The organism is Rhodococcus sp. NBC_00294, from assembly GCF_036163995.1.
Classification (GTDB): Bacteria; Actinomycetota; Actinomycetes; order Mycobacteriales; family Mycobacteriaceae; genus Rhodococcoides.
Map to the genome: position 1 here is coordinate 2,294,845 of NZ_CP108043.1, position 56,799 is coordinate 2,351,643.

The window sequence follows — 56,799 nt, forward strand, 5'->3', positions numbered from 1 at the left end:
CTACTTCCTGATGGCGCTGGGCTTCGTCGCGCTCGGACTGGGCCTGACCGCAGCGGGCGGCGGCTTCGAGGGATGGGTGCTGGTCGCCGGCATCGCCTGCCCGGTTCTCCTGCTCGCCGGCCTCGCCGTGGTCCTGCTCGAGCGCAAGCGCGTCAAGGCGGCCGAGGGCAAGTCCCTCACCGATCCCGGTGGTCACTGACCACGATCACGTGACGGGTTCCGATGCGTCGGAACCCGTCGTCTCCGTGCCGAGAACTCGCACGCAGTACTTCCGTGCGTGGTCCGAGCTGCACGGCGGGTACGACGTGCACTCGTCGGCACTGGTGCACGGCTGGCTGACCATCACGTACGTTCTGGCCCGCCCGCTCGCGCGGGCGCGCGTCGCCCCCACCGCGGTCACCGCTGTGGGGGTTCTCTTCGCTGTCCTGGCTCTCGCCGTCGCGGGTTCCGGTCCGTGGGGCGCCGGCGCGGCGGCACTGCTTCTCGTCCTGTCGGCGCTGGTGGACAGCCTCGACGGCGCCGTCGCACTGCTCCGCGGTCGGTCGACGGCATTCGGCTACGTTGCCGACTCGGTGGCCGATCGACTCTCGGACATGCTCGTCTTCGCGGTTCTCCTCGTGCTGGGAGCACCCGCACCCCTGGTGGTCGCGGTCGCGCTGCTCACCCTGTTGCACGAGACGGCGCGGGCTCGCGCGGTGTCCGCGGGGATGGCGTCGATCGGAGTCGTGACGGTGTGGGAGCGCCCGTCCCGCGTGATCGCCGTCGTGGTGACTCTCCTGGGAGCCTCGGTGGTGGACACCGGTCCGCTGTTAGGCACCATCGGCGCCGCCGTGTCCCTGATCCTCGCCGTCGTCGGCTTCAGTCAGATCAGCGTGTCGATCCATCACGCTCTGAGTGCGCTTCCCGCTCCGCGACCCGGTCGCACTCGAGAGTGAACACCCAGCCGATCAGCACGATGATATGCAGCAGGAACAGCCACAGCACCGTGGCGACGGCCGCCCCGACGGGTTCGAGGCCGCCGAACGGGCCCGACCAGTCGATGGGTATCGCGAGGAACAGCACGTAGCCCTGCAGGAATCCCGAGACGAAGGACGCGGTGGTCAAGGCACCGATCGCGACGGCCGTACGCGAGAGGGTGGTCGGCGCGACCACCCGGTACGTCCATCCGATGGGTACGGCGAGCACCAGCCAGACGGTGACGAATCCGAGCCAGACGCGGAACGCTCCCGCGCCGATGCCGCCGTTCACCGAGGCGAGTGCGTTGCCCACCACGAGAACGGGGATGGTGAGCAGTGGCGTGACGATCAGGACCGGGAGCGCCGACGCGCGACCGCGCCAGCCGACGAACGATTCGCGCACGGGCTCGTAGACGAGCAGGGCCCGTCGCATGCCCTCGCCGTAGAAGGTGGCGGGCAGGATCGCGACCAGGCCGCCCAGCCACCCGAGGTGGGTCCCGGCGTCGAACAGGGTCCGCACCGCACCCGGGGCGCCCGCCGCGCCCGGCAGCAGTCCGGCGATGGCGTCTCCGTACCCGACGACGGTCTCCTCACCCAGCAGCAGCGTGGTGAGGCGCAGACCCAACAGCAACATCGGCACGACGGCGATGCCGCCGTAGAACGTGATGCCCGCCGCCACCAGGGCCGTGTCGCGCGCCGCCAGCCGACGTCGCATTCCCGCCGCGACGGCCGTTCGTTCACGCACGATGCGCCGAGTCGTGCGGACGCCCGTCATGGGGCATGTCTACCCGGTGGCCCGTGCGCTCAACCTGCACCGTTTCGTCTGGGCGGTGCGCGGGTAAGAACGCTGGGACCCGCACGACTTCCGTGGGTGACTTCCGGTCCCTCCACGAGCTGGACCTACGACAGAGAACTGGTGCCATCAGTGACACGACAGCCTTCCACCCCCTACCCCCCGGGTGTCAGTCTTCGACCCGACGGGAGCGCGAACGTCGCGGTCTACACCGAGACGGCCGAGTCGGTGACCGTCGTCACGTACGACGAGAACGGTACCGAACTGTCGTCGACGACACTGCCCGAGTACACCGGCCACGTGTTCCACGGCATCGTCGAGAACATGTCCGTCGGAACGCGATACGGATTCCGGGTCGACGGCCCGTGGGATCCGGCCGCCGGGTTGCGCCACAACGCCGCCAAGCTCCTCCTCGACCCCTACGCGAAAGCCGTTGCGGGGTCCGTGGAATGGGACGAAGCGGTGTTCTCCCACCATCACGACGAGCCCGAGACACGCAACGACGCCGATTCCGCGCCGTTCATGCCGCGGTCCGTGGTCGTCGACGACTCGTTCGACTGGGGAGACGACGCCGCGCCGCGAATCCCGTTGTCCGAGTCCGTCGTCTACGAGGTGCACGTCAAGGGGTTCACCCAGCTCGACGAGAACGTGGACGAGGCCGTCCGCGGGACCTACGCGGGCCTCGCGCATCCGTCCGCCATCGAGCACCTGACACGGCTGGGCATCACCGCCGTCGAACTGCTGCCCACGCATCAGTTCGTCCAGGACTCGCACCTGCTCGAGGAGGGTCGCCGGAACTACTGGGGATACAACTCGATCGGCTTCCTCGCGCCGCACAACGAGTACAGCAGTGCGGGCGACACGGGTGGGCAGGTCACCGAGTTCAAGTCGATGGTCAAGGCGCTGCACGCGGCCGGCCTCGAGGTGATCCTCGACGTGGTCTACAACCACACCGCCGAGGGCAACCACCTCGGACCCACCCTGTCCCTCAAGGGAATCGACAACGCGTCCTACTACCGGCTGGTCCCCGAGGACCACAGCTCGTACTACGACACGACGGGAACGGGCAACAGCCTGAACGTCGGCCATCCCGCCGCACTCGCCCTCATCATGGACTCGTTGCGCTACTGGGTCACCGAGATGCACGTCGACGGCTTCCGCTTCGACCTCGCGAGCACCCTGACCCGTCAGGACGAGGACCTCGACCGACACAGCGCGTTCCTCGACATGGTGCATCAGGATCCGGTGCTCGCCCCGGTGAAGCTGATCGCCGAGCCGTGGGACACCGCCGGCTATCAGGTCGGCGGCTTCCCGGCGCGGTGGTCGGAGTGGAACGGTAAGTTCCGCGACGACGTCCGCGACTTCTGGCGCGGCGAGGAGGGTAGCCTTCCCGCTCTGGCGCAACGTATCTCGGGTAGCCCCGACGTCTACGAGAACGATCGCCGGCCCACCCTCGCGAGTGTCAACTTCATCACCGCGCACGACGGCTTCACTCTCGCCGACCTCACGATGTACGACGAGAAGCACAATGAGGAGAACGGCGAGGACAGCCAGGACGGCGAGTCCGACAACCGGTCGTGGGGATGCGGCGCGGAGGGTCCGACGGACGATGCGGACGTCAACGCGCTGCGCGATCGCCAGCGCCGCAACTTCCTCGGCACGCTGCTTCTCTCGGCCGGCGTTCCGATGCTCCTGGGAGGCGACGAACTCGCGCGCTCGCAGGGCGGCAACAACAACGCCTACTGCCAGGACAACGAGATCTCGTGGTTCGACTGGGCGGTCGCCGACGACGCACTCGTCGAGTTCACCACGGCGCTGATCACACTCCGCCGCGAGCATCCGGCGCTGCGTCCGGTGTGGTTCCGCCACGGCGAGGACGACACCACCACCGACACGAGCGGCGGTCGACCCGACACGATCGACTTCCAGCGCGCGGACGGCGTCGCGATGGGTGACGACGACTGGACCACCGGATCGAACAAGTCGATCGCCGTGCTGTTCAAGTCGTCGGCCGAGGACACCGTGTTCCTGTGGCTGATGAACGCCTCCGACACCCCGGTCGAGTTCACCCTGCCCGACGAGACGTGGTCGCTCACGATCTCGAGCGACCCCGAGCAGCAGGTGGGCGAGGACCCGACGTCACTGCTGGTACGAGACAGGTCGTTCACGCTGCTGCAGGCTCAGTAGCCGGTCGCGGCACGGCAGATCCGACGCGGGCCCCGATCACCGATGTGGTGATCGGGGCCCGCCGTCGTCCACACCCAGCATCGCGGTGATCACCGCGGCGAGCCGGCGCTCGTCGACGTGCCGTGACAGGTCGTCCACCACCGTGAACGCTGCTTCGACGAGAACCGACGACTGTGCCCGCGAGCGTCCCGGCATCGTCGACGCGAGGAGGTGCACCCACTCTCCGCGCTCCTGACGAGCCATCACGGTGAGCTCGCGTGCCGTCGCCGGACCGGTCGAGAGGCCGTGGCGCCGGAGTACCCGCAGTGCCGGCGCCCGCGTCGCGAGGGCCACGCGCCGCCGCGCCAGCCCGGCCAGCGCCTGGTGCGGCGTGTCCGACCGGGCGAGCACACGCGCCGTCTCGTCTGCCGCCCGGCGCGCGGCGCCGAGGCACACCTCGTCCAGCACCACGATCTTGCCGCCGAACCAGCGGTACGTGCTCGACGCCGCGATGCCCACCGAGGAGGCGATGGCCGCCATCGTCACGTCGGCGGGCTCGCTCTCGTCGAACAGCGCCGCGGCCGAGCGCAGGAGTGCGTCCCGTCGCCCGACGGGCGGGACGCCGTGCGGGAGTTCCGGATCGTCGACGGCGTCCGGCAGGTCCGCCGAGAGGACCGCGGCGCACGCGGAGTCGAGAACCTCGAGCACCGCGGCGGCGGGGACGGTGAGGCGGTGCGTTCCGATGCTGGAGAGGGTGGAGAGCACCGCCCGAGTCGTGACGTCGGAGTCGCGAGAGGGCCGAAGGATCGGATCGGCACGACGTGCTGCCGCGGTGACGGCATCGAGAACCGTGGTCACCGAACCGATGTCGGGGTCGTGCAGATGCGGGCGGTCGCGGCGCAGCGTGCCGAGCGAGCGGCGCACGGTGAGGGCGCCGAGAGCAAGCGCGTGGTGATCGGCGGGAGCGCCCTCCCGAGCGATGCGCCGTTCGAGGCGTTCGACCGCGGTCAGATGCAGCGTGCGGAGCAGGTCGTACTTCGAGTCGAACCACCGATACACCGACGGCCCCGAGACGCCCGCGGCCGCCGCGACGTCGTCGATGCCGACGGCCGCGTAGCCGCGGGCGCCGAACAGATCCGCTGCCGCGTCGAGCAGTCGCCGCGGCCGGGGCGACCCACCGGTCACCGCGGTGTGGGCGCGCCGGGAGCCGCGGCGTGCAGTGCCACCTCGCCGGCCTTGACGACGAAGTGGACGCGACGGCCGGGCACGAGGTCGAGTTCGGTGGCCGCCGCGACGGTGACGTCGGCGTGCAGCGCGGGCAGACCCGCGGCCGCGGTGGACGTGATGCGGACCGACGATCCGGTGGACTCCACGTGGCCGATCTGCACGGGCAGCACGTTGCGGGGGCTGCCCCGCGGTGGGTCGACGAAGACGGAGACGGCGGTGGGATGCAGCAGGGCCACCGCCGATGAGCCCGCGTCGAGAGGATCCGGGGCGCGGCCCTGCACGGCGACACCCGACGCGGTCGTGAGCGTGTCCGGAGCGGTGATGGTGCCCTCGATCGAGTTCACTCCGACGAGGGCGGCCGCGAACCGGGTACGCGGAGCCGTCAGAACGTCGCGGACGGTGCCGTGTTCGACCACTCGTCCGGCGTCGACGACGGCCACCTCACCGGCGAGCGTCAGGGCGTCGACCCGGTCGTGGGTCACCAGCAGGGTGGTGCGCGAGGTCTCGGCGAGCACCTCGCGGAGCACGCGGCGCATGGCCGGTGCGGACTCGGCGTCGAGCGCCGCGAACGGCTCGTCGAGCAGGAGCACGTCGGGGTCCGCCGCGAGTGCGCGGGCGAGGGCGACGCGTTGGGCCTGTCCGCCGGACAGTGCGCGCGGCCGCCGATCGGCGAGGTCTGCCGCGTCGACGGCCTCGAGCCATCGGCGCGCGAGTCGCTCGGACTCGGCTCGTCCGGCACCTCGTGAGCGGGGCGCGAAGGCGACGTTCGCCAGCGCGGACAGGTGTGGGAACAGCAGCGCGTCCTGGGCGAGGAGAGCCACCCGTCGGCGATGCGGCGGGACGTCGATGCGCTGCGCGCTGTCGGTGAGGGTGCGCGCTCCGATGCGGACCACGCCGTCGTCGGGCCGGACGAGTCCGGCCACCATCGACAGCAGCGTCGACTTCCCGGCACCGTTGGGCCCGAGGATCGCCACCACACCGCCCGACGGCACCGTGAGCGTGAGGTCGGCGCCGCGTGCTCGGTGACGGACGTCGAGGACGACCGAAGTGTCGGTGGGTGTCACAGCACGCCTGCCGGACGCCGACTGCGAGTGAGGATCACGATGACGATCGCGACGACGATGAGGACCAGCGAGAGGGCCACCGCCGCATCGGGATCCGTCTCGCGCTGGAGGTAGATCTCGAGCGGGAGGGTGCGGGTGACGCCCTGGAGCGACCCGGCGAACGTGAGGGTGGCGCCGAACTCGCCGAGCGCGCGGGCGAAGGAGAGCACCGCACCCGACGCCAGCCCGGGCAGGACCAGGGGAAGGGTGACCCGCAGCAGGACGGTGCCGGGTGAGGCTCCGAGGGTCGCGGCGACGACCTCGTACCGCGTGCCCGCCGTGCGCAGTGCGCCCTCGAGACTGATCACGAGGAAGGGGAGGGCGACGAACGTCTGCGCGAGGACCACCGCGGTGGTGGTGAAGGCGATGTCGATGCCCCATGCCCGCAGGTGTTCACCCAGCAGTCCCTGCCTGCCGAACGCGTAGAGCAGGGCGAGCCCACCCACCACCGGGGGCAGGACGAGGGGGAGCAGGACGAGTGCGCGCACGGCGGCGACGATCCGCCCGGTCGACCGCGCGAGGACCAGGGCCATCGGCACCCCCAGCAGGATGCAGAGGACAGTGCTGGCGGCCGCCGTGCGCAGGCTGAGCAGCAGCGCGGCCCGGGACGACTCCGAGGTGACGAGCGGAACGAAGCGAGCCACGTCGACCGAGAGCAGCATCGCCACGAGAGGGAGCACGACGAGCGCCGTGCCGAGGCTGGCCGGCACGAGGATCCAGGCGGGCGGACGCACCGCGTCGCGGTGGCCGCGCGTCCCGCCCGCGAGGACGGAGATCACGGTGTCTCGACGATGACGGTGGTCGCCTTGACCACCGCGACGGCGACGCTGCCGGGTTCCAGTCCGAGTGTCCGCACCGATTCTGCGCTCATCAGCGACGTCACGGTGAACGCGCCGCACTGCATCTGTACCTCGGCCATCACCGTGTCGACGACCACCGAGGTGACGAGTCCGGCCAGACGGTTGCGCGCGGAGCTGACCGTGCCGCTCGGATCCGGCGGTGCGGCGGCGCGGGCCCGAGCGTGCGCCGCGAGCGAGGCGCCGTTCACGACGGTGCGTCCGGCCGAGTCCTTCGACGTCTCGACGACACCACTCTCGATCCACCGGCGGACGGTGTCGTCGCTGACACCGACCAGGGCGGCGGCGTCTCGGACACGCAGATCACTCATCGGGTCGCACGCCGGAACGAGACGGGGCGCGGCGCAGATGCGGACGACGTGGGACCGAGGGCGCGCATCCACGTGATGCTAGCGGCCGGGAACAGACTCGGGGGTGTCGGCGTTGCACAGCTCGACGGAGTCGGATCCATGCCCCGGGTACCACCCCTTTCGCCGCTACGAGCGGCCTTCTGCCGAGAGGCGCACGGCCGACTCCGTCCTCGACGCCGCCGAGTTCACGCTCGGCGGCATCGTGCTGTCCGGGGTCGCTTGTGACGCACACCAACAGCACCCGCGATCATCGAAACGGGACGCCCGGTCCGCATTCCCGCTGGCAGAGGCTCCGGACCGCTGGTGAGGAGCCGGGTCGATGCTCGATCGGTACTCGACCGTGACCGTGTTCCCCAGCTCCGGAGTGGTGAGAAATCCCAGGTGGATGGCATCATGTGCGTGATAGCTGATGGTTCGGGCGCAGGTGAGTGGAGTCGAGAGAATGACGATGTCGTGGGGTAAGACCCGTCGTGGGCGCTCGACTCTGGTGGCCGCGATGACGGTGCTCGCACTCTCCGCGGCCGGGTGCACGGCGGGGTCGGGTCAGACACCGACGGCGGCTCCCGCGCCGATCGACTCCAACCCGCTGTCGGAGCTCATGAAGCCGAAGGTGTCGTTGCCGGCGCCCGACGCGTCCGTCGGATTCTCCCCGAGTGCTCCGGTCGCGGTGACCGTGGCGGACGGCACCCTGTCCGAGGTGACGCTCACCGACGACGCCGGCACCCCTGTCCCCGGAGCCCTGTCCGAGGATCGGTCGTCCTGGACGAACAGCGAGGTGCTCGACTACAACGGCACCTACACGTTGCGTACGCGGGCCTACGGTCTGGGCGGTGAGGCGTCGTCCGTCTCGTCCTTCACCACCAGTTCGCCGGACAACGTCACCAAGCCGTACCTGCTGCCGTCCGAGAACGAGATCGTGGGCATCGGCCAACCGGTCGCCGTGCAGTTCGACGAGCCGATCCCCGACAAGATCGCCGCGCAGAACGCGATCACCGTCGTGACGGACCCGCCGGTCGAGGGTGCCTTCTACTGGGTCAACCAGAAAGAGGTGCGGTGGCGCCCGCAGAACTACTGGGCTCCCGGCACCCGCGTCACCGTGACGGTGGACGTCTTCGGTCGCGACCTCGGCGAGGGACTCTTCGGCCAGGAGAACGCGTCGTCGTCCTTCTCGATCGGTGACGCCGTCATCGCCACCGCGGACGACGCCACCAAGCAGGTGAAGTTCTCCGTCAACGGAGTCGACGTCAAGACCATGCCGACGTCGATGGGCAAGGACAGCTCGCCCACCGACAACGGGGTCTACATCATCGGTGACAAGTTCGCGTCCATGGTCATGGACTCGTCGACCTACGGCGTCGCCGTGGACTCCGCGCAGGGCTACCGCACTCCGGTCGACTGGGCGACGCGAATGTCGTACAGCGGCATCTTCTTCCACTCGGCGCCGTGGTCCGTCGGATCACAGGGCTATTCGAACGTCAGCCATGGTTGCCTGAACCTGAGCCCGTCGAACGCGAAGTGGGTCTACGACAACACCAAGCGTGGTGACATCACCGTCGTGAAGAACACCGTGGGTGGAACGCTGTCGGGTACCGACGGACTGGGCGACTGGAACATCCCGTGGGACGAGTGGAAAGCCGGCAACGCCCAGTCCGTCTGAGCCGCTAGACCTTCAGGCCCAGAGCGGTGAGGTAACCGACCGGGTCCACGGCCTCGCCGCCGCGTCGCACCTCGAAGTGCAGGTGCGGGCCGTTGGAGTCGCCGGTACTGCCGACCGCGCCGATGGCCTGACCGGGAGCGATGGTGTCACCCACGGCGACATCGATGCGACTCTGGTGTCCGTAGAGGACCTCCGTGTCGCCCTTCTGGATCTTCACCAGGTTGCCGTACCCGTCGCCCGCGTCACCGGCCTGCGTGACTGTGCCGCCGGTGACCGCGTAGATCGTGGTGCCCTGCGCGGCTCCGAGGTCGATGCCCTCGTGGTTCTGCCGTCCGCCGCCGGTCGGGTTGTTGCGCCCGCCGTAACCGGACGTGACCTCGAAGGTGCCGGGCGTCAAGGGGAGTCGTGATCCGCCGACGCCCAGCGGGGCCGCCTGGAAGGGCGACGTTGCGTCCGGCGCGGCGTCGGGAGTCACCGGGGTGAGGGTGATGTCGCCGAGAACGAGCCCCGCGACCTCCTGCACCAGCACGCCCGTCGCGTCGAAGACGGCGGCGAGGATCGCCGCCTGCTGCTTGGCGCTCAGCGGAACACCGGGAATCTGGAACGCGGGCAGAGCGGGGAGCGGCGGAAGCGCGGGTGCCGCTGCGGCCGTGGGTGTCCCGGCGAAGAGCAGAGCTCCGGTGGCCGCGACGCCCACCATGGCGGCGGATCCCCAGCGACCACGGCGGCGCACCGGTGACGGCGATGCGTCCACGGTGTCCTGTGATGCGGTGTTCGAGTGTGATGTTCGGTGCACGAGCTACCTCCGTATGCGCCCACGGGCGTCGCCATTCGGTCGGCGCCGACCCGGGGGAGGAGTCCCGTCGCTGCTGCGCTGTCCACGGCGGTACGGCCGTCGACGTCCCTCTGACCCGTACCGGTCTCACCGACCGGTACCGGACGAGCAGTCGCCCACGGCGCACCGCTCGGCGAAGTCGAATGCCCTTCCCTTGGCATTCACGTCCGTCGAGCGAACAACACGAGTAACACACGGCGCACCTTCCCCAAGAGCGCCACGGGTCACTCTACGGGACAGCAGTATCGCTCGGTAACACGAATGCTCAATTACACCAACGTAATTCGGTTGTGCCGGCCTACCTGCGAAAACACATACGTGTAATTCGTCGGTGGGGCCGTCCCGGTGCGGAGATCGGACCTGTCCGGACTGGTACCTTGCGTTCGGGGGCGGGTTACTGCCGCGTGTGGCGCGACTGTGGGGGATGTTCTGTATGCGACGACAACGGGCGATGGCGGCTGCGCTGGCACTGGCACTGGTGGGGGGAGTGAGCCTGGTGCTCGCGCCCGTGGCGGCGGCCGAACCGTGTGGAGGACTGCCCGGTACCGGGATCGACGGAACAGGTTTTCCCGGTCAGCCACCTGCGGGACGGCAGGGTCCGGTGCCCGCCTACAACGGGCCGTCGACGTCCACCGTGGGGTGGGTGACCGGTCAGGAGAGTGTGAACCGGACGTTCGATCGTTTCGGAATCTCGGGGACCGATCTCGGCATCAGTTGGGACAACGGAGCCGGTCAGACCCTCATGGCGTTCGGCGACACCTTCGGGAACTGCGCGGTCCCGGGCGGGCAGTGGCGGCACAATGTTCTGTTGCGCAGCAACGATACCGACCTGTCGGACGGCATCACGTTCGCCGACGGTGTGCCCGGTGACGTGAACTCCGGTGCGGTGGTGGCCGGGAACGATCCGCGATTCGCCACCCAACTGCTCTCGGCTCTCGGGCTCTCACCTGTCGAGTACACGATCGTTCCCACGTCGGCGATCGCCGTGAACGGCGTGCAGTATCTGCACTTCATGTCGGTCCGCGAGTGGAGCGGCTCGGTGTGGTCGACGAACTACGCGGGAATCGCGACGTCGCGCGACAACGGGCAGACGTGGTTCCCCGAGCCCGGCACGATCCGGTTCAACAGCGGCGTGGCCGTCCCCGGTACGGAGCAGTTGGACGCCCGCTTCCAGCAGGCGGCGTTCGTCCGCGGCCAGGACGGGTTCATGTACCAGTACGGGACACCGAACGGCCGTCTCGGTGCGGCCTACCTGGCCCGCGTCGCACCCGACGCGATGCTGGACCTCACCCGGTACGAGTACTGGAACGGTGGGTCCTGGACCTCCGACCTGGCCGCCGCCGCTCCTGTGGTCGGCCAGCCGGTCGGGGAGATGTCCGTCGCGTGGAATGCGTATCTCGGTCGCTACATCATGCTGTACGGCAACGACGTCGAGGGCCGCATCATGGCGCGGACCGCGTCGGCGCCCGAGGGGCCGTGGAGCGCTCCCACCGCGCTGGTGGTGAACAACGACATCGGCAACTACCCGGGCGGTGGCCTCTATGCGCCCTACATCCACCCGAGGTCGGCCGGTGACTCGCTGTACTTCACGGCGTCGCAGTACTCGTCCTACAACGTCATCCTCATGCGGACGGACCTCGACGCGCTGCCCCGCTGAGCCCCACGCACGACGAAGGCCCCCGACTCGCGAGTCGGGGGCCTTCGTGTTCGGGGTGGACGACGGGACTCGAACCCGCGACAGCCAGGATCACAACCTGGTGCTCTACCAACTGAACTACGCCCACCATTGCTGCACACCCTGCGGCGATGCAGCGCGTTCGATACTAGCGTGACCGATACGCGGGAAGCCAATCGGTTCCCTGTGTCACGCGTCGCCACCGGTCAGCGTCGTCACAACGGCGCCGATCTCCTCGGTGGTCGGTCCCGGAGCCGCCACGAAGGCCGTCTGCCGGTAGTACTTGAGCTCCCGGATCGACTCCTCGATGTCCGCGAGTGCCCGGTGCGCGAGGCCCTTGGGAGGCTGACCGAAGTAGATGCGTGGGTACCACCGGCGGCACAACTCCTTGATGGAGCTGACGTCGATCATCCGGTAGTGCAGGTAGTCGTTCAGCTCCGGCATGTCCCGCGCTATGAAGCCGCGGTCGGTGCCGATCGAGTTGCCGGCGAGCGGCGCGGTGCCGGCGGGAACGTGCTGCCGGATGTACTCGAGCACCTTCTCCTGCGCCTGCTCCATCGTGACCGTCGACGCACGGACCTCCTCGGTGAGCCCCGACTTGGCGTGCATCTCGGTGACCACGTCCGGCATCGAGGCCAGTGCGTCGTCGTCGCAGTGGATCACGATGTCCACGCCGTCGCCGAGAACGTTGAGGTCGCTGTCGGTGACCAGGGCCGCGATTTCGATGAGCTTGTCCGAGCCCAGCTCGAGGCCCGTCATCTCGCAGTCGATCCACACCAGTTTGTCGTTCACGCACATCCTCGGTATCCGTCGTGTCCATCGGTACCGCTGCCACAGTAGACCCGCACGTGTCGGTACCGGCGATAGAGTTCAGCCCGTACCGCCGGCGACACGAGAACGGGAGCACGAGTGACGATGACGGAACCGACGGAGGGTGGCCGCGCGGCCGCGATCGCAGCGGGGTACGCCACGGAAGGTCCCGCCATCGAACTCGGCAGTGTGGTGCTGGACGGCGTCGCGGATCCGACCGCACGGGTCCGGTTACCGCTGAAGATGGTCAACCGTCACGGCCTCGTGGCCGGCGCCACGGGAACCGGCAAGACGAAGACCGTGCAGGTGATCGCCGAACAGCTCTCCGCGGCCGGTGTTCCGGTGGTGCTGGCCGACGTCAAGGGCGACCTCTCGGGACTGTCCGCTCCGGGCGCGGACTCGGACGGCCTGCGCGGCCGGGCCGGCGAGACCGGCGCGGACGGGTGGGCGCCCACGGGATTCCCGGTCGAGTTCCTCTCCCTCGGTACCGAGGGTGGCGCGGTGCCGGTACGCGCGACCATCACGGCGTTCGGCCCGATCCTGCTCAGCAAGGTGTTGCAGCTCAACGCGACTCAGGAGTCGACCCTCGGACTGATCTTCCACTGGGCGGACACGCAGGGGCTCGCGCTGCTCGATCTGAAGGATCTGCGTGCCGTCATCACGCACCTCACGAGCGACGAGGGCAAGGCCGACCTGAAGGGCATCGGCGGCGTCTCGTCGTCCACCGCCGGTGTCATCCTGCGGGCACTGGTGAACCTGGAGGCCGACGGCGGCGACACGTTCTTCGGTGAGCCGGAGATGCGGACGGAGGACCTGATCCGCACCGCACCGGACGGACGCGGCATCGTCACCCTCTTCGAACTCGGCGCTCTCGCAGCGCGTCCCGTCATGTTCTCCACGTTCCTGATGTGGGTGCTGGCCGATCTCTTCCAGACCCTGCCGGAGGAGGGGGACCTCGACGCACCGAAGCTGGTGTTCGTGTTCGACGAGGCACATCTGCTCTTCGCCGACGCGTCGAAGGCCTTCCTCCAGCAGGTCGAGCAGACCGTGAAACTGATCCGCTCCAAGGGTGTCGGCATCTTCTTCTGCACGCAGCTGCCGTCGGACGTTCCCGGGCCGGTGCTCTCCCAGCTCGGCGCGCGGGTGCAGCACGCGCTGCGCGCCTTCACCCCGGACGACCAGAAGGCGCTGACCAAGACGGTACGGACCTATCCCAAGAGTGCGGACTACGACCTGGAGGAGGCACTCACCACCCTCGGGACCGGCGAGGCGATCGTCACGGTGCTGTCCGAGCGGGGCGCGCCGACTCCCGTGGCCTGGACCAGGATTCGTCCGCCGCAGTCGCTGATGGACACCATCGGAACGGACGCGATCACGGCCGCCGCGACCGCCAGTCCGTTGTACGCGACGTACGGCACCACCGTCGACGGCGAGTCCGCGTACGAGTTGCTGAACGCACGGATGGCCCCCGAACCGACGCCGCAGCAGCCGGAGTTCCCGCCGCTGCCGCAGACCTACGACCTGCCGCCGCTGCCCGCGCCGGAGCCGGAAGGGCCGTCGGCCGCAGAACGCATCATGGCCAACCCCGCCGTGAAGAGCTTCCTGCGGTCAGCAGCCAGTGCGGCCGGTCGCGAGATCTCACGGAGCATCTTCGGGACCGGACGCCGCCGTCGGAGGTAGAAGGTCAGGAACCGCCGAGCTTCTTGTAGAAGCTGCCGATGATCGGAGCGCTGATCGAGCGCGGACTGTACTGGCCCGCAACGGACATGCCCTTGCTGAGGATTCCGGGAACGATGCGCATCTTGTTCTTCTCGAGCCCGTCGAGAGACAGCCGTGCCGTGTACGCGCTGTCGATCCACAGGAAGTCCGGCACCAGCTTGTCGACGATGGAGGCGTCCGCGGGATCGGGCGTCTCGGTGCGGACCGGGCCGGGTGCGAGGAGCGTGCAGTGCACGCCGGTGCCGGCGAGCTCCGATCGCAACGACTCGGAGAACGTGTTCACGAACGCCTTGGTGGCGGCGTAGGTCGCATTGTTGGGGATGGCCATGTTGCCCGCGGCCGAGCCGGTGACGAGGATGCCGCCGGCGCCGCGCTCGATCATGCCGGGCAGGACCGCCAGCGTGAGATCGTGCACCGCAACAGCATTGAGCTGCACCTGGGCGCGCTCGTAGGCGGGATCCAGCCCCGACACCGGACCGAAGGTGGCGATGCCGGCGTTGTTGCAGAGCACCGAGATGTCGCGGCCGGCCAGTTCGTCCGCCAGGGTCTGGCGTCGAACGGGATCGGACAGATCGTTCACGCGGACCTCGACGGTGACGCCGTGCTCGGCGGTCAGCTTCGCCGCCAGCGCCTCGAGCAACTCGCCTCGACGGGCGACGACGATCAGCGAATGACCACGGGCGGCGAGTTCGGTGGCGAGTGCTTCTCCGATGCCGGACGACGCTCCGGTGACGACGGCACGGGACTCTGCGGTGGGTGCGGGGAGGCTCACGGTCACCGAGGCTAGCGTGACGCTGCGGAGCACGCGACGTCAGAGGGCGGCCGCGAGGCGGGTCCCTTGTTCGATCGCCCGCTTCGCGTCCACCTCCGCCGCCACGTCGGCGCCGCCGATGACGTCAACTACTGTTCCCGCAGCTGTGAGATCGTCCAGAAGATCGCGCACCGACTCCTGACCGGCGCACACGACGATCGTGTCGACCTCCAGTGCGCGTGTCCGTCCGTCGACGGTGATGTGAAGTCCGTCGTCGTCGATCCGGTCGTACCGCACCCCCGACAACTGCGTCACGTTCCTGCTTCGCAGGGCAGCGCGATGCACCCAGCCGCTGGTCTTGCCGAGTCGCGTCCCGATCCGTCCCGCCGTCCGCTGCAGCAGGTACACCTCGCGAGCCGCGGGGGGAGCGACGGCGGTGGCCACGGCACCCGCGGCCGCCGGATCGTCGGTGACTCCCCATTCCCGACGCCACTCCGCGGTGTCCAGAGTCGAGGAGTGTTCCGTGGTGAGGAACTCGCAGACGTCGACACCGATGCCGCCGGCCCCGATGACGGCCACGCGCCTGCCGACGTCGCGGTGGCCGAGCACCGCCTCGGCGTACGTGACGACGCTGGGGTGATCGATGCCGGGAATGGACGGGATGCGCGGCACCACACCCGTGGCCAGTACGACGCGATCGAAGTGCACGAGGTCCGCGGCGCCGGCCGTCGTGCCGAGCCGAACGTCGACCGTCGCTGCGGCGAGTGCGTGGGTGAAGTAGCGGACCGTCTCGGCGAACTCCTCCTTGCCCGGGATGCGCTGCGCGATCGCGAACTGGCCGCCGATCTCGTCGCGCGCCTCGAAGAGGGTGACGCGATGACCACGCTGCCCCAGTGCGACCGCGGTGGCGAGTCCCGCCGGGCCGGCGCCGACGACGGCGACCGTTCTCGCGGAGCGAGTCGGGGACAGCACGAGTTCGGTCTCCCGCCCGGCCCGCGGATTGAGCAGGCAGGACGCCTTGCGGTGGACGAAGACGTGGTCGAGACAGGCCTGGTTGCAGGCGATGCACGTGTTGATCTCGTCCCGTCGGCCGTTCCTCGCCTTGAGCAGCCAGTCGGGATCCGCCAGCATCGGGCGGGCCAGCGACACCAGGTGCGCGCTGCCGTCGGCGAGCAGGCGTTCGGCGACCTCCGGCATGTTGATCCGGTTCGCCGCCGCCACCGGCACCGTCACCACCTCGGTGAGGCGGCGGGTGAAGTCGATGAACGCGGCCCTCGGTACAGACGTCACGATGGTGGGCACGCGCGACTCGTGCCAGCCGAAGTCGGAGTCGAACAGATCGATCCCGGCTCCTTCGAGTTCGGTGGAGAGTGCCACGATCTCGTCCCACGTCTGACCGTTCTCGACCAGATCGGCCAGCGAGATCCGGAACGAGAGCAGGAAGTCCGGTCCGACCGCTGCTCTGATGCGACGCACGATCTCCACCGGAAGGCGGCGCCGGTTCTCGGCGGACCCGCCCCATCGATCGGTGCGACGGTTCGTCCTCGGAGCGAGGAACTGGTTGAGGAAGTAGCCCTCGCCGCCCATGATCTCGACGCCGTCGTAGCCTGCGCGCTGCGCCAGGCGCGCGCACCGGACGTAGTGGCTGATCTGCCGTTCCACGCCCCGATCGGTGAGGCCGCGGGCGCGGAACGGGGTGATCGGCGACTTCCCACCCGACGCACTCACGGAGAGCGGATGGTAGGAGTAGCGGCCCGCGTGCAGGATCTGCAGCACGATCCGACCACCCTCGCGGTGCACGGCATCGGTCACGCGTCGGTGGCGACGGGCCTCGAGACGGTTGGTCAACTTGGCCGCGAACGGAAGCAGCCAGCCGGTGCGATTGGGGGAGTAGCCCCCGGTGACGACGAGTCCCACACCACCTCGGGCGCGCTCGGCGAAGTACGCGGCGAGCTTCTCTACGTCCTTCGCCCGATCCTCGAGTCCAGTGTGGATCGAGCCCATCATCACCCGGTTGGGCAACGTCGTACGACCGACCGTGATCGGCGACAGCAGAACAGGGAAGTCGGTCATCTCGGCACCCTATGCTGCGAGACATGGTGGTCGTGGGCGCGCCCGGTGTCGTGACGAAGAAGCAGGTGCTGGCGTGGGGTTTCTGGGACTGGGGCGGTGCCGCCTTCCAGGCCGTGATCCTCACGTTCGTGTTCTCGGTGTACTTGACCGACTCGGTGGGTGCCGATCTGCCCGGCGGAGTGTCCGCCACGTCGTGGTTGGGGTGGTCGCTCGGCATCGCCGGAGTTCTGGTCGCGGTCCTGGCTCCCGTCTCCGGTCAGCGCAGCGATGCCAGAGGTCGCCGCAAACGGCTCCTCTTCGTACTGTCGACCGCGACCGTCGTGTGCATGGCGGCACTGTTCTTCGTGAAGGACGACTACCACTACCTGTGGCTGGGCCTGATCCTGCTGTCCGTCGCCTCGGTGCTCTTCGAGGTGGCGCAGGTGCCCTACACCGCGATGCTGCGTCAGGTCTCGACGCCCGACAATCTGGGTCGGGTGTCCGGATTCGGCTGGGCGATGGGCTATTTCGGCGGCATCGTCCTGCTGTTGATGTGCTACTTCGGGTTCATCGCCGGCGACGGCGACGAGCGCGGCCTGCTGGGCATCACCACCGAGGACGGCCTCAACATCCGGCTCGTGGCGCTGCTCGCGGCGGTGTGGTTCCTCGTGTTCTCGCTTCCCGTGCTCTTCGCGGTTCCCGAACTCCCCGTCACCGACCCCGAGGCGGCGGCCGCGCGAGCCGGCTACCTCGAGTCGTACCGCGTGCTGTGGCGCGACGTGTCCGAGCTGTGGCGCACCGACCGCCGCACCGTGTGGTTCCTCGTCGCGAGCGCTCTGTTCCGTGACGGTCTGGCCGGGGTCTTCACCTTCGGAGCGGTGTTGGCCGTCACCGTGTACGGCATCTCCAGTGCCGACGTGCTGCTCTTCGGGGTCGCCGCCAACGTCGTCGCCGCACTCGGCGCCGTCGTCGCGGGGCGTGTCGACGACGTGCTGGGGCCCAAGCTCGTCATCGTCGTCTCGCTCGTGTCGATGATCGTCGCCGGGCTGGTCCTGCTCGCCGTCTCGGGTCCCCTGATGTTCTGGATCTTCGGACTGATCCTGTGCCTGTTCGTCGGACCCGCACAGTCGGCGTCGCGCACCTTCCTGACCCGCATAGTCCCGCCCGGACGGGAAGGCCAGATGTTCGGCCTCTACGCCACGACGGGACGCGCGGTCTCGTTCCTCGCTCCGAGCCTCTTCGGACTCTTCGTCTTCCTCTTCGACGCGGATCGGGCCGGCATCATCGGCATCGTGCTGGTGCTGGCGGCCGGGCTACTGGCCCTGCTCCGCGTCGCGGCACCCGAGGGTGATCGGGGGAGGGACGCGGCGGCGTGAAGGTCGACCACAAGAAGGAGATCGCGACGTACAGAGCTCGACTCGGGGTGTTCGACGTGGTCGAGGTGCCGCCCCTGCAGTACCTCACGATCGACGGGGACGGTGATCCGAACACGACCGCCTGGACCGACGCGGTGTCGTCTCTTTATCCGCTCGCGTACGGCCTGAAGTTCCTCGGCAAGCGTGAACTCGGCAGAGACCACGTGGTGATGCCGCTCGAAGCGCTGTGGTGGGCGGACGACTGGGCGTCGTTCACCCGCGAGCGGGACCCGTCGCGATGGCGATGGACCGCGATGATCATGACCCCCGACTGGATCACGGCCGAGCATCTGGAGGCCGTCCGCGAACAGAAGGCGGGCCCGCGGACAGGCGACGTGCGCCTGATACGTCTCGACGAGGGGCTGTGCGTGCAGACGCTGCACGTCGGGTCCTACGAGGACGAGGCGCCGGTGCTCGCGCACATGCACGACGTCGTCGTCCCGGCGCACTCGCTCCGAATGACGGGACGCCATCACGAGATCTATCTCGGCGACCCACGGCGTGTGGTGACCGACAAGCTGAGAACGATTCTGCGACAACCGGTCACGCGCTAACGCGCGAGGATCTCGTCCGCCAGTCGGTCCGGATCGTCCTCCGGCACCCAGTGGCTGACACTCAATTCGACGAACTCGTAGGGGCCGGTGACGTGCTGGGCGCACCGCTCGGCGGCGGCGCGGCCGACCGCCGTGTCCTGGTTACCCCACACGTAGGTGGTCGGCACCTCGACGGACGGGAGATCCGCGAAGTCGCGCGTCATGGCGCGGTACCACTCCAGCGCGGCGGTGAGCGTGTCACGTCGGCCGACCACCGGAAGATGCTGCGAGACGATCGTCGGATCGGCGGCACCGGAGAACATGGCGATCAACCGGCGGGCGTCGTCCTCGAGCAGCAGATCCTCCGCCTTGCCGGGCTGACGGAAGAGCGTCATGTACTCGCTGCGCTTCTTCTGGTCCTCGTCTTCGCGGATCGCCCACCCGAAGGCGGCCGGGTGCGGGACGGACACTGCGGTGAGGGTGCGCACGCGATCCGGATGCAGCGCCGCGACGTACCAGGCGACGATCGACCCCCAGTCGTGCCCCACGAGATCGACTGCCGCGAAGCCCAGTTCGTCGAGCATTCCGATGACGTCGGCGACCAGCAGGTCGATGCGGTACGCGTCGGTACCGGACGGACGCGCACCGGGGGAGTACCCGCGCTGGTTCGGCACGACGACGTCGCGGCCCGCGTCCGCCATGCGGATCGCCACGTCGCGCCAACTCGCGGACGTCTCGGGAAAACCGTGCAGGAGAAGGGCCGGGCGGTCGCCGGGGGTTCCGTAGCGGTCCGCGTCGAAGGTCAGGTCACCGACTGAGATCTGCATGGGGAAAGGCTATCGGGTCCTCACGCTCCGAGGGCGGCTGCCGACGTCCGTGCGCCGCGGACGTTCCGAGGCTGCCACTGGCCCATTCCCAGCATGATCACGCGCAGCTGGGACAGCGCGCGTTCGACGATATCGCGTTCGGCCGCGCCGGCGGGCGTCACCTCGACCAGGTCCACCACCGTCGCCAGCATCGTGTTGACGATGAGGTCGGCGACCATCTCGAGATCGTCGCCGGGCCACGACGACAGGGCGGGGATCCGGGACAGGTCCTGGGTAAGCTCGTGCACGATCATTCGCAGCTCGGTCTCGATCGCGCGCCGGACCTCCACCACCCCGCCGGACCGTTCACGGATCAGGAAGCGGAACTGGACGTCGTGTTCGCGGATCTCGCCCACCAGCAGTTCGAGCGACTCGCGCGCGTTGTCCGCGGACGGGTGACGACGGACGTCGCGCAGGATCTTGCGAAGGACGCGCATGCTGTCCTCGACGACCGCGACTCCGAGGTCCTCCATCGACGCGAAGTGGCGGTAGAACGCCGTCGGCACAATTCCTGCCGCGCGCGTGACCTCCCGCAGGCTCACGCTGGAGAAACTGCGGTCCGCGATGGCGTCCAGCGTTCCGTCCACGAGTGCCCGCCGGGTGCGTTCCTTGCGTTCGGCCCTGCTGGCCGTCGTGGAACCTACGGAATTCTCGGACATTCCTCGACATTAACCGACATCGGTGTATGGGTGTGCACTTCCGCCGCGCGAGAGCCTGGCGGGTCACTGCTGCTCACGGTACGTGTCCGTCGTCACATTGGCCTTGAAAGTTGCCGGTACGGGCTGCCACACTCGGTTCCAGTGAACGAGTGTGCACTGGAGAAGTGATCCGGTCACCGGCCCGTCATTCGAGGAGGACGACTTGAGCATCGCCACCACCCCCACATCGCGCGGCCGTCGCAGTTCGCTGCTGTCCAGGTTGCGGCCCCGGTTGCTCGAGACACTGACGACGCCGCACGCGGTCGATCGGTACCTCGAACTCGTCGACCCCATGATGACTGTCGACGACATACGCGCCGAGGTGGTGGCCGTCCGTCACCAGACTCCCGACACCGTCACGCTGACGCTGCGCCCCACGTGGCAGTGGAAGGGGTTCTCCGCCGGCCACTTCGTGCAGATCGGCGTCGTGGTCGACGGCGTCCGGCACACGCGTTGCTACTCCCCGGCAGGTACCGCCGGAACCGACGACGACACGATCGAGCTCACCGTCAAGGCTCAACCCGACGGCATCGTGTCCAACTACCTGGTCGCCTCGGCGAAGCCCGGTCTCGTGGTCAATCTCGCGCCGGCCACGGGCACCTTCGAGCTCCCGAGCTCGCGGCCGGACCACGTTCTGCTGATCAGTGGTGGAAGCGGCATCACCCCGGTGATGTCGATGCTGCGCACGCTGGTGCACGAGGGGTACACCGGACGCGTGGCATTCCTGCACTACGCCTACACGGAGAACGACGTCTGCTACCGCGCCGAACTCGACCGCATCGCGGCCGAGAACGACAACGTGGACGTTCTGTACGCGTACACCGATCAGCAGAACGGTGGTCATCTGCACGGATTCTTCGACACCGAGCACCTGAACGCCGCAGCACCCTGGCACGCCTCGGCGCAGACGTTCCTGTGTGGTCCGCCCGGGTTGATGAAGGGTGTCAGGTCGGTGTTCGACGACCTCGGGCTCTCCGAGTCGTTGTTCTCGGAGGAGTTCGTCACCGCCGTTCCGGTCGTCGACGGGGATGCCTCGGGAACCGTGTCGTTCTCGGGTTCGTCCGTCGAGGCGGAGAACGACGGCGCCACCCTCCTGGAGCAGGCCGAGAATGCCGGGCTGACACCGGAATTCGGCTGCAGGATGGGAATCTGCTTCACCTGCACGGCAATCAAGAAGTCGGGATGCACCCGCAACGTCAAGACCGGTGAGCTCGACTCCGATCCGGACAACGAAATCCAGCTCTGCATCTCCGTCCCCGTGGGCGACGTCGACATCGACGTCTGACCCATCCACATGCTCGAAGAGGAGGTCACCATGTTCGGACTCTCACTGTCCTTTCTCCCGTTCATCGGTTCCAGCTCGGCGCCCGACACCACGACGTCCGGCGTCGACGTGATGGACGAGCCAGGCACCGACGGACCCGTCGTCCTGAGCTACGAAGCCGTGGAGGAACTCGGGCGCAAGCTCGACGACCTGCGCGCCCGCACCGTCGCGGACCTCGGTCAGGAAGATCGCGACTACATCTTCAAGATCATCAAGGCGCAGCGCGGACTCGAGGTCGCCGGTCGCGGACTGATGTACTTCGGCTTCTTCCCGCCGGCATGGATCGCCGCCGTCAGCGCCCTGAGCCTGTCGAAGATCCTCGACAACATGGAGATCGGCCACAACGTCATGCACGGCCAGTACGACTGGATGCGTGAGCCGGGCCTGAACTCCAAGGTCTTCGAATGGGACAACACGTGCCCCGGCGACCAGTGGCGCCACTCGCACAACTACATGCACCACACCTACACCAACATCCTCGACATGGACCGCGACATCGGTTACGGCATCCTGCGGATGGACAGCGCGCAGAAGTGGAACCCGTACTACCTGGGCAACCCGATCTACGCGTTCCTGCTCATGACCTTCTTCGAGTGGGGCGTCATGCTGCACGACCTGGAGGCCGAGAACGTCATCCAGGGCAAGCGCAAGTGGCACGATGTCAAGCCCCTCATCGAGGGCTGGTGGAAGAAGGCCGGACGACAGGTCCTCAAGGACTACATCGTCTTCCCCGCGCTGACCGGGCCGATGTTCGTCCCGACGCTGGTGGGCAACTTCACCGCCAACATCGTCCGCAACGTGTGGGCCTACTCGATCATCTTCTGCGGCCACTTCCCGACGGGCGTGCAGACGTTCACCGTCGAGGAGACCGCGCAGGAGACCCGCGGCCAGTGGTACGTGCGTCAGATGCTCGGCTCCGCGAACATCGAGGGTGGCGACCTGTTCCACATCATGTCCGGCAACCTCTCGCACCAGATCGAGCACCACCTCTTCCCCGACCTGCCCGCGCACCGCTACCCGCAGATCGCACCCGAGGTCAAGGCGCTCTGTGAGGAGTACGGCCTTCCGTACAACACTGGTGGCTTCTTCCATCAGATCGGTACTGTGTGGGGCAAGATCTTCCGGCTCGCCCTTCCCGACCGTTTCACCGGTGTGGACAAGGTGACCGGTGTGATCATCGAGCGCGAAAAAGCTGCAGCCTGAGAGGTAGTGCCATGGTCGGCAAGTTCGAACGCAACAAGGACACCGTGCAGGAACTGACCGAGTCCGCGGCGACCCACGTCGGACGCATCGCGGTCATCATCGCCACGGCAGTCCGCGACGTCACCCGCGAGATCGGTGACCTCGTCACCGACGGCATCGAGATGAGGGAAGCGTCGCGCCGGGCACAGTCCGACACGCGCACCTTCGAGGTGATCGAGGGGGACTTCGAGGAGTCGTCCAGGCGGTCGAACGGTCGCTGACCCGGAGCCTCACGACGGCGCCGCACCCATGACGGGTGCGGCGCCGTTGTCGTGCGGGGTGCCGGCTCGGTCGTTGCCGTTGCGCTCCGCGGTTGCCAAGCGGCCGGTGCGCGGTTGCCGGGCGCAGCGCGCGGTGGAGCGCGCAGGGTGTGGAGTGCGCGGAGCGACGGGCGGTGCGCGCGGCGGTGGGTTCCGTCAGGAACAGTCGCCCGGTTCGCCGAGCTTCACCACCGACAACACCGCTTCCCCCTCGGTGACCAGTGCGCCCGGCTCCGGGCTTTGTGCCACCACCGACCAGTTCGCGTCGAGGACCTGATTCCTGCGGGCGCCGGTCGCATCGTCGCTTCTGGAGTAGAAGACCCCGGCGGCTTGGATCAGATCTTGAGCGTCCTGCAAGTTCATGCAGACCACCGCCGGCATGGATGCCGGCGCTGCCACAGGTGCGGGAGCTGGAGCAGATGTGACCACTGCGGGAGGTTCCGCCACCGCTGAAGTAGTGGCCGGTACGCGTGACGCTGTCGCTTCAACGGTGACCGTCTCTGTCGATGTTTCGACCGTGGTGGTGGTTCCGGAGTCGTTTTCGCTGCCGCACGCCGTGATCATCAGTGCCGAAATCGCCGTGAACGCAAGCACTGCCGCGTGACGACGCCTCAAAGGCCGTCTCGTCCTGTCGAGTGTCATCGCGTCGGCTCGCAGCCGACACCGTCGTTGTCGCGATCGAGCCCGGCGCGGTAGCCGGGCTGACCGCGCAGCACGGGTGCTGCGCCACGTGCTCGAGCATCGTCGCAATTCTCGTAGTAGACGCCGCTCGGCTGAGGTGCTGCCTGCGGACGGGGTTGCTGTGCCGGGGTACCGCAGTTCGCCGACCACAAGCCTGCACCGACCTGGCGAGCGCCGTTCTCGGCATCTCGAATTTCCGCGGAGCGCGACACCTCTCCGCTCGCCCTTGCGGCGCCGGCGCGGGTGGCTTCCACGTTGTGATTCCACCCGTCCACGCGAACTATGTAGGCGGGAAGCTCTCCAGAGGCGTCGGCACCGCCGAGTGACGGATCGACGATCACGGCGACGAGCTGCCGCTCGAGTGCGGATCGCGTGAAGTCCCGCGACTGGGGTCCGTAGCATTCGTTCAGCTCGGGAGCGTCAGCTCCCGCGATTCGCACGGTGATCGCACCGCGGGTCACGTCGACGACGCGAACAGAGTCGCCGTCGACGACCTCGGTCACGAACGCGGACGGAAGAGTCGGAGCAGGATCGGCCGACGCGGGCGCGGCTGCTGCAAGGGCGACGACGACGGCGCCGCAGGACACGACGCCGACACCGGCAATAAAGCGCTTCATTGAGGGACCTCGGTCTAAGGGGGTGTGAAAGAACGGCTGATAGTAACCAGACCGCGGGGTTCGAGAGGATGCTTTCGCGAGGTTTGCGACTTTGCCGGGCGCAGCGCGCGGTGGAGCGCGCAGGGTGTGGAGTGCGCGGAGCGACGGGCGGTGCGCGCGGGGAGCACCCGAAGCGGGGCGCACCCGACAAGCACCCGAGCAGCGCCCAGCTTGGGTGCGCACGGGAGCGGGGTCGGTCAGACTAAGCCGATGAAGGTGACGGACGAGGAGCGGCGCCACCTGCTGGTGCGCCGTCATGCGGTCGGCGCGGGTATGACGCTGACGCCGGCGGAGGTGACGACGCGACTGGTTGCCCTGCACGCGACGGATCCGGCCACTGTGTCTCTGCAGGTGCTGGCGCGGTCGACCACGGCGACGCTCGATGCCATGCGCGACGCGATGTACACCGATCACAGCCTGGTGCGGGTGATGGCGATGCGGCGCACGTTGTTCGTCATCGACAGGACGTTCATGCCGATCGTGCAGGCCGGCGCGAGCGCGGGAGTGGCGCGGACTCTGCGAACTCGCCTCGTCAAACAACTGTCGACCATGCCGACGGATCCGGTGATCGACGACGTGCCGACGTGGCTGGACCGGGTGGAGCGCGATGTCGATGCGGCGCTCGCGGCAGCGGGAACCGCCACGGGAGCCGAATTGTCCACGGCTGTACCGCAGTTGCGTACCGCGTTCCTCCCGACGACGGACAAGGCATACGACGTCCGGCGTTACGTGACGTCGCAGGTGCTGACCCTGTTGTCGGCCGAAGGTCGGATAGTTCGGGTGGAACCTCGGGGTTCGTGGACTTCTCGCCACCACACGTGGGCGCCCGTCGCCTATTGGTGGCCCGACGGCGTACCGGATATGGACGAAGCGGAGGCGCGTGTCGAATTGGCACGCGCGTGGCTCGAGTCGTTCGGTCCGGCGACCATGGACGATCTGCAGTGGTGGACGGGCTGGAACAAGGGTCACACCACGAAGGCGGTGGCGGCGCTGGACACGGTGGAAGTCGAGCTCTCCTCAGGACCGGGAATCATGCTCCGCGACAGCGATATCGACGGAATGCACGGTGGGGTCGCGCTGCTGCCGGCTCTCGACGCGACGCCGATGGGCTGGAAGGACCGTCGCTGGTTCCTGCCGGACGAGTACCGACCGGATCTGTTCGACACGTTCGGAAACGTCGGCCCCACGGTGTGGTCGAACGGCCGGGTGGTCGGCGGTTGGGCCGTACGCGGCGCCGGTGAGGTGGTGTTCCGGTTGTTCGAGAAGGCCGACGAGGAGCAGGTCGCGGCGGAAGCTGCACGTCTCGAGGCCCATCTCGACGGCGCGTCCATCACCCCGACCTTTCCGACTCCGCTCGAGAAGGCGCTGCGGACAGGATCAGGGAACTAGGCCTGCACGCCGGGCGGCGTGCGCGGCTTCGTGTCTGGTCGACGCGTCGAGCTTGGCCATGATCGACTTCATGTAGCTCTTGACTGTGGACACGGTGAGGCCGAGCTCCTCGGCGATGGCGATGTTCGACCGGCCCAGCGCCACCAGCGACAACACGTCCCGTTCGCGGGCCGTCACGTGCGGAGCGGACGGTATCGGTGCGGCGGGTTCCAGGAAGGCGCGCATCGAGTCGAGCACGGACGTGAGCTCGGGTGCGTCCGACCGTGCCGCGACCGCCCGCAGCCGCGTGTACGTCTGACGGACGTCCTCGCGCAGCCGGTCGGCATCGCGCCGCGCCTCGTCGACGGCGAGGTCCTGGCCCAGAACCCCCGCTTCGAGGGTCAGCACGTCGAGCACGCGATCCCCGATGTGCCCGGCCGTGTGCATCGCGCCGTAGAGCACGCCGACGGCTGTCCGCCCGACGACGACGGGGGCGGCGATCATGGCGCGCAGGCCCTCGGCGGAGATGATGGCGTCATATCGGTGGCTGATCTTCGGAGTCCGCATGTAGTCGTCGAGCGCGACGGTGCGATTGACCTGCAACACCTTGCCGCCGAGACCGTGACCTGCCTCGAGTTCGACACCGTCGAGCGCCCCGACGGACTGCCCGGCGAAATGGCGCAGCGTCAATCGCCGTCCCGCGGTCATGACTCCGCCGAAAGCGAGCGTGACGCCCGAACCGGCGCGCAACCGGTCCACGGCGGCGTCGAAATGTGTGTCGATCATGGTCTCCGTCTTCCTACCCTCTTCGGAGGGTATCGGGCCGCGAGTGTTCCGCGCCACACTCTCACCATGACGACCTTGACCGACGATGTCGCACGCCTGCTGGCGACCTACGGATCCGCCGACGCCGACCTCGCCGCCCTGCTGTGCGACGACCACGACCCGGCGGCGATCGCGTTCACCTTCATCGAAGGCGATCTCACGGCGCGCGACCTCACCTACGGCGAGCTGCACGAGCTGTCGGCGCGATTCGCGACGGGCCTCGCCGAGATGGGCGTCGGCCGGGGTGACCGCGTGGGAGTGTTGATGAGCAAGCGGCTCGAACTGGTCGTCGCCCTGCTCGGGCTCTGGCGACTCGGCGCGGTGCACGTCCCGCTGTTCACCGCCTTCGCTACTCCGGCGATCGCGATGCGCGTCGAGGCCGCGCAGGCGCGCGTCGTCATCACCGAGACCGACCAGCGCGAGAAGCTCGACTCGATCGAGGGCATCACGGTGATCGAGACGGGGGAGGGCTTCGACGCTCTGGTTCGTGAGCACGAGCCGATGGCGGCCTCGGTGGCCGTGGGCGGCGACGGTGTGATGATCCAGCTCTTCACCAGCGGCACGACGGGAAAGCCGAAGGGCGTGCCGGTGCCTGTGTCGGCGCTGGCGTCGTTCGTCGCCTACATGACCTACGGCCTGGACGTGTCCGAGGACGACGTCTTCTGGAACGCCGCCGACCCCGGCTGGGCCTACGGGCTCTACTACGCCATTCTCGGCCCGATGGCGATGGGCCGTCGCAGTCTGATGCTGCATGCCGGCTTCACCCCCGCGCTCACGGTCGCGGTGATGCAGAAGTTCGAGGTCACCAACTTCGCGGCGGCGCCGACGGTGTACCGGAGCCTGAGCAAGGACCCGTCGGTCGGTGGCATCACGTTGCGACGGGCGTCGTCGGCGGGGGAGCCGCTGACGCCGGACGTTCTGGTGTGGTCGGAGTCGGCGCTCGGCGTGCCGGTGCGTGATCACTATGGCCAGACCGAGCACGGGATGGTCATCGTCAACGCCTGGCACGACGCGGTGCGTGAGCCGCTGATCCCGGGGTCGATGGGAAAGCCGTTGCCGGGCTTCACCGCCGGAGTCGTCGAGGATCAGATCGGCTTCGAGGTGGCGGGCAGCCCGCTGATGTGGTTCACCGGATACGTCGACGCTCCCGACAAGACAGCCGAACGGTTCACCGACGACGGGTCCTGGTACCTGACGGGCGATGCCGGACGCATCGAGAACGGCTCCTACTTCTTCTCCGCGCGTAACGACGACGTCATCATCATGGCCGGCTACCGGATCGGGCCCTTCGACGTCGAAAGCGTTCTCGTGGAACACCCGTCGGTCATGGATGTGGCGGTGGTGGGCCAACCCGACGACATCCGCGGAGAGGTGATCGAGGCGTACGTCGTTCTGGCGGAGGGCGTCTCGGGTACCGCCGAGTTGGAGTCCGAGCTGCAGCAGCTGGTGAAGTCCAACTTCGCCGCGCACGCCTACCCGCGCACGGTGCACTTCGTCGACGCACTGCCCAAGACGCCCAGCGGCAAGGTGCAGCGCTTCCTGCTGCGCCGGAGCCGTCAGCCGGGCAGCAGCGCTCGGAACTCGGGGCAGTAGGCGCCGATCGCGGTACCGACGATGGCGCCCGCGGCGCTCTCGTCCCATTTGCCGCGGCTGCCCGTCGTGACGGCGTCCACCTCGGCGATCACCGGCTGCCCCTGCTGCAGTTCGGCGCAGATGCCGCGTCCGAGAATCTTCATCGTCTCCGGGTCGGTGTACTCGATGGCGCCACTGTCCAACCCTGCGATGAAGAGGTCGTCCGCGGCGACGGCGTCGGGCCCCGTCGGCACGGAGGGACCGGCCACCGACGGCGTGCTGGGCGCCTCGGACGTCGAGGTCGCCGGAGCCGGGTCGTCGGCCGGGGGTGTCGCCGGGTCACCGCCGCACCCCGCTACGCTCAGAGTCGCGAGGAGGAGAAGGGTAGCGGTGCGGCGGGTCACCGGTGCGACGTTACCGCTCTCGTGGTGATCCAATGACCGCGTGAAGCGCACCCACGACCGCCGCCGCGATGCCCACGTGGCGCTGGGTCTCGCCGCTGTGGCGGGCTTCGTCGACGCCGTCGGCTTCCTCGCTCTCGGCGGCTTCTTCGTCTCCTTCATGACGGGCAACACCACTCGGGCGGCCGTCGAACTCACTGCGGGACATCTCGGTGCGGCGTCCGTCGGGCTCGTGGTGATCGTGTCGTTCGTGGGCGGGGTCGTCACCGGGTCGCTCGTCGGCGACCTTGCCGGCCGGCGACGTAAGACCGTCGTCCTCCTGCTCGTCGCGGTACTGCTGGCGGCGGCCGGCGTCGTGCACCTCGGCGGCGGCGCGACCCTGGTGTCCGCTCTGATCGTGGCGGCAGCGATGGGCGCCGAGAACGCGGTGTTCGAGCGGGACGGCGGCATCAGTCTCACGTACATGACCGGGACGCTCGTGACCATGGCACGCACGATCGCCGCTCGGATCCAGGGGCGCAGCTCGGAATCCTGGGTCCGCCCGCTGTTGATGTGGGCTGCGCTCGCGGGCGGAGCGATTCTCGGCGCCGCGGCCTTCGCGATCGTCGGACTCGGCGCACCCGTGGTGGCGCTGATCGCGGTGCTCGTGGCTGCCGGCGTCGTCTTCTCGATGGGCGAATGAGCGCCGTGGTGCCCCCGGCAGGATTCGAACCTGCGACCAAGGGATTAGAAGGCCCTTGCTCTATCCCCTGAGCTACGGAGGCGTGCATCGGTGTCCGATGCGCCGTCGAGTGTAGCGAGGCGCTGCGCCCTGCCCGGGCCGGAGGTGCGGCTTAGACTTCTCGCTCCGAGGGAAGGCAGCAGGCGTGCAGGACGTGATGGACCAGGTGCACGCGGCATGGCGCGCGGGGGAGTCCGTGGGCGTGGGCACCGTGGTGCGCACGTTCCGATCGGCACCGCGTCCGCCGGGTGCGTCGATGGCTGTGCTCGCGGACGGCAGAGTCGTCGGGTCGGTGTCCGGTGGCTGCGTCGAGGGCGCGGTGTACGAGGCCGCGCAGAACGGTGAGGCGGGTCTGCATCGCTACGGAGTCAGCGACGACGATGCGTTCGCGGTGGGTCTGACCTGCGGAGGCATCCTCGACGTCTTCGTCGAGACCGTGTCCCGATCCTCCTTTCCGGAGCTCGGTGCGGTGGCGTCGGCGATCGCGGAGCACCGGCCGGTCGCGGTGGCCACCGTCATCGAGCATCCCGATGCTGCGCGGGTCGGTACTCGCCTGGTCGTCGACCCGGTGGCGGCGTCGGGCACCCTCGGATCGGCCCGCACCGATGCGGCGGTTGTGGACGACGCGCGGGGTCTGCTCGAGGCCGGCCGCACCGACGTGCTGCATTACGGCCCCGACGGTCAGCGGCGCGGCGAGGGAATGACGGTGTTCGTGAACTCCTTCGCGCCCCGTGCTCGCATGATCGTGTTCGGTGCGATCGACTTCGCGTCGGCGGTGGCGCGCCAGGGTGCGCTGCTCGGCTATCGCGTGACCGTCTGCGATGCGCGGCCGGTGTTCACGACACCCGCGCGATTCCCGACGGCGGACGAGGTGGTCGTCGAGTGGCCGCACCGGTATCTCGGGCGACTGCAGGCCGAGGGTGAGATCGACGAGCGCACCGTGATCTGCGTACTGACCCACGACCCCAAGTTCGACGTGCCGCTGCTCGAGGTGGCGTTGCGGCTGCCCCGCGTCGGCTACGTGGGTGCGATGGGGTCGCGGCGAACCCACGACGATCGGGTCGCGAGACTGCGCGAGGTGGGAATCGGCGACGACGAGCTCGCGCGACTGTCGTCCCCGATCGGGCTCGACCTCGGCGCCCGGACACCGGAGGAGACGGCGGTGTCGATCGCGGCGGAGATCGTCGCGAGGCGGTGGGGCGGGAACGGACGGCCGCTGGGGGAGCGCGAGGGACGCATTCACCACTGACGCCCCTCGCGAGTACGTCCGAACTGCTGCTGCAGCGCGGAGGATCACGACGTTTCCGGCGTACTCGCCGGAGGGGGTGACGTGTGAGTTGCGCGTCTACTACGTCCCGTAGGTGCTGCGATGCCGGTCACCTCCTACCCTGGAGGTATGGCAACGACTGAGGCACCGCGTTCCGCGACCGCGGAACCGGACGGTGGGGCGCGACGAGCCGGATCGGCAGGCGTGTTCGCGAGTGCCGGACTGATCGCCGCGGTGCTGGCCGGCCTGATCGTCGCGCTGTCCGCATCGCAGGCGTTGGTCCTGCTCGGCATCCCGGATCCGGGTCCGGTGACGACGTACGGTCTGCCCGCTGTGCGCGCACTCGGGGAGGTCGCGGCCGTCATCGCCGTGGGCTCTCTGCTGCTCGCAGCCTTCCTCGTGCCGCCGCAGAGATCGGGCGTCCTCGACATCGACGGCTATCGCGCGCTGCGCACCGCGTCGTCGGCGGCAATCGTGTGGGCGGCCTGCGCGATCGTGCTGGTGCCGCTGACCCTCTCGGACACGTCCGGTCAGCCGGTGTCCGAGGCGCTGCGTCCGGAGAACCTGTGGTCGGGCCTGTCGCAGATCGAGTTGGCCCGCGCGTGGCAGTGGACCGCGATCATCGCGATCCTGCTCGCACTCGGGACACGTGCCGTGCTGCGGTGGTCGTGGACGCCGATCCTGCTGGTGGTCGCGCTCGGCTCGCTCATGCCTCTCGCACTGTCGGGGCACTCGTCGTCCGGTGGATCGCACGACGTCGCCACCAACAGCCTCATCCTGCATCTTCTCGCCGCGTCGCTCTGGGCGGGCGGACTGTTCGCCGTCCTGGCGCACGCCCGTCGCGCCGGCGCGCACACCGATGTCGCGGCGCGCCGCTTCTCTGCAGTCGCCACGGTGGCGTTCGTGGTCATGGGTGTCAGTGGAGTGGTCAACGCCTTCGTCCGCGTCGAGCCCGCAGATCTGTTCGACACCACCTACGGCCGACTCGTACTCGCCAAGGTCGTCGCCCTGGTCGTCCTCGGCGTGTTCGGCTACACCCAGCGTCGACGCGCCCTGCCCGCGCTCGCCGCGGACCCGACGTCGCGCGCGAATCTCGTGCGTTTCGCCGGTGCCGAGGTACTGGTCTTCGCGGCCACGATCGGGCTCGCGGTCGGACTCTCCCGGACACCGCCCCCGCTGGGGAGCGCTCGGGAGCTGACGCTCACCGAGGCGGAGTTGGGGTACGACCTCACCGCGCCCCCGAGCCTCGGGCGTTTCCTCTTCGACTGGCGGTTCGACCTGATCTTCGGCACCGCCGCCGTCGTCATGGCCGTCGTCTACCTCCTCGGCGTTCGTCGACTGCGGGCCCGTGGCGACGCATGGCCGGTGGGTCGCACGATCGCCTGGGTCCTGGGCTGCGCGACGCTGCTGTTCGCGACGTCGTCGGGTGTCTACCGCTACTCGATGGCGATGTTCAGCGTGCACATGGGCTCGCACATGGTGCTGTCGATGCTCACCCCGGTGCTGCTCGCGCTCGGCGGCGGCGTGACCCTGGCTCTACGGGTGCTGCCGGCGGCCGGCCGGGACGGTGTGCCGGGACCGCGCGAGTGGATCCTCGAGGCCCTGCACAGCCCGGTGTCCCGGTTCCTCACCCAGCCACTGGTCGCGGCCGTCATCTTCGTGGGTGGCTTCTACGCGCTCTACCTCGGCGGCATCTACGGCGCGACCGTCGACTCGCACGGCGCCCACCTGCTGATGAACGCTCACTTCCTGCTGAGCGGCTACCTGTTCTACTGGGTCGTCATCGGCGTCGACCCGGCACCGCGTCGACTGTCGCCCGTGACCAAGCTGGCGATGGTGTTCGGATCGCTGCCGTTCCATGCCTTCTTCGGTATCGCGCTGATGAGCACCGAGACGGTGATGGGCCAGACCTTCTTCCGCGGCCTGTCGCTGCCGTGGAACTCCGACCTCCTGGCCGATCAGCGACTCGGCGGCGGCATCGCGTGGGCGACGGGCGAGATCCCGCTGATCCTCGTCATGCTGGCGTTGCTGGTGCAGTGGTCCAACACGGACCGGAAGGAAGCGGTCCGCACGGACCGGGCGGCCGATCGCGACGACGGTGCGGACCTCGCGGCGCACAACGCGATGTTCGCGGAGCTGGCGCGCCGCGAGCGTGAGCGCAGTTAGAAGACCAGACCGCGCAGTGCGAGGAAGCGGAGCCCGCCGACGAGGGCGGTGACCCCGACCAGGATCAGGGCCGACAACGCGGCGCCGGCGGTCGGCAGTGCGACGTCGAGCGCGGTCAGCGCTGCGGTGCTGGCGCCCAGACCGATGAGTGCCAGTCCGCCGCCCTCCCACTGCGCGGTGAACCAGCCCACCCGATCGGCGGCGTGGAACGTGAGACGGCGGTGCAGTTCGTTGGCGAGAACGGTCGACGCCACTGCTCCGACGGCATTGGCCACGATGGAACCCTCGCTGTGCATCGCGACGAACACGGCGACGTAGAGGACGTTGCTGAGCCCGCCGACCAGTGCGAAGCGGACCAACTGGGGGAACGCTCCGTCACTTCGCAGCGCCACCAGCATCGGATGCCCGGGGTGCGAGGGAAGCACGGGGGAGACCACGTTGTCGATCACGACGCCCTCCCGTGCAATCTGCTCTTGACGCTGACGATCTCGTCTGGTGTCAGCGCTCGACCCGGCAGGGGCACCGACCGATCCGGCACCGCCGCGAGGGAATCGATCACCAGGGCGAAATAGCGTCGCCAGTTGTCCTCGTCCACCTCGTCTGCAACCTCGGCGCCGGCCACGATCATCCGCACCAGGGTGAAGAGGTCGCCGGGCTGCACGTCCGGGCGGAGCTTCCCGGCCTTCTGGGCGCGCTGGATGAGAGTGTTGATGGTCGGTTCGAGCTTGGACCGGACTGCCGCGATGCGGTCGAGGCCGTCGTCGCACCCGAGGACGACGTGACCGAGACCACGGTCCGCGGCCATGTGTCGACACATGAATTCGAAGAAATCGACCATCGCAGCCCAGGGATCGTCGGCCTCCGCGGCCACCTCTGCGCGGCTGAGCACGTCGACCAGACGCTGCTCGAGGATGCCGTCGATGAGTTCCTGCTTGTTGGCGAACCGCCGGTACACGGTGCCCACACCCACCCCGGCGCGCGCAGCGACATCGTCGAGCGTGATCTCGAGACCCTTGCGTGCCAACAACTCTCGCGCACAGTCGATGATCTTGAGCTTGTTCCGCTCGGCGTCCGCTCGAAGCGGCTTCGCCGCTGTGGTGGGTTTCACAGTCCGTTTCGTCCTGGTTCGTCGGTTAACCGGAGGGCATACCTCCGCATCGCTGCTATCGTCTTGCTATCCGGAGCGTACGCCTCCGTATAGCTCCATTTCACGCCGTACCGAAGCGAGGATCAATGTCTTCCACCACATCCGACGTCGGAAACGTCCAACCGACGATTCGGTCGAGCGCGCACGACGCGCCCGACCGCACTCGCTGGCTCATCCTGGGCGTACTCGGCCTGGCCCAGCTGATGGTCGTGCTCGACGCGACCGTCGTGAACATCGCGCTTCCCGCCGCACAGCTCGATCTCGGCTTCGACAACGCGGACCGCTCGTGGGTGGTCACCTCCTACGCTCTGGCATTCGGCAGCCTCCTGCTGCTCGGTGGTCGACTCAGTGACCTCTTCGGTCGCCGCACCACGTTCCTCGTGGGACTCGTCGGCTTCGCGGTGATGTCCGCCGTCGGCGGCGCAGCCGTCAACTTCGGCATGCTGGTCGCGGCCCGTGCGGGACAGGGTGTCTTCGGCGCCCTGCTCGCTCCCGCAGCGCTGTCCCTGCTGACCACGACGTTCACGGATCCGAAGGAACGTGCGAAGGCGTTCGGCATCTTCGGCGCGGTCGCCGGTGCCGGCGGCGCCATCGGCCTGCTTCTCGGCGGTGTGCTCACGGAGTGGGCGAACTGGCGCTGGAGCCTGTACGTCAACTTGATCTTCGCGGGAATCGCGTTCGTCGGCGGCTTCCTCCTGCTGGCCAAGCACCGCGCCACCGAGCGTCCGGTACTCGACATCCCCGGCACCCTCACCGTGTCCGCGGCGCTGTTCTCCATCGTCTACGGATTCGCGCACGCCGAGTCCGACGGGTGGAGCAACGCGGTGACCATCGGTTTCCTCGCGGTCGGTGTGGTCCTGCTCGGTGTCTTCGTCTACCTGCAGACGCGGGCGACGCATCCGCTTCTCCCGCTGCGCATCGTGCTCGACCGCACCCGCGGCGGCGCGTACCTCGCGGTGTTCGTCATCGGTGCCGGCATGTTCGCCGTGTTCCTGTTCCTCACGTACTACCTGCAGAGCACGCTCGGCTACACGCCCATCACCACCGGGTTCGCGTTCCTGCCGATGATCGCGACCCTCGTGGTCACGGCCACCGTCGCGACGTCGGTCATCCTGCCGCGCTTCGGGCCTCGCGTTCTCATGTCCGCCGGCATGCTGATCGCGTCGGCCGGCATGGCCCTGCTGACCCAGATCTCGATCGACAGTTCCTACGCCGCGCACATCCTGCCGAGCCTGCTCGTCATGGGCGTGGGCATGGGCGCCACGATGGCCCCGGCCATGCAGGGCGCCGTGTCCGGAGTCTCGCCGGACGACGCCGGCGTCGCCTCCGCGACCGTCAACACGATGCAGCAGATCGGCGGATCCATCGGTACGGCGCTGCTCAGCACCATCGCGGCGACGGCAGCGACGAACTACGCGACCGACAACCAGGCGGCCGTGGCTCAGGCCGCGGATCCGCAGGCCGCCGCGACGCTGCTCCGGATGAACGCGGAGATCGCCAGCTACACCACGACGTTCTGGTGGGCGTCGGGCATCTTCCTCGCCGGCTCGGTGATGGCAGCGCTGCTCGTCCGCTCGGGCAAGCTGCCCGACGGACCCGAGGGTGCCACCGTCGTCGCTCACTGACGTACACAGTCACCGGATCCGGTGCAGAGAACCGTGTCAGACGCGGTTCTCTGCACCGGATTCGTCGTGGATGCGGGTGAGCAGGTCGGTGAGGGTCGCTCGGTCGTCCGCGCTCAGGCCGGCGAACATCGCCTCGGACGCGCTGCGCTGCGCCTGCGCGATGGTGTCCGCGAGTGCCCGCCCCTCGTCGGTGAGGTCGAGGAGAACCGCGCGACGATCGGTGGCATCGGCGTGCCGTGCGACGTAGCCGGCCGACTCCAGCGCGTCGACGACATCGGTTGCCGATCGGGGTGCGATGCGTAACCGTTCCGCCAGATCTCCGGGCCGAAGTGGTCCCGCCGCGCCGGACAGCACGCGCAGTGCCCGTCCGTGTGAGGGCGAGAGTCCGAAAGGTTCGAGTGCGGCCATGTGGCGGCGCCGCATCGACCTGGCCACCATCAAGACCAGATCGGCCGGGTCCTTCTCGTGGGAATGCACGGGACGATACTAGCGTTGCAGCGGTCGACCTCATAATGAGGTAACCTCAGTTCTACCCGATCAGGGAGGTCATATGCGTTCCTCCACCACACCGGCAAGGCCGGTGCAGTCCCCCGTGACATCTGCGGACCACCAGCCCGCACCGCTCGGGCGCGTCGTCGCCCTCTTCCGGCCCTATCGCGGCCGGGTCGCCGCGGTGAGCGCGGTCATCACCCTCAGCGCCGTCGTGGCACTGGGATCGCCGCTGCTCCTGCGCGACATGCTCGATCACGCCATCCCGAACGCCGACGTCACGCTGGTGACGATCCTCGCGGCCGGCATGATCGCGATCGCCGTCGTCACCAGCTGTCTCGGCGTCGCCCAGACCTGGATGTCCAACAGCATCGGGCAGGCCCTGATGCATCAGCTCCGCGTGCAGGTCTACTCGCACCTCCAGCGTCAGTCGCTCGGCTTCTTCGCGCGCACCCGCACCGGCGAGGTGCAGTCGCGCATCGCCAACGACATCGGCGGCATGCAGTCCGTCGTCACCAACACGGCCACGTCGATCGCTCAGAACGCGACCACCGTCATGGCCACCGTCGTCGCGCTCTTTCTGCTCGACTGGAAACTGGCCCTTTTCTCGCTCGCCATCCTGCCGGTGTTCGTCCGCATCGCTCGGCGGGTCGGCGACGAGCGTCGCCGTATCTCCACCGTGCGGCAACGCCTGCTCAGCGATCTGTCCGTCCAGGTGGAGGAGTCGCTCTCGGTGAGCGGCATCCTGCTGGGCAAGACGACCGGCGCGTCGTCGGTCCTCGCGAATCGGTTCACCGAACGCTCGTCCGAGGTCGCCGACGTCGAACTCCGCTCGATGATGGCGGGCAAGTGGCGCATGGCGACCATGTCGATCAGCTTCGCCGCGATGCCGGCCCTGGTCTACTGGTTCGCCGGCATCACCATTGGCAACGGCAGCGCGTTGACGGTGGGAACGCTGGTCGCGTTCACCACCCTTCAGACTCAGTTGTTCCGCCCCACGATGATGCTGCTCAACACCGGCGTCGAGGTGCAGAGTTCCCTGGCTCTGTTCGGCCGGGTCTTCGAGTACCTCGATCTCCCGGTGGACATCGACGAACCCGCCGTACCGACGCCGATCGATCCGACGGCCCGACGCGGTGAGGTGCGCTTCCGCCACGTGGGCTTCGACTATCCGGGTGCGGCACATCCGACGCTCACGGACATCGACCTCACGGTCCCCGCCGGGAGCACCCTGGCGATCGTGGGAGCGACCGGCGCCGGCAAGACGACACTCGGGTATCTGACGGCGCGGCTCTACGATCCGACGTCCGGGTCGGTCGAGGTCGACGGTGTCGATCTCCGCGATCTCTCGCTCGCCGACGTGTCCGCGACGGTCGGGGTGGTGTCGCAGGAGACCTATCTCTTCCACGACACGATCCGCGAGAACCTCCGCTTCGCGCGGCCCGACGCCACCGACGCGGACATCGAGAATGCCGCTTGCACAGCGCAGATCCACGATTTCATCGCCTCGCTCGACGACGGCTACGACACGATGGTGGGGGAGCGTGGCTACCGGTTCTCCGGTGGCGAGAAGCAGCGCCTCGCCATCGCGCGCACCGTTCTGCGCAACCCGCCCGTCCTCGTTCTGGACGAGGCCACCAGCGCTCTGGACACCACCACCGAACGTGCTCTGGCCGACGCGATCGACCAGCTCGAGCAGGACCGCACCACCATCGTGGTGGCCCACCGACTCTCCACCGTGCGGTCGGCCGATCGCATCGTGGTGCTCGATCACGGGCACGTCGTCGAATCGGGATCCCACGACGAACTCGTCGCCCGCGGCGGTGCCTACGCCGCACTGCTGGCGGCGTCCGGCGACTCGCTGGTCACTGCCTGACCACTCCTCCTGTCAACCCCCGCGGCGCTCCTGTGGACGGCCGTCCACAGGTGCTCGCGGGCCCTTCTGTCCGCGGTGCGAGCGGCGCAGAGTCGGGGGCGCGGTCGGTACCGGATCGACCGCGAGAGGGGGGAACGATGTACGAGTCGTATCTGACCGTGGTGGGCACCGTCATCACCGATCCGATCAAGCGCACCACGCCGTCCGGCGACGAGGTGCTCAGCTTCCGCGTGGCCAGCAATTCGCGCCGCATGGACCGCGAGAGTGGGGAGTGGCAGGACGGGGACACGCTCTACGCCTCGGTCAGCTGCTGGCGACGTCTGGTGTCGGGGGTCGGAGCGTCGCTGATGAAGGGCGATTCGGTCATCGTCTTCGGGCAGGCGCACACCAACGAGTACACGACCAAGGAGGGCGTGGGCCGAGCCGATCTCGAGATCCGAGCCACCGCGGTGGGACCCGATCTCGCTCGGTGCCACGTCAAGGTGGACCGGCCGCGTCAGGCGGCCGAGCGGCAGGAGTTCGGCGAGACCGTCGCCGAGGCCGCGGTGGACACGGCCGAGCCCGAGCCGGTGCCGGTGGGCTGACCGCGAACGGTTTCACGGGCACCGGTCGGTCCCGGTAGACTTCCGCGTCGAGCACATCTCCCAGTTGTCGGCCCCGTCGTCGGCATCTCAGCCGGCGCGATCCGCCCGGCACACACGCTGGTGAGCACATCGAGAGGAACTCGTGGCGGAATTCATCTACACCATGAAGAAGGTGCGCAAGGCGCACGGCGACAAGGTCATTCTGGACGACGTGACGATGAGCTTCCTGCCGGGAGCGAAGATCGGCGTCGTCGGCCCCAACGGCGCCGGCAAGTCTTCGATCCTCAAGATCATGGCCGGGATCGACCAGCCCGGAAACGGTGAGGCGTTCCTCGCGCAGGGCGCCACTGTCGGCATCCTCATGCAGGAGCCCGAGCTCGACGAGAACAAGACGGTTCGCGAGAACGTCGAGGACGGTCTCGGCGAGACGATGGTCCAACTCAAGCGGTACAACGAGATCGCCGAGCTGATGGCCACCGACTACTCCGACGAGCTGATGGAGGAGATGGGCGAGCTGCAGGAGAAGCTCGACCACGCCGACGCGTGGGAGATCGACTCGCAGCTCGAGCAGGCCATGGACGCACTGCGCTGCCCGCCGCCGGACGAGGGTGTGACCCACCTGTCCGGTGGTGAGAAGCGTCGTGTGGCGTTGTGCAAGCTGCTGCTGAGCAAGCCGGACCTGCTGCTGCTCGACGAGCCCACCAACCACCTCGACGCCGAGTCGGTTCTCTGGCTCGAGCAGCATCTGGCCGCGTACCAGGGTGCCATCCTGGCCGTGACCCACGACCGGTACTTCCTCGATCACGTCGCGCAGTGGATCTGCGAGGTCGACCGTGGTCGCCTCTATCCCTACGAGGGCAACTACTCCACCTACCTGGAGAAGAAGGCCGAGCGTCTCGAGGTCCAGGGCAAGAAGGACCAGAAGCTGCAGAAGCGCCTCAAGGACGAACTCGCCTGGGTCCGCTCCGGCGCCAAGGCTCGCCAGGCCAAGAACAAGGCACGTCTCGATCGCTACGACGAGATGGCGGCCGAGGCCGACAAGATGCGCAAGCTCGACTTCGACGAGATCCAGATCCCCAACCCGCCGCGCCTCGGCGACGTCGTGGTCGAGGTCAAGAGCCTCGACAAGGGCTTCGACGGCCGCGTGCTGATCAAGGACCTGTCGTTCACGCTTCCGCGTAACGGCATCGTCGGTGTCATCGGCCCCAACGGCGTCGGAAAGACCACGCTTTTCAAGACCATCGTCGGTCTCGAGGAGCCGGACGGCGGCGAGGTCAAGATCGGTCAGACGGTCAAGCTGAGCTACGTCGACCAGAACCGATCCGGCATCGATCCCGCCAAGACCGTGTGGGAGACCGTGTCCGACGGCCTGGACTTCATCACCATCGGTACGCAAGAGTTCCCGTCGCGGGCGTACATCAGCTCCTTCGGGTTCAAGGGTCACGACCAGCAGAAGGCGGCCGGAGTCCTGTCCGGTGGCGAGCGCAACCGCCTCAATCTGGCGATGACGCTCAAGCAGGGCGGCAACCTGATCCTGCTCGACGAGCCCACCAACGACCTGGACGTCGAGACGCTCGGTTCGCTGGAGAACGCCCTCGAGGAGTTCCCCGGCTGCGCCGTCGTGATCTCGCACGACCGGTGGTTCCTCGACCGGACGTGCACGCACATCCTGGCGTGGGAAGGTGGATTCGGCGACAACGAGGCCGCTTGGTACTGGTACGAGGGCAACTTCGAGGGCTACGAGGCCAACAAGGTCGAGCGCCTCGGTCCCGACGCCGCTCGCCCGCACCGCGTGACGCACCGGAAGCTCACGCGCGACTGAAATGTACTGGTAAGTAACCTATTTTCATCGCACGCCACGTCACCGCGGTGTTCGGCTCCCGGCCTCGCGAGGCTAGGGTCGGGAGCCGAACCCCACGGACAACGTCGCCCCGACCGGTGGATCCGCCGCTCGTGGTGATCGAAAGGCGACAGCGATGACTTCAGCGGGAGAGCACTCCGAGGCGGCAACGGCGCCGAACTCGGTGCTCGATCGGGCGGACGACCTCCGCGCGGTGTACTTCGGGCACGTCGATCTGGACGTGTTGCGGACCACCACGGGAGCCGACCCGACCGCGGTGGTGCACCGACATCTCGAGCTCGCCGAGCGTCGTGATCCCGGCGTCGCCTCTCTCGCCCTGCACCGCGGACCCGACAGCACCGTCGGCGTGGCCCTGCAGATCGTCACCGACGACATGCCGATGCTGGTCGAGTCGGTCACCGCCTGGCTCACCGGAGCCGGCATCGCGGTCGTCGAGGTGGTGCACCCGATCCTGCGCGTCGTGCGCGACGAGTCCGGCACGCTCCTCTCCATCCGAGGCGGAGCCACCCCGTCCGATGTCGAGACCGGCGATCTCGCGGACGGCAGCATCCTCGAATCGTGGATCCACGTGGCTCTGCACCCCGCGGCGAGCGAGGAGGCCTTCGCCTCGCTCGAGAGCTCGCTGGCCGACGTGCTCGCCGACGTCCGTCGCGTCGTCGACGACACCGAGGCCATGCAGCGTCGCCAGCTGCAGCTGGCCGATCGTCTGGAACGACCACGCCGCGGAGACGCGGACGGAACCGAGTCCGTCACCCCCGAGGCGCGGCACGACGCCGCCCGCCTGCTGCGGTGGTTGTCCGAAGGCAACTTCCGCGTGCTCGGCAGCCGCCGGTACACCGCGACGGAGGCGGGTCTCGAACCCGTCGCCGAGTCCGCGCTGGGCATCCTGCGATCCGACGATCCGGGCGCCGTCGCGGGCTTCGACCTGCCGATCGACCGCGTGGTCGCTCGCGAGGACCTCCTCGTGCTCACCCGCGCATCGAGCTCCACGTCGGTGCACCGCGCCGTGCACCCCTACTTCGTCGGTGTCCACGACCTGGACGACGAGGGAAACACGGTGGGAGAGCACCGGTTCACGGGGCTGTTCACCATCTCCGCACTGCACGGCAACGTCCTCGACATCCCGGTCGTGGGTGACCGCGTGCGCACCGTCATCGAGCGCGCCGGGCACACCCTGTCGTCGTACTCCGGCCAGGCCATGCTCGAGTCGATCCAGTCCTTCCCGCGCACCGAACTCTTCTCGGCGGACAGCAGGTCGCTCTTCGACACCATCTCGGCCGTGGAGCGCAGTGCCCTGCGCCGCGAGGTGCTGCTCTTCCTGCGCCGCGACGGGTACGGCCGGTTCGTGTCGGCGCTGGTCTACCTTCCGCGCGACTCCTACACCACCCGCCTGCGTCTCGAGACCCGCAGGATCCTGCTGCACGAGCTCGGCGGTACCGACGTCGAGTACGAGGCACGCGTCTCGGACAGCCCACTCGCGTTGGTGCACTTCACCGTTCGCTTCGACGGACAGAGCGCGGACGCCGTCGACGTCTCGGACGCCAACCGCGACCGCATCAGGGCCCTGATCGCCGACGCCACCCGCACGTGGGACGACGCTCTGCGTGAGGCGGCCGCGGCCGACCCGTCGGTGTCGCCCGACAACGCGGCGCGCTATGCCGTCGCCTTCCCCGAGGCCTACAAGCAGGACTTCGACGCGGACCGGGCGCTCGTCGACATCGCTCGACTCGACGCGCTCGTCGGCGACGACATCGACATGTGCCTGTACCGCCCGCGCGACGCGGAGGCGGGTCACTGGCGTTTCTCCCTCTACGTGACCGGCAGCGAGGTCTCGCTGAGCCAGGTGCTGCCCGTCCTGCAGAGCCTCGGTGTGGAGGTGGTCGACGAGCGGCCGTACGCCGTGGTGCGCAAGGACGGAACGCGCTGCTGGATCTACGATTTCGGCCTGTCCGCGGAGCCCGAGGTCATCGAGGGCGCCGAGAACCAGACGAGTGTGGTCAGCCGACGATTCACCGACGCGTTCGCTGCCGTGTGGAACGGCCACGCGGAGGCCGACCGCTTCAACGAACTGGTTCTGCGGGCCGGTCTCGAGTGGCGCCGCGCGGTGGTGCTGCGGGCGTACGCGAAGTACCTGCGCCAGGCCGCATTCCCGTTCAGCCAGACCGGCATCGAGGGTGTTCTCCTCGCCAACCCGGTGACGGCTCGACTGATCGTCGACCTGTTCGACGCGCAGTTCGATCCCGCCTCGGCGTCCGAGGAGCGTGCCGACGAGATCGCGTCGGAGCTCGCCGAACTGATCGATCAGGTGGTCAGCCTCGACGCCGACAGGGTGCTGCGTGCCCTGTTCACCCTCGTGCGAGCGACGCTGCGCACCAACCACTTCGTCGTCGACGAACAGGGTCGCGAGCGCGATTTCCTGTCCCTGAAGTTCGACCCTCGCGGCATCGACGTGCTGCCCAAGCCGCGCCCGCGTTTCGAGATCTTCGTGTACTCGCCACGCGTCGAGGGCGTGCACCTGCGCTTCGGCACGGTCGCGCGCGGTGGTCTCCGCTGGTCCGACCGGCGCGAGGACTTCCGCACCGAGGTGCTCGGACTGGCCAAGGCGCAGGCCGTCAAGAACGCGGTCATCGTGCCGGTGGGGGCGAAGGGCGGCTTCGTCGTCAAGCAGCCGCCGTCTCCGACCGGCGATGCTGCGACCGACCGCTCCGCGACCACCGCCGAGGGGAGAGCCTGCTACCGCATGTTCATCGCGGGGCTGCTGGACGTCACCGACAACCTCGACCGTGCCACCCGCGCCGCGATCCCACCGCAGCGTGTGGTGCGACGCGACGACGACGACTCGTACCTCGTGGTCGCGGCGGACAAGGGCACTGCCACGTTCTCCGATCTCGCGAACGAGGTGTCCGCCGAGTACGGCTTCTGGCTCGGCGACGCCTTCGCCTCGGGCGGGTCGGTGGGGTACGACCACAAGGCGATGGGCATCACCGCCAAGGGTGCCTGGGAGAGCGTGAAGCGTCACTTCCGCGAGTACGACATCGACACGCAGTCCGACGAGATCACCGTGGTCGGTATCGGTGACATGAGTGGCGACGTGTTCGGCAACGGGATGCTGCTCAGTGAACATCTCCGCATCGTCGCCGCGTTCGACCACCGGCACATCTTTCTGGATCCGGCACCCGACGCGGCCGCCTCCTTCGCCGAGCGACGGCGACTGTTCGAACTGCCGCGCTCGTCGTGGGCGGATTACGACACCTCCCTGATCAGCAGGGGTGGCGGAGTACACGAACGCACCGTGAAGTCGGTGCCGGTCAGCGCCGAGGTGCGCGCGGCTCTCGGACTGGCGGACGACGTCACCGCCCTGTCACCGCCCGAACTGATGCGCGCCATCCTCACGGCGCCGGTGGACCTGCTGTGGAACGGCGGCATCGGCACCTACGTGAAGTCGCGCACCGAGAGCGATGCCGACGTGGGAGACAAGGCCAACGACCCGGTGCGCGTGAACGGCGCGGACCTGCGGGCGCGCGTGGTCGGAGAGGGCGGCAACCTCGGGGTGACCGCGCTCGGCCGCATCGAGTACAGCGCCGCGGGCGGCAAGATCAACACCGACGCCGTGGACAACTCCGCCGGCGTCGACTGCTCCGATCACGAGGTCAACATCAAGATCCTGCTCGATTCCACCGTGACGTCGGGTGACCTGGCCGCGGAGGACCGGGAGTCCCTGCTGGCCTCCATGACGGACGAGGTGGGCGCCCTCGTTCTCGAGGACAACGTCGCGCAGAACGAGCTGCTGGGTGTCTCACGGGCACACGCCCCCGAACTGCTGGGCGTCCACGCTCGACTGATCGCCGACCTGGTGGCGTCGGGGCGGGTGGACAGGTCGCTCGACGCGCTGCCGACGAAGTCGGAGATCTCGCGACGCCTGCAGAACGGGCTGGGTCTCACCTCGCCCGAGCTGTCGACTCTCATGGCTCACGTGAAGTTGGCGCTGCAGGAAGACCTGCTGGCATCGGATCTGCCGGACAACGACGTGTTCGCCCCGCTCATGACGGACTACTTCCCGACGCCGTTGCGCGAACGTTTCGCCGGTGCCATCAAGGCGCATCCGCTGCGCCGGGAGATCGTGGCCACGCGGGTGGCGAACGAGACGGTCGACCACGGCGGCATCACCTACGCCTTCCGCCTCGCGGAGGACTCGGGAGTCGGGAGCACGGACGCGGCGCGAGCGTTCGCGGCGACGAGCGAGATCTTCGGTCTGCACGACATCTGGGCCGCGATCGCCGCGGCCGACATGCCCACGGACGCGTCCGACGAACTGGTGCTCGAGTCTCGTCGCCTCCTCGACCGAGGATCCCGCTGGCTGTTGTCGAACCGGCCGCAGCCCATCGCTGTCGGTGCCGAGATCACGAGGTTCGCGCGCAAGGTGCGGATCCTGGAATCGCAGCTCCCGACCTGGCTGAAGGGTCGGCAGGCACGCAGCGGACTCGACCGTGCCACGTCCGCCATCGAGAAGGGCGCGCCGGAAGAGCTCGCGCACAGAGTGTTCCGGCTCCTCGACGTGTTCTGCCTGCTCGACGTCATCGAGACGGCGGACATCGCGAACGAGGACGACGAGGTGATGGCGAGCCTCTACTACGCCCTCAGCGAGCACCTCGGCATCGACTGGCTGCTGTCTGCGGTGTCCACGCTCGAACGCGGCGACCGCTGGCACTCCCTGGCGCGGTTGGCGTTGCGGGACGACCTGTACTCGTCGCTGCGTGCCCTCACGCTCGACGTGACGGGCGGCGGCGAACCGGGGGAGACGGCGGACGAGATGATCGCCGACTGGGAGTCCACCAATGCCTCCCGGCTCGCTCGTGCCCGAGCGGCCCTGACGGAGATCGGCGAGTCCGGAACGCTGGATCTGGCGACGCTCTCGGTGGCGGCGCGGCAGATCCGCAGCATGGTGCGAGGAGCGCGTGCGCGGACCGACGTCTCGCGTTGACCACGCCCGGGGGACGGACGTGCCCGGCCCGGCGCCGCGCCGGGCCGGATAGGTTGGGGGCGTGACAGACGACGAGCTCATCGGCTTCCATTGCCCCGTCGAGGTGCGCTGGTCGGACATGGACGTGTACCAGCACATCAACCACGCACGCATGGTGACGCTGCTGGAGGAGGCCCGCATCCCGTGGCTCATGGCCGACGGTGTCCCCACCGCGACCCTGCGGAACAGTGCGGTGATCGCCGACCTGCACGTGCGCTACCGCGGCCAGTTGCGCCACGAGGACACGCCTCTCGACGTGTTCATGTGGGTGGAGCAGTTGCGGGCCGTCGACTTCACGGCGGGATACGAGGTGCGCCCGCACGGCGCACCGATGAGTACTCCGCCGGCCATCGTGGCGTCGACGCAGATCGCTGCCTTCGACATCGACACCCAGCGCCTGCGCCGGCTGTCCGGCGACGAGCGCGAGTACCTGCAGCGCTGGCAGCGGCCGTGACGGGTGCACTGGCCGAGCGGTCGGTGACCGTCCCGGACGCGCGGGACCGGGACGATCTGTCGACCTTTCTGACCCACGCCGCGCGACTCGACCCGGGCGCGGTGGTGCGCCTCCGGCGCCGCGGTGACAGTCACGTGGTCGCGTGGATCGAGACCGGATTCGACGTCCTCGCCGCCCGCGTGATCCGCGCCCGGGTGCTGCCGTCGGACGTCACCGTGGCCGCGGACGGGCTACTCTCGGCGATGCGATCCGCCGGACCTGCACCTTTCGATCCCGGCTTCGGCATGGACTCCGCCTGGCGCGGCCCGGTGCCGCCGGACGTCGGGTGGACCCATGTGGACGACGTCCCCGGTCCGGTGTTCGTGGAGCTGGCCGAGCGTGGTGTCGCCCTGGCCCGCGAACACGGAACCGATCACGGCCCGCCCGTGTCGCTGCTCGATCAGGACGTGGTGACCGTCGAGGCCGACGGCGAGGCGGTGCCCGTGTCGATGCGCATGATCTTCGCGCTCAACGCCATGAAGTTCGTGCCCACGGTGTCCGACTCGTCGCGGAGTGCGGACGACGCGCGCGTCCGGGTGCGAATCGCTCGGTCGTGGATCCGGCTCGACGCCCGCTACGGATCGGTGTTCCGCAGCCGGGGCGCCACGATCCCGCTCATGGTGTCCTGATCGACCCGCACCGCGACTCGTTCAGACGAGCCAGGCCGCCGCGTCGGCCGGAAGCAGCCCGTCCTGCAGCGGTGCGCTGGCGAGCAGCAGCGCTCCCGGCGGCAGGGTGATGGGCTCGGACGTGGTGTTCAGAGCGCAGATGACGCCGCCGCGGCGCCGGAACGCCAGACACCCGGGAGGGCTCCCGTACCACTCGACTCCGGGCTCGCTGAACTCCGGCCGCGCGGCCCGCAGGCTCAACGCCGTCCGATAGAGGCTCAGCATGGAGTCCACGTCCTCGAGTTGGCTCTCCACGGTCAGCGGGGCCCACTCGGCGGGAATCGGCAACCAGGTCTCCCGCGCCGTCGAGAATCCGAACGGCGGCTCGGTGCCCTCCCACGGCAGCGGGACGCGGCACGCGTCTCGTCCGCGTTCCTGGCCGCCGGACCGGAACCAGGCGGGATCCTGCAGAGCGGAGTCGGGGAGGTCCGCGTTGGGCAGCCCGAGCTCGGAGCCGTTGTAGACGAACACGACACCGGGGAGCGCCAGCAGGACAAGGGCCATCGCGCGTGCGCGCTGCAGACCCTGCTCACCTCCGCCGTACCGGGTGACCTCGCGGTCGACGTCGTGGTTGGACAGGGTCCACGTCGGCGTGCCGCCGACACGGTCGACCGCGTCGAGCGAGTTGTCGACGGCGTCCCTGATGGCCGAGGCGTCGAACGCGGACTCGGCCAGCCGGAAGTTGAAGCCCAGGGTGAGCTCGTCGGGACGGATGTAGCGACTGAAGCGTTCGTTGTCCTGGACCCACACCTCGCCGATCGTCATCGCGCCGTCGTACTCGTCCACGACCCGGCGGATGGCGCGGTGGATCTCGTGCACCCCGTCGTCGTCGAAACGGGGGTCCCCGTCCTCGTTGCGCATCAGCTCGTTCACGGACAGATCCATGTCCGGGAGATCCGCCGGCTTGGCCATGCCGTGGGCCACGTCGATGCGGAACCCGTCGACACCGCGGTCGAGCCAGAACCGGATCGTCGCCTCCAGGTCGGCGAGCGCCTCGGGTTCGGTCCAGTTCAGATCCGGCTGCTCGGGCGCGAAGATGTGGAGGTACCACTGACCGGGTGTGCCGTCCGACTCGGTGACGCGGTGCCACGCGGGACCGCCGAAGATGCTGGGCCAGTTGTTCGGCGGCTCGGAGCCGTTGCCCTTGCCGTCCCGGAACACGTAGCGGGCCCGCTCCGGGCTCCCGGGCGCCGCGGCCAGAGCGGCCTGGAACCATTCGTGCTGATCGCTGGTGTGGTTCGGGACCAGGTCCATAGTGACCTTCATGCCCCGCGCGTGCGCCTCCGTCACCACGGCGTCCATCGTCTCGAGAGATCCGAACAGCGGATCGATGTCGCGGGGATCGGACACGTCGTATCCGTGGTCGACCATCGGCGACCGCATCACCGGACTGAGCCAGAGTGCATCGACGCCGAGCAGTTCCAGGTATCCGAGCTTGTCCCGGATGCCACCCAGATCACCGATCCCGTCGCCGTCGGAGTCCGCGAACGAGCGGGGGTAGATCTGGTAGAAGACGGCGTCGGACCACCAGGGGGCCGGGGCGGACGGGCCGTCGGCGGGGGACGGGCCGGCGGACGCGTCGATCGGAGTGCTCACAGGCGCAATAGTGCCAAAGGCCGAGCCGCGAGGGGCGGTGCGCCCGTCACCACGACCCCTCCGGCCTGCCCGGCCTGTCCCGACGACCGGCCTCCGGCCTGCCCGGCTCCCACGAGAATCACCACGCGTCCGCTGTTCATGCCATGGGGAGGTCAAGAAAATCGGAACGATCGGCGTGAAAACTACCCAAAGTTTGTTTGGTGGGGTATTTTCAGGCGGAACTTCAAGCGACGGTAAAGGAACCTCCATGACGACTCCTGTTTTCGAAGCCGTGAGTCTCGACTCCGTCGAGCTCCTGCCGGCTCCGATCGATCCTTCGTGGATCCTCGAGGGTGCTCCCGTCGCGCGCAGCGGTCAGTGGTCCTGCAGCCCGGACACCACCACGTCGTCGTGGGTCTGGGACTGCACTGCCGGCACCTTCAACTGGTACTTCGAGCAGGACGAGACCATCCACGTGATCGAGGGCGAAGTCGTCGTCCAGTCCGCGGGCAACGAGCCCCGCGTGCTCCGCGCCGGGGATGCCGCTCTGTTCTACGCCGGCACCTGGGCCGAGTGGCACGTGCCGCACTACGTGCGCAAGCACGCCATCCTGCGCCCGCACATCCCGCGTCCCCTGTGGTTCGCGATGCGTGTCGCCCGCAAGCTGCGGGGCAAGGGCCGCTCCGGCGCCCTCGGCTGAACGCGCAGCGCTACAGCGGCGAGTTCACCATCGAGTTCGCCGCCATCTCGATGTAGTCGACGAACTGCTGTCGATGCACATCGTCCATCGTGTCCGAGTCGATCGACGCCAGGGCCGTGTGCATCGCGCGCAGCCAGGCGTCGCGCTCGAACGGCCCGATGACGAACGGCGAGTGCCGCATCCGCAGACGCGGGTGGCCGCGCTCGTCCGAGTAGGTACGCGGACCACCCCAGTACTGCTCGAGGAACATGCGCATCCGGCGCTCCGCCGGGCCCAGGTCCTCCTCCGGGTACAGCCGCCGCAGAATCTCGTCCCGCTCGACCTCGGCGTAGAAGCGCGCGGTCAGGGTGCGAAACGTCTCCGCACCGCCGACCGCGTCGTAGAAGGTCTGTGCCGGCTCGGTCATGGCTCCATTGTTCTCCACGATCACGTGCTCATGCTCGGGGCGGGTCCGAAGGGCCGCCCGTTGGGGTAGGGCGCCGCGATGCCGGACTCGTCGAAGGCGTCGAGGATCTGACGATGCAACTGGCGCTGCACGGCCCACTGCCGGCCGGGTCGGACCTTGATGGTCAGGCGCAGCGTCACCGTGTCCGACGTGACGGCGTCGACGCCGAGCATCTGCGGGGCCTCGAGAATGTCCTCCTGGAACTCGCCACGCTCGATGGACTCGCGCGCCGTGCGCTCGGCCACCTCGCACGCGACGTCGATGTCGGCGGAATGACTGACGGGGAGGTCCAACACCGCGACGGCGTGACCCTGGCTCATGTTGCCGACACGCAGCACCTCGCCGTTGCGGACGTACCAGAGCGTCCCGGAGATGTCGCGGACCGTGGTGACCCGCAGGCCCACGGTCTCGACCGTGCCCGATGCCTCGCCGAGATCGACGATGTCGCCGACTCCGTACTGGTCCTCGAGCAGCATGAAGATGCCGGAGAGGAAGTCGCGGACGAGGTTCTGCGCGCCGAAACCGAGCGCGACACCCACGATGCCTGCGGACGCGATGAAGGGGGCGACGTTCACACCGACGATGGAGAGCGCGGAGAGCACGAACCAGACCAGGATGCCGACGGAGACCGCCGACTTGAGCACCGAACCGATGGTGCGGGCGCGCTGGTTGCGGCGCTCGTTCAGGATGGTGGTGGTGACGCCGGCGGGGGCACGTTCGCGCAGCGGCCTCAGCAGGGGCGGTTTACCCGCAGCGCTGCGACCCGCGCCGGGTGAGCGGCTGGTGAACCGGTCGATCATGCGGTGCAGGACGTAACGCAGAACCACGGCGAGCAGGGCGTACCCCAGAACCTGGAGCGGGCGTTGGATCAGCCAGTCGCGACCGGTGTCGGAGAGCGAGAGGGCGAGGACGTCGTTCGGGTCGAAGGAATACACCCGAAAAGTCTACGGATCTCCTCGGCGCACGCCACCTGTCACCACCCGTCTCGGCACCCACCCCGCCACCCGTGCGGCGGGACACCCGGAGTTCACCGCGTGGCCGTCGGCCGGACCTCGAATGAGCGTGCGAACGGCACCGATTCGTGATGCACTGTGGTTGGTCTTCACGTGCGGGCGGTGGCTGTCGCAAACCAGTGGTAGTCGCGCCGCGCGCAGTGGTCACTGGAGGTGGCATGAAGAAGAGCGGGACTGTCGCGAAGGTTCGGGCCGGGCATCGACAACTGTCGCCCACCGACGCCGTGCAGGGCGGCGCGTCGGGGGCGCGACCCCAGTCCGAACACCCTGTCGTCTTCGGCGGCGCGTCGTTGCACGCCGTCACCGATCACTCCGATCCGGCCGACGTCGACGGGCACCTCGATCACGAGGACGCCGTCCCCGCCTGGGTGAAGCGGCGCGTACTCCTCCTGAACGCCACGTTCGAACCACTCACCGCGCTGCCCATGCGGCGTGCCGTCGTCCTGCTGGTCTGCGAGAAGGCCGTCGTGGTGCACGACGACGACGACGGTCCCGTCGTTCACTCGGCGGACATCGCTCTGCAGGTGCCGTCGGTCATCCGCCTCCGCTCGTACGTGCGGGTGCCCTACCGGGCGCGCATCCCGATGACGCGGGCGGCTCTGATGCATCGGGACCGTTTCCGGTGCGCGTACTGCGGTTCCAAGGCCGAGACCATCGACCACGTGGTGCCGCGCAGTCGCGGCGGCGGTCACTCCTGGGAGAACTGCGTCGCGTGCTGCGCTTCCTGCAATCACCGCAAGGCGGACAAGATGCTCAGCGAGCTGGGGTGGACCCTGCGCGCCGCGCTGGTCCCGCCGAAGGGTCCGCACTGGCGACTGCTCGCGAGCATCAAGGAACTCGATCCCACCTGGCTGCCGTACCTGGGTGAGGGCGCGGCCTGACACCCGTCCACTAAGGTGATGGGCGTGAGCATCCTCGAAACCGCGCTGATCTTCGGACTGATTCCGTTGGCACTGTTCCTCGCGCTCTTCGTGTTCGCGAAGATCACGTCGACCGATCCCGCGCCGCGTCCCGCCCCCTACCGACTCGGGCAGCAGTGGGACCACGCCCCGGTGCTGTGGTCGGCCACGGACGAGGTGACGCCGTACTCGCAGCACGCTGCGCATTCGACACACGCCGAACTCACCGCGGGTTCGGCTTCGCTGGTAGGAGGCCGGGCAAGTGGCAAGTGGTGAACTCTCGACCCGTCGGATCGACGAGGAGAACCTTCCCGTCGGCCATGTGGTGACCGCGAGCGGTCGAGTCTCCGGTGTGCACCAGGTGGGCACCGTCAACCCCGACCTGTCCCCGTTCGCGACCGACGAGCTGATCCAGCTCGACGAGTCGCTCATCGAGGCCACCCGCCGTACGGGCATCCGCTTCAACGTGCTGGTCGGTGACCTCGGCCCCGACACCGCCGCGGGTGCGGACGCCGCTCTCGCGGGAACGCCCGAGGCCGAGTACTCGGTGCTCATCGCGGTCTCACCGAACCAGCACGCCATCGAGGTTCGTTCCGGTCGAGGCGTCGCCCATCTCGTCGACGACCGCATCGCGCAGCTCGGTATCACCGCGGCCACGGGATCCTTCCGTGACGGCGACCTGATCGACGGCCTCGTCGCCGCCGTGCGCGTCATGAGCGCGGCGATCACCGGCCCGTCCGCCTGACACGGCGCCACCCCGGCACAGAGACAAGGGCCCATCATCCGAGAGGATGATGGGCCCTTGTCCGTGCGCGAGTCAGGTGCGGTCAGGCACCGTCCGCCGCTCGAGCGGCGAGCGACCGCACCACGGACGCGCGACCCTCGACGACGAGGCGCGCGAGGGCCGGCGGGTGGTCGCCCGCGAGGAACTCGTCCGCCGCCGCCACCGACTGCTCACTGATGGACCAGGTCGGGTACAGACCGACGACGACGGTCTGCGCGACCTCGCTGGAACGACGTGCCCACACATCGGAGATGGCGTCGAAGTAGCGGGAGACGAACGGCTCCAACAACTCTCCCTGGCCCGCACCGGGGAACGCGCCGATGATGGCACGTGCGGTGATGTTGGGTAGGGAGTCGTTGTCGATGACCGTGGTCCACGCCTCCTCCTTGACCGAGGCCTGCGGGCGGGCAGCTCGCGCCGCCGCCGCGTTGCGGGCACCGGCCGCGGTGTTGTCCTTCTCGGCCTCGGCGTCGATCACGGGTGTGTCGGACCCCGTGTCGATCGCGCCGCTGCGAGCCAGAGCGGTGACGAACCGCCAGCGCAGATCGGTGTCGACGGTGAGGCCGCCCAGATCCTGGCCGTCCACGTCTCCGTCGAGCAGCGCCTGCAGCACTGTCGTGTGGCGCTCGGCCAGCACGGACGAGGCCAGCGCGTTGACGTAGGCCAGCTGATGATCCGACCCACCGTCGGCCGCGCGCGCCAGCTCGAGGAGGCGGTCGGCGAACTCGGGCCATCCCGTGGACTGCGCCCACCCCGGCTCGGCATAGCTGCCGAGCGCGGTCTGCGCCTGCAGCAGGAGCCGCTGCACGACTCCGACCTCGGTCTCGGAGGTGATGCCGCGCTGCACCAGTGCGACGAAGTCGCGTGCCTTCAGATCGGCCTGCCGGGTCATCTCCCACGCCGCCGACCACGCCAGGGTGCGGGGAAGCGACTCGGTGATGTCGCCGATGCGCGCGATGAGCGTCTCGAGCGAGGTCGGATCCAGCTGCAGCGAGCAGTACGTCAGGTCGTCGTCGTTGACGAGCACCAACCGACCGGCGGGCGTGCCCACCAGCGCGGGAACCTCGGTGCGCTCCTGCGGCTCGACGTCGAGCTCGACCCGCTGGGTGCGAGTGAGCGCGCCGGAGTCGTCACCGTCGTAGATGCCGACGGCGATGCGGTGCACGCGGCGCTCACCCTTGCCGGGTGCCGCGGCCCCCTGCACGACGGAGAAGGACGAGTAGTTGCCGTCGTCGTCGATCTCGAATTCCGGTGTCAGGGTGTTCAGGCCGGTGGTGCGCAGCCACTGATCACCCCAGTCCGACAGGTCGCGACCGGACGAGGCCTCGAGAGCCGACAGCAGATCCGAGAAGGTCGCGTTGCCGAAGGCGTGGTCGCGGAAGTAGCTGCGCAGGCCCGCGAGGAAGTCCTCGAGCCCGACGTAGGCGACGAGCTGCTTGAGGACGCTGGCGCCCTTGGCATAGGTGATGCCGTCGAAGTTGACCTCGACTGCGGCGAGATCGGGAATGTCCGCGGCGATGGGGTGCGTCGACGGCAACTGGTCCTGGCGGTAGGCCCAGCTCTTCTCGACGTTCGCGAACGTGGTCCACGCGCTGGTGTACTCGGTGGCCTCCGACTGGCAGAGCACCGACGCGAACGTGGCGAAGGACTCGTTGAGCCACAGGTCGTCCCACCACCGCATGGTCACGAGATCGCCGAACCACATGTGGGCCATCTCGTGCAGCACGGTCTCGGCGCGGCGCTCGTAGGAGTAGCGCGTCACCTTGGACCGGAAGACGTAGTCCTCCAGGAAGGTCACCGCGCCGGCGTTCTCCATGGCGCCCGCGTTGAACTCGGGCACGAACAGCTGGTCGTACTTGCCGAAGGCGTACGGGACACCGAAGTTACGGTGGTAGAACTCGAAGCCCTGCTTGGTCTCGGTGAAGAGGCGATCGGCGTCCATGTACTCCGACAGCGATGCGCGGCAGTAGATTCCGAGCGGAATGGTGCCGTGGTCGTCCGAGTAGGAATCGGTCCACAGCGCGTACGGGCCGGCGATGAGCGCGACGAGGTAGGTGCTCATCACAGGAGTCGTCTCGAACACGTGCGTCGTGGCACCGGACGCCTCGGAGGTCTCCGCGGCAGCCGCGTTGGAGATGACGGCCCAGTCCTTCGGTGCCGTCACCGTCACGTCGAAGGTCGCTTTGAGATCCGGCTGATCGAAACACGCGAACATGCGCTTGGCGTCCGCGGTCTCGAACTGGCTGTACAGGTAGACGGAGCCGTCCGACGGATCGACGAAGCGGTGCAGGCCCTCACCGGTATGGGAGTAGACGCATTCCGCGACCACGGTGAGCTCGTTGTGCTCCGCGAGGTCGGTGAGCGCGATGCCCGTCGACTCGTCGTAGGAGGAGACGTCGACGTCGGTTCCGTTGAGCGTCGCGGAGCTCACCGAGGCGGCGACGATGTCGACGACACTGGAGGCTCCGGCAGTCGCGTCGAAGGTGACGGTGGTGGTCGAGGAGAAGGTCTTCTCGCCCGGGCCACCGGCTCCGTCGGTCAGGTCGAGAGTGATGGAGTAGTGCGTGACCGTGAGCAGCGAGGACCGTTCCTCTGCCTGGTCCCTGGTCAAATTGGGGGCAACCACGTGCACCCTTTCTGTCGATTTCTTCTGCCACCGCCGAACTGCGGTCGCGGCTGTGTCCATCCCATCATGACGCCGGTCGCCGCGGGCGGGTAGAACAGGTGTGCAGAGTTCGTGTCACCGGCCCACTGTGCGGGACGCTCCGCAGACCAGCCGAACACCGAGCACTACCCGACGACGAAAGGACCGACGTGAGCGATAGCAAGGACGTGGCAGATTTCTGGTTCGACCCGCTCTGCCCGTGGTGCTGGATCACCTCGCGCTGGATTCTCGAGGTGGCGAAGGTTCGCGACATCGAGACGAACTTCCACGTCATGAGCCTGGCGGTCCTCAACGAGGGACGCGATCTTCCCGACGAGTACCAGGACATGATGAAGAAGGCGTGGGGTCCCGTCCGCGTCGCGATCGCGGCCGCGCAGGAGAAGGGCGACGAGATTCTCGCGCCGCTCTACACCGAGATGGGGACGCGAATCCACAACGAGGGCAACAAGGACTTCCCGGACGTGATCCAGAAGTCGCTCGTTGCACTGGACCTCCCGGCCTCGTTGGCCGAGGCGGCCGCGAGCAGTGAGTTCGACGACGCGCTGCGCAAGAGCCACCACGCGGGAATGGACAAGGTGGGCAAGGACGTCGGCACGCCGACCATCCACGTCAACGGTGTCGCCTTCTTCGGTCCCGTGCTGTCGAGGATCCCGCGCGGCGAGGAGGCCGGCAAGCTGTGGGACGCGTCGGTGATCTTCGCGTCGTACCCGCACTTCTTCGAGCTCAAGCGTTCTCGCAACGAGGACCCGCAGTTCGACTGAGTCGACCGCGCACCCCGTCGGTGATGCCGGCGGGGTGCGTCAGACCACGATGAGGTCGGGACGGCCCCGGCGATCGCGAGTGCCGTCGCCGAACTCCAGTGCCTCGCCGCCGAGCCAGCGACGCGCGGACCAGGCGGCCGCCACCGCGTCGAGCACGTCGTCCATCGCGGGCCCGTCCTCGATCGCACTCGTGGCCTCCAGCAGCGCCGGCACGTCCACCATCACCGAGAGTGCTTGCAGCCGTTGCGCGATGCCGCGCGCCCGTTTCTTCGACGTGAAGCGCGTGGCGGGGGCGAGTGCCCGGAACGACGATTCCGGGTGCACCTCGATCACCCGTGCGATGTCGGGGTCGGCCGCGTCCCAGGCCCGGATGTGGTCGGTGAGGTACCACGACTGCTTGCTGATGGCCTTGCCCGTGCGCGCGCGAGCGATCACGCAGGCGTCCTCCCAGGAGGCCGCCCACACCGCGTCGCGTACCGGCGTGGGGAAGAGCGACGATCGCGCCGGGCCCAGGAACGTCCGAACCTGGAGTTCGCTCGCCCGCACTCCGGCGTCGGGAACGGTCAGCGGCATGTCGACCCCGACGGCCGCGCAGTCCCGGGTGGTGTCCAGGACGGCCGCGACGGTGTCGACCAGGGTCAACGACACTCGTCCCTCGTAGAGACGAGCCACCACCCACCGGCCCGCGGCGCCGTCCACCCCGGCGACGGGGCCCCACCCGCACGGTGGCGTCGGGGCGGAGGGGGGCACCTGTCAAACTCTAGCCATGCGCGTATACCTGGGTGCCGATCACGCCGGCTTCGAGTTCAAGAATCAGATCATCGACCACCTGCGGGAATCGGGACACGAGCCGATCGACTGCGGTGCGTTCACGTACGACGCGGTGGACGACTACCCGGCGTTCTGCATCGAGGCGGCTCGCCGCACGGTCGCCGACCCGGAGAGCCTCGGACTGGTGCTCGGTGGCTCCGGCAACGGTGAGCAGATCGCGGCCAACAAGGTCCCCGGCGCGCGGTGTGCTCTCGCCTGGAGCGTCGAGACGGCCCAGCTCGCGCGTCAGCACAACAAGGCGCAGCTGATCGGCATCGGCGGCCGCATGCACACGCTGCCCGAGGCGCTCGCGATCGTGGACGCGTTCCTCGAGACCCCGTGGTCGGGCGAGGAGCGCCACCAGCGCCGCATCGACATCCTGTCCGAGTACGAGCGCACCGGCGACGCGCCGGCCGTTCCCGGTGCACCCTCGGCCGA

At 68.6% G+C, this 56,799-nt stretch carries 53 protein-coding genes and 2 tRNA genes (2 of these 55 cut by a window edge); 30 read left to right on the forward strand and 25 right to left on the reverse strand.

Going from position 1 to position 56,799, the window contains the following annotated elements:
- Together OHB23_RS10750 and OHB23_RS10755 are read left to right on the forward strand one after the other, a co-directional pair.
- Positions 1–199 carry the 3' portion of a hypothetical protein gene (locus OHB23_RS10750; protein WP_027505601.1) on the forward strand. It extends 98 nt beyond the left edge of the window, so 199 of the gene's 297 nt are visible here — the last part of the coding sequence; the start codon falls outside the window, past its left edge; it ends in the stop codon at positions 197–199.
- A gap of 10 nt (positions 200–209) precedes the next feature.
- Entirely contained in the window at positions 210–935 is a 726-nt protein-coding gene (locus tag OHB23_RS10755) for a CDP-alcohol phosphatidyltransferase family protein (RefSeq protein WP_328811569.1), read from the forward strand.
- On the opposite strand, the gene OHB23_RS10760 is transcribed toward OHB23_RS10755, so the two are convergent.
- Positions 868–1,731 carry a YhjD/YihY/BrkB family envelope integrity protein gene (locus tag OHB23_RS10760; protein ID WP_051613317.1) on the reverse strand — a complete coding sequence of 288 codons (864 nt, stop codon included), beginning with the start codon at positions 1,729–1,731 and terminating at the stop codon, positions 868–870. The two genes, OHB23_RS10755 and OHB23_RS10760, sit on opposite strands and share 68 nt — an antisense overlap.
- A 150-nt stretch (positions 1,732–1,881) precedes the next feature.
- Here OHB23_RS10760 and glgX point away from each other — a divergent pair, with 150 nt between their 5' ends.
- Positions 1,882–3,936 (forward strand): glycogen debranching protein GlgX, encoded by a 2,055-nt coding sequence (gene glgX / locus OHB23_RS10765; protein WP_222647476.1) that lies wholly within the window; start codon positions 1,882–1,884, stop codon positions 3,934–3,936.
- Positions 3,937–3,972: 36 nt separating this feature from the next.
- Here glgX and OHB23_RS10770 read toward each other — a convergent pair whose 3' ends face one another.
- From OHB23_RS10770 to OHB23_RS10785, 4 genes are read right to left on the reverse strand one after another with little or no spacing between them, the layout of a single operon-like run.
- Positions 3,973–5,100 carry a TetR family transcriptional regulator gene (locus OHB23_RS10770; protein WP_328811570.1) on the reverse strand — a complete coding sequence of 376 codons (1,128 nt, stop codon included), beginning with the start codon at positions 5,098–5,100 and terminating at the stop codon, positions 3,973–3,975.
- Positions 5,097–6,206, reverse strand: a complete 1,110-nt coding sequence (locus OHB23_RS10775; protein ID WP_082544551.1) for a sulfate/molybdate ABC transporter ATP-binding protein — start codon at positions 6,204–6,206, stop codon at positions 5,097–5,099. Before OHB23_RS10775 ends, OHB23_RS10770 begins: the two co-directional genes overlap by 4 nt.
- Complete coding sequence (locus tag OHB23_RS10780) at positions 6,203–7,021, reverse strand: ABC transporter permease (protein WP_328811618.1); 819 nt, start codon at positions 7,019–7,021, stop codon at positions 6,203–6,205. Before OHB23_RS10780 ends, OHB23_RS10775 begins: the two co-directional genes overlap by 4 nt.
- Entirely contained in the window at positions 7,021–7,413 is a 393-nt protein-coding gene (locus OHB23_RS10785) for a TOBE domain-containing protein (protein ID WP_027505607.1), read from the reverse strand. Before OHB23_RS10785 ends, OHB23_RS10780 begins: the two co-directional genes overlap by 1 nt.
- Before the next feature lie 535 nt (positions 7,414–7,948).
- Here OHB23_RS10785 and OHB23_RS10790 point away from each other — a divergent pair.
- On the forward strand, positions 7,949–9,109 hold the full coding sequence (locus tag OHB23_RS10790; RefSeq protein WP_442973038.1) for a L,D-transpeptidase: 1,161 nt from the start codon (positions 7,949–7,951) through the stop codon (positions 9,107–9,109).
- 4 nt (positions 9,110–9,113) lie between these two features.
- On the opposite strand, the gene OHB23_RS10795 is transcribed toward OHB23_RS10790, so the two are convergent.
- A complete protein-coding gene (locus OHB23_RS10795) occupies positions 9,114–9,863 on the reverse strand; it encodes a M23 family metallopeptidase (protein ID WP_231476309.1) in 750 nt (249 codons plus the stop codon).
- Between the two features lie 514 nt (positions 9,864–10,377).
- Here OHB23_RS10795 and OHB23_RS10800 point away from each other — a divergent pair.
- Positions 10,378–11,601, forward strand: coding sequence for a DUF4185 domain-containing protein (locus tag OHB23_RS10800; RefSeq protein ID WP_328811572.1), 1,224 nt, complete (start codon positions 10,378–10,380; stop codon positions 11,599–11,601).
- Positions 11,602–11,655: 54 nt separating this feature from the next.
- On the opposite strand, the gene OHB23_RS10805 is transcribed toward OHB23_RS10800, so the two are convergent.
- A tRNA-His gene (locus tag OHB23_RS10805) sits at positions 11,656–11,728 on the reverse strand.
- An 80-nt stretch (positions 11,729–11,808) separates the two neighbouring features.
- Positions 11,809–12,411: an oligoribonuclease gene (gene orn / locus OHB23_RS10810; protein WP_222630093.1), complete on the reverse strand. Its 603-nt coding sequence runs from the start codon at positions 12,409–12,411 to the stop codon at positions 11,809–11,811.
- 123 nt (positions 12,412–12,534) lie between these two features.
- On the opposite strand from orn, the gene OHB23_RS10815 reads away from it, so the two are divergent.
- Positions 12,535–14,109 (forward strand): helicase HerA-like domain-containing protein, encoded by a 1,575-nt coding sequence (locus OHB23_RS10815; RefSeq protein WP_051613380.1) that lies wholly within the window; start codon positions 12,535–12,537, stop codon positions 14,107–14,109.
- 4 nt (positions 14,110–14,113) lie between these two features.
- Here OHB23_RS10815 and cmrA read toward each other — a convergent pair whose 3' ends face one another.
- Entirely contained in the window at positions 14,114–14,920 is an 807-nt protein-coding gene (gene cmrA, locus OHB23_RS10820) for a mycolate reductase (protein ID WP_328811620.1), read from the reverse strand.
- Positions 14,921–14,959: 39 nt separating this feature from the next.
- Positions 14,960–16,972, reverse strand: coding sequence for an NADPH-dependent 2,4-dienoyl-CoA reductase (locus OHB23_RS10825; protein WP_328809511.1), 2,013 nt, complete (start codon positions 16,970–16,972; stop codon positions 14,960–14,962).
- Positions 16,973–16,995: 23 nt separating this feature from the next.
- Here OHB23_RS10825 and OHB23_RS10830 point away from each other — a divergent pair, with 23 nt between their 5' ends.
- Together OHB23_RS10830 and OHB23_RS10835 are read left to right on the forward strand one after the other, a co-directional pair.
- A complete protein-coding gene (locus OHB23_RS10830) occupies positions 16,996–18,327 on the forward strand; it encodes an MFS transporter (protein WP_235578968.1) in 1,332 nt (443 codons plus the stop codon).
- The gene (locus OHB23_RS10835) at positions 18,324–18,920 is read left to right on the forward strand and encodes a GyrI-like domain-containing protein (RefSeq protein ID WP_328809512.1); all 597 of its coding nucleotides are present in this window, start codon (positions 18,324–18,326) and stop codon (positions 18,918–18,920) included. Before OHB23_RS10830 ends, OHB23_RS10835 begins: the two co-directional genes overlap by 4 nt.
- On the opposite strand, the gene OHB23_RS10840 is transcribed toward OHB23_RS10835, so the two are convergent.
- Both OHB23_RS10840 and OHB23_RS10845 read right to left on the reverse strand, forming a co-directional pair.
- On the reverse strand, positions 18,917–19,726 hold the full coding sequence (locus tag OHB23_RS10840) for an alpha/beta fold hydrolase (RefSeq protein WP_328809513.1): 810 nt from the start codon (positions 19,724–19,726) through the stop codon (positions 18,917–18,919). The two genes, OHB23_RS10835 and OHB23_RS10840, sit on opposite strands and share 4 nt — an antisense overlap.
- Positions 19,727–19,746: 20 nt before the next feature.
- Positions 19,747–20,424: a TetR family transcriptional regulator gene (locus OHB23_RS10845; protein ID WP_056446144.1), complete on the reverse strand. Its 678-nt coding sequence runs from the start codon at positions 20,422–20,424 to the stop codon at positions 19,747–19,749.
- A 202-nt stretch (positions 20,425–20,626) separates the two neighbouring features.
- On the opposite strand from OHB23_RS10845, the gene OHB23_RS10850 reads away from it, so the two are divergent.
- From OHB23_RS10850 to OHB23_RS10860, 3 genes are read left to right on the forward strand one after another with little or no spacing between them, the layout of a single operon-like run.
- The gene (locus tag OHB23_RS10850; RefSeq protein ID WP_328809514.1) at positions 20,627–21,748 is read left to right on the forward strand and encodes a ferredoxin reductase; all 1,122 of its coding nucleotides are present in this window, start codon (positions 20,627–20,629) and stop codon (positions 21,746–21,748) included.
- 30 nt (positions 21,749–21,778) lie between these two features.
- On the forward strand, positions 21,779–22,990 hold the full coding sequence (locus tag OHB23_RS10855) for a fatty acid desaturase family protein (RefSeq protein WP_328809515.1): 1,212 nt from the start codon (positions 21,779–21,781) through the stop codon (positions 22,988–22,990).
- 11 nt (positions 22,991–23,001) lie between these two features.
- Positions 23,002–23,250: a hypothetical protein gene (locus tag OHB23_RS10860; protein ID WP_027505620.1), complete on the forward strand. Its 249-nt coding sequence runs from the start codon at positions 23,002–23,004 to the stop codon at positions 23,248–23,250.
- A gap of 195 nt (positions 23,251–23,445) precedes the next feature.
- Here OHB23_RS10860 and OHB23_RS10865 read toward each other — a convergent pair whose 3' ends face one another.
- Positions 23,446–23,652 (reverse strand): PASTA domain-containing protein, encoded by a 207-nt coding sequence (locus tag OHB23_RS10865; protein ID WP_328809516.1) that lies wholly within the window; start codon positions 23,650–23,652, stop codon positions 23,446–23,448.
- Between OHB23_RS10865 and OHB23_RS10870 the strand changes: the two genes are divergently transcribed.
- A complete protein-coding gene (locus tag OHB23_RS10870; protein WP_328809517.1) occupies positions 23,651–23,893 on the forward strand; it encodes a hypothetical protein in 243 nt (80 codons plus the stop codon). The two genes, OHB23_RS10865 and OHB23_RS10870, sit on opposite strands and share 2 nt — an antisense overlap.
- A 34-nt stretch (positions 23,894–23,927) precedes the next feature.
- Here the strand turns inward: OHB23_RS10870 and OHB23_RS10875 are convergent, their stop codons facing one another.
- A complete protein-coding gene (locus tag OHB23_RS10875) occupies positions 23,928–24,587 on the reverse strand; it encodes an excalibur calcium-binding domain-containing protein (protein ID WP_328809518.1) in 660 nt (219 codons plus the stop codon).
- Between the two features lie 249 nt (positions 24,588–24,836).
- Between OHB23_RS10875 and OHB23_RS10880 the strand changes: the two genes are divergently transcribed.
- Positions 24,837–26,015, forward strand: a complete 1,179-nt coding sequence (locus OHB23_RS10880; RefSeq protein ID WP_222630153.1) for a winged helix DNA-binding domain-containing protein — start codon at positions 24,837–24,839, stop codon at positions 26,013–26,015.
- Here OHB23_RS10880 and OHB23_RS10885 read toward each other — a convergent pair.
- Complete coding sequence (locus OHB23_RS10885; RefSeq protein ID WP_027505622.1) at positions 26,004–26,780, reverse strand: helix-turn-helix transcriptional regulator; 777 nt, start codon at positions 26,778–26,780, stop codon at positions 26,004–26,006. The genes OHB23_RS10880 and OHB23_RS10885 overlap by 12 nt on opposite strands.
- A gap of 66 nt (positions 26,781–26,846) precedes the next feature.
- On the opposite strand from OHB23_RS10885, the gene OHB23_RS10890 reads away from it, so the two are divergent.
- Complete coding sequence (locus tag OHB23_RS10890; RefSeq protein ID WP_328809519.1) at positions 26,847–28,412, forward strand: AMP-binding protein; 1,566 nt, start codon at positions 26,847–26,849, stop codon at positions 28,410–28,412.
- On the opposite strand, the gene OHB23_RS10895 is transcribed toward OHB23_RS10890, so the two are convergent.
- Positions 28,376–28,795 (reverse strand): DUF732 domain-containing protein, encoded by a 420-nt coding sequence (locus OHB23_RS10895; RefSeq protein WP_222647485.1) that lies wholly within the window; start codon positions 28,793–28,795, stop codon positions 28,376–28,378. The genes OHB23_RS10890 and OHB23_RS10895 overlap by 37 nt on opposite strands.
- A 40-nt stretch (positions 28,796–28,835) precedes the next feature.
- Here OHB23_RS10895 and OHB23_RS10900 point away from each other — a divergent pair, with 40 nt between their 5' ends.
- Positions 28,836–29,474, forward strand: coding sequence for a YoaK family protein (locus OHB23_RS10900; RefSeq protein ID WP_328809520.1), 639 nt, complete (start codon positions 28,836–28,838; stop codon positions 29,472–29,474).
- Positions 29,475–29,480: 6 nt separating this feature from the next.
- Here OHB23_RS10900 and OHB23_RS10905 read toward each other — a convergent pair.
- Positions 29,481–29,556, reverse strand: a tRNA-Arg gene (locus OHB23_RS10905).
- A gap of 114 nt (positions 29,557–29,670) precedes the next feature.
- On the opposite strand from OHB23_RS10905, the gene OHB23_RS10910 reads away from it, so the two are divergent.
- Together OHB23_RS10910 and OHB23_RS10915 are read left to right on the forward strand one after the other, a co-directional pair.
- Positions 29,671–30,762 (forward strand): XdhC family protein, encoded by a 1,092-nt coding sequence (locus OHB23_RS10910; protein WP_442973039.1) that lies wholly within the window; start codon positions 29,671–29,673, stop codon positions 30,760–30,762.
- Positions 30,763–30,909: 147 nt separating this feature from the next.
- A complete protein-coding gene (locus OHB23_RS10915; RefSeq protein WP_328809522.1) occupies positions 30,910–32,946 on the forward strand; it encodes a cytochrome c oxidase assembly protein in 2,037 nt (678 codons plus the stop codon).
- Here OHB23_RS10915 and OHB23_RS10920 read toward each other — a convergent pair.
- Together OHB23_RS10920 and OHB23_RS10925 are read right to left on the reverse strand one after the other, a co-directional pair.
- Complete coding sequence (locus OHB23_RS10920; protein WP_155957030.1) at positions 32,943–33,344, reverse strand: GtrA family protein; 402 nt, start codon at positions 33,342–33,344, stop codon at positions 32,943–32,945. The genes OHB23_RS10915 and OHB23_RS10920 overlap by 4 nt on opposite strands.
- Positions 33,345–33,391: 47 nt before the next feature.
- Positions 33,392–34,054 (reverse strand): TetR/AcrR family transcriptional regulator, encoded by a 663-nt coding sequence (locus OHB23_RS10925; protein WP_222630196.1) that lies wholly within the window; start codon positions 34,052–34,054, stop codon positions 33,392–33,394.
- 125 nt (positions 34,055–34,179) lie between these two features.
- Here OHB23_RS10925 and OHB23_RS10930 point away from each other — a divergent pair, with 125 nt between their 5' ends.
- Positions 34,180–35,718 carry an MFS transporter gene (locus OHB23_RS10930; RefSeq protein WP_056445939.1) on the forward strand — a complete coding sequence of 513 codons (1,539 nt, stop codon included), beginning with the start codon at positions 34,180–34,182 and terminating at the stop codon, positions 35,716–35,718.
- A gap of 36 nt (positions 35,719–35,754) precedes the next feature.
- On the opposite strand, the gene OHB23_RS10935 is transcribed toward OHB23_RS10930, so the two are convergent.
- Positions 35,755–36,195 carry a MarR family winged helix-turn-helix transcriptional regulator gene (locus tag OHB23_RS10935; protein WP_328809523.1) on the reverse strand — a complete coding sequence of 147 codons (441 nt, stop codon included), beginning with the start codon at positions 36,193–36,195 and terminating at the stop codon, positions 35,755–35,757.
- Positions 36,196–36,268: 73 nt separating this feature from the next.
- Between OHB23_RS10935 and OHB23_RS10940 the strand changes: the two genes are divergently transcribed.
- The 6 genes from OHB23_RS10940 to OHB23_RS10965 all read left to right on the forward strand — a co-directional run bounded on the left by OHB23_RS10940 (position 36,269) and on the right by OHB23_RS10965 (position 46,670).
- Positions 36,269–38,083 carry an ABC transporter ATP-binding protein gene (locus OHB23_RS10940; protein ID WP_328809524.1) on the forward strand — a complete coding sequence of 605 codons (1,815 nt, stop codon included), beginning with the start codon at positions 36,269–36,271 and terminating at the stop codon, positions 38,081–38,083.
- A 137-nt stretch (positions 38,084–38,220) separates the two neighbouring features.
- Entirely contained in the window at positions 38,221–38,667 is a 447-nt protein-coding gene (gene ssb / locus OHB23_RS10945) for a single-stranded DNA-binding protein (protein ID WP_328809525.1), read from the forward strand.
- Between the two features lie 142 nt (positions 38,668–38,809).
- Positions 38,810–40,489: an energy-dependent translational throttle protein EttA gene (gene ettA, locus OHB23_RS10950; protein WP_027505632.1), complete on the forward strand. Its 1,680-nt coding sequence runs from the start codon at positions 38,810–38,812 to the stop codon at positions 40,487–40,489.
- A gap of 154 nt (positions 40,490–40,643) precedes the next feature.
- Positions 40,644–45,509, forward strand: a complete 4,866-nt coding sequence (locus OHB23_RS10955; protein WP_328809526.1) for an NAD-glutamate dehydrogenase — start codon at positions 40,644–40,646, stop codon at positions 45,507–45,509.
- Positions 45,510–45,570: 61 nt separating this feature from the next.
- A complete protein-coding gene (locus OHB23_RS10960; RefSeq protein WP_027505634.1) occupies positions 45,571–46,002 on the forward strand; it encodes an acyl-CoA thioesterase in 432 nt (143 codons plus the stop codon).
- Positions 45,999–46,670: a hypothetical protein gene (locus tag OHB23_RS10965; protein ID WP_442972977.1), complete on the forward strand. Its 672-nt coding sequence runs from the start codon at positions 45,999–46,001 to the stop codon at positions 46,668–46,670. Before OHB23_RS10960 ends, OHB23_RS10965 begins: the two co-directional genes overlap by 4 nt.
- Positions 46,671–46,691: 21 nt before the next feature.
- On the opposite strand, the gene OHB23_RS10970 is transcribed toward OHB23_RS10965, so the two are convergent.
- On the reverse strand, positions 46,692–48,305 hold the full coding sequence (locus OHB23_RS10970; RefSeq protein ID WP_442972978.1) for a glycoside hydrolase family 13 protein: 1,614 nt from the start codon (positions 48,303–48,305) through the stop codon (positions 46,692–46,694).
- Positions 48,306–48,552: 247 nt separating this feature from the next.
- Between OHB23_RS10970 and OHB23_RS10975 the strand changes: the two genes are divergently transcribed.
- Positions 48,553–48,984, forward strand: coding sequence for a cupin domain-containing protein (locus tag OHB23_RS10975; RefSeq protein WP_222630235.1), 432 nt, complete (start codon positions 48,553–48,555; stop codon positions 48,982–48,984).
- 10 nt (positions 48,985–48,994) lie between these two features.
- Here OHB23_RS10975 and OHB23_RS10980 read toward each other — a convergent pair whose 3' ends face one another.
- Together OHB23_RS10980 and OHB23_RS10985 are read right to left on the reverse strand one after the other, a co-directional pair.
- Entirely contained in the window at positions 48,995–49,390 is a 396-nt protein-coding gene (locus OHB23_RS10980) for a globin (RefSeq protein WP_222630239.1), read from the reverse strand.
- A gap of 20 nt (positions 49,391–49,410) precedes the next feature.
- Positions 49,411–50,364: a mechanosensitive ion channel family protein gene (locus tag OHB23_RS10985; RefSeq protein WP_222630254.1), complete on the reverse strand. Its 954-nt coding sequence runs from the start codon at positions 50,362–50,364 to the stop codon at positions 49,411–49,413.
- A gap of 236 nt (positions 50,365–50,600) precedes the next feature.
- Here OHB23_RS10985 and OHB23_RS10990 point away from each other — a divergent pair, with 236 nt between their 5' ends.
- From OHB23_RS10990 to OHB23_RS11000, 3 genes are read left to right on the forward strand one after another with little or no spacing between them, the layout of a single operon-like run.
- On the forward strand, positions 50,601–51,323 hold the full coding sequence (locus OHB23_RS10990; protein WP_231476311.1) for an HNH endonuclease: 723 nt from the start codon (positions 50,601–50,603) through the stop codon (positions 51,321–51,323).
- Positions 51,324–51,341: 18 nt separating this feature from the next.
- Entirely contained in the window at positions 51,342–51,617 is a 276-nt protein-coding gene (gene ctaJ, locus OHB23_RS10995) for an aa3-type cytochrome oxidase subunit CtaJ (protein WP_261769336.1), read from the forward strand.
- Entirely contained in the window at positions 51,604–52,086 is a 483-nt protein-coding gene (locus OHB23_RS11000; protein WP_222638460.1) for a DUF5130 family protein, read from the forward strand. Before ctaJ ends, OHB23_RS11000 begins: the two co-directional genes overlap by 14 nt.
- A gap of 82 nt (positions 52,087–52,168) precedes the next feature.
- Here the strand turns inward: OHB23_RS11000 and pepN are convergent, their stop codons facing one another.
- Complete coding sequence (pepN, locus tag OHB23_RS11005) at positions 52,169–54,751, reverse strand: aminopeptidase N (RefSeq protein ID WP_328809527.1); 2,583 nt, start codon at positions 54,749–54,751, stop codon at positions 52,169–52,171.
- A 188-nt stretch (positions 54,752–54,939) separates the two neighbouring features.
- Between pepN and OHB23_RS11010 the strand changes: the two genes are divergently transcribed.
- Positions 54,940–55,551, forward strand: coding sequence for a DsbA family protein (locus tag OHB23_RS11010; protein WP_328809528.1), 612 nt, complete (start codon positions 54,940–54,942; stop codon positions 55,549–55,551).
- A 39-nt stretch (positions 55,552–55,590) separates the two neighbouring features.
- Here OHB23_RS11010 and OHB23_RS11015 read toward each other — a convergent pair whose 3' ends face one another.
- Positions 55,591–56,301 (reverse strand): DUF429 domain-containing protein, encoded by a 711-nt coding sequence (locus tag OHB23_RS11015; RefSeq protein ID WP_328809529.1) that lies wholly within the window; start codon positions 56,299–56,301, stop codon positions 55,591–55,593.
- Between the two features lie 16 nt (positions 56,302–56,317).
- Here OHB23_RS11015 and OHB23_RS11020 point away from each other — a divergent pair, with 16 nt between their 5' ends.
- Positions 56,318–56,799, forward strand: partial view of a ribose-5-phosphate isomerase gene (locus tag OHB23_RS11020; RefSeq protein WP_328809530.1) — the 5' portion only. 16 nt of this gene lie beyond the right edge of the window; 482 of the gene's 498 nt are visible here — the first part of the coding sequence; the start codon lies at positions 56,318–56,320; its stop codon lies off the right edge, out of view.

Bases quoted from the DNA above. Each gene is read 5' to 3' on its own strand.
- OHB23_RS10760 (WP_051613317.1), bottom strand. From the start codon at position 1,731: ATGACGGGCGTCCGCACGACTCGGCGCATCGTGCGTGAACGAACGGCC.
- OHB23_RS10785 (WP_027505607.1), bottom strand. From the start codon at position 7,413: ATGAGTGATCTGCGTGTCCGAGACGCCGCCGCCCTGGTCGGTGTCAGC.
- OHB23_RS10790 (WP_442973038.1), top strand. From the start codon at position 7,949: ATGACGGTGCTCGCACTCTCCGCGGCCGGGTGCACGGCGGGGTCGGGT.
- OHB23_RS10800 (WP_328811572.1), top strand. From the start codon at position 10,378: ATGCGACGACAACGGGCGATGGCGGCTGCGCTGGCACTGGCACTGGTG.
- OHB23_RS10815 (WP_051613380.1), top strand. From the start codon at position 12,535: ATGACGGAACCGACGGAGGGTGGCCGCGCGGCCGCGATCGCAGCGGGG.
- OHB23_RS10825 (WP_328809511.1), bottom strand. From the start codon at position 16,972: ATGACCGACTTCCCTGTTCTGCTGTCGCCGATCACGGTCGGTCGTACG.
- OHB23_RS10830 (WP_235578968.1), top strand. From the start codon at position 16,996: ATGGTGGTCGTGGGCGCGCCCGGTGTCGTGACGAAGAAGCAGGTGCTG.
- OHB23_RS10840 (WP_328809513.1), bottom strand. From the start codon at position 19,726: ATGCAGATCTCAGTCGGTGACCTGACCTTCGACGCGGACCGCTACGGA.
- OHB23_RS10845 (WP_056446144.1), bottom strand. From the start codon at position 20,424: ATGTCCGAGAATTCCGTAGGTTCCACGACGGCCAGCAGGGCCGAACGC.
- OHB23_RS10855 (WP_328809515.1), top strand. From the start codon at position 21,779: ATGTTCGGACTCTCACTGTCCTTTCTCCCGTTCATCGGTTCCAGCTCG.
- OHB23_RS10860 (WP_027505620.1), top strand. From the start codon at position 23,002: ATGGTCGGCAAGTTCGAACGCAACAAGGACACCGTGCAGGAACTGACC.
- OHB23_RS10870 (WP_328809517.1), top strand. From the start codon at position 23,651: ATGCAGACCACCGCCGGCATGGATGCCGGCGCTGCCACAGGTGCGGGA.
- OHB23_RS10865 (WP_328809516.1), bottom strand. From the start codon at position 23,652: ATGAACTTGCAGGACGCTCAAGATCTGATCCAAGCCGCCGGGGTCTTC.
- OHB23_RS10875 (WP_328809518.1), bottom strand. From the start codon at position 24,587: ATGAAGCGCTTTATTGCCGGTGTCGGCGTCGTGTCCTGCGGCGCCGTC.
- OHB23_RS10880 (WP_222630153.1), top strand. From the start codon at position 24,837: ATGAAGGTGACGGACGAGGAGCGGCGCCACCTGCTGGTGCGCCGTCAT.
- OHB23_RS10885 (WP_027505622.1), bottom strand. From the start codon at position 26,780: ATGATCGACACACATTTCGACGCCGCCGTGGACCGGTTGCGCGCCGGT.
- OHB23_RS10890 (WP_328809519.1), top strand. From the start codon at position 26,847: ATGACGACCTTGACCGACGATGTCGCACGCCTGCTGGCGACCTACGGA.
- OHB23_RS10910 (WP_442973039.1), top strand. From the start codon at position 29,671: ATGGACCAGGTGCACGCGGCATGGCGCGCGGGGGAGTCCGTGGGCGTG.
- OHB23_RS10915 (WP_328809522.1), top strand. From the start codon at position 30,910: ATGGCAACGACTGAGGCACCGCGTTCCGCGACCGCGGAACCGGACGGT.
- OHB23_RS10920 (WP_155957030.1), bottom strand. From the start codon at position 33,344: ATGCTGGTGGCGCTGCGAAGTGACGGAGCGTTCCCCCAGTTGGTCCGC.
- OHB23_RS10930 (WP_056445939.1), top strand. From the start codon at position 34,180: ATGTCTTCCACCACATCCGACGTCGGAAACGTCCAACCGACGATTCGG.
- OHB23_RS10940 (WP_328809524.1), top strand. From the start codon at position 36,269: ATGCGTTCCTCCACCACACCGGCAAGGCCGGTGCAGTCCCCCGTGACA.
- ssb (WP_328809525.1), top strand. From the start codon at position 38,221: ATGTACGAGTCGTATCTGACCGTGGTGGGCACCGTCATCACCGATCCG.
- OHB23_RS10955 (WP_328809526.1), top strand. From the start codon at position 40,644: ATGACTTCAGCGGGAGAGCACTCCGAGGCGGCAACGGCGCCGAACTCG.
- OHB23_RS10975 (WP_222630235.1), top strand. From the start codon at position 48,553: ATGACGACTCCTGTTTTCGAAGCCGTGAGTCTCGACTCCGTCGAGCTC.
- OHB23_RS10980 (WP_222630239.1), bottom strand. From the start codon at position 49,390: ATGACCGAGCCGGCACAGACCTTCTACGACGCGGTCGGCGGTGCGGAG.
- OHB23_RS10990 (WP_231476311.1), top strand. From the start codon at position 50,601: ATGAAGAAGAGCGGGACTGTCGCGAAGGTTCGGGCCGGGCATCGACAA.
- ctaJ (WP_261769336.1), top strand. From the start codon at position 51,342: ATGGGCGTGAGCATCCTCGAAACCGCGCTGATCTTCGGACTGATTCCG.